The sequence below is a fragment of the Enterobacter sichuanensis genome, assembly GCF_002939185.1.
Classification (GTDB): Bacteria; Pseudomonadota; Gammaproteobacteria; order Enterobacterales; family Enterobacteriaceae; genus Enterobacter; species Enterobacter sichuanensis.
Genome location: NZ_POVL01000026.1, coordinates 1 through 57,671, shown reverse-complemented (window position 1 = coordinate 57,671; position 57,671 = coordinate 1). Strand labels below are relative to the sequence as shown.

Annotated in this window: 50 protein-coding genes (1 of these 50 running past the window's edge); 14 read left to right on the top strand and 36 right to left on the bottom strand. The window is 55.8% G+C overall.

The features are described from left to right. Both C5687_RS13175 and C5687_RS13170 read left to right on the top strand, forming a co-directional pair. A protein-coding gene (locus C5687_RS13175; protein WP_032333282.1) for a hypothetical protein crosses the window boundary here: on the top strand, positions 1-412 show its 3' portion. Its footprint begins 107 nt before the window's first position; 412 of the gene's 519 nt are visible here — the last part of the coding sequence; its start codon lies beyond the left edge, outside the window; its stop codon occupies positions 410-412. Positions 413-423: 11 nt separating this feature from the next. Beyond that, positions 424-738, top strand: coding sequence for a hypothetical protein (locus C5687_RS13170; RefSeq protein WP_032333283.1), 315 nt, complete (start codon positions 424-426; stop codon positions 736-738). 1,263 nt (positions 739-2,001) lie between these two features. Here the strand turns inward: C5687_RS13170 and C5687_RS13160 are convergent. Beyond that, positions 2,002-3,285 carry a tyrosine-type recombinase/integrase gene (locus tag C5687_RS13160; RefSeq protein WP_032333284.1) on the bottom strand — a complete coding sequence of 428 codons (1,284 nt, stop codon included), beginning with the start codon at positions 3,283-3,285 and terminating at the stop codon, positions 2,002-2,004. A 217-nt stretch (positions 3,286-3,502) separates the two neighbouring features. On the opposite strand from C5687_RS13160, the gene mutS reads away from it, so the two are divergent. Next, positions 3,503-6,064 carry a DNA mismatch repair protein MutS gene (gene mutS / locus C5687_RS13155; protein ID WP_104557088.1) on the top strand — a complete coding sequence of 854 codons (2,562 nt, stop codon included), beginning with the start codon at positions 3,503-3,505 and terminating at the stop codon, positions 6,062-6,064. A 93-nt stretch (positions 6,065-6,157) separates the two neighbouring features. On the opposite strand, the gene C5687_RS13150 is transcribed toward mutS, so the two are convergent. Genes C5687_RS13150 through C5687_RS13140 form a run of 3 tightly spaced genes read right to left on the bottom strand, consistent with a single transcriptional unit; the run spans position 6,158 to position 8,409 of the window. Continuing rightward, positions 6,158-6,379: a non-oxidative hydroxyarylic acid decarboxylases subunit D gene (locus C5687_RS13150; protein ID WP_003862116.1), complete on the bottom strand. Its 222-nt coding sequence runs from the start codon at positions 6,377-6,379 to the stop codon at positions 6,158-6,160. Positions 6,380-6,389: 10 nt separating this feature from the next. Then, on the bottom strand, positions 6,390-7,817 hold the full coding sequence (locus tag C5687_RS13145) for a non-oxidative hydroxyarylic acid decarboxylases subunit C (RefSeq protein ID WP_095441266.1): 1,428 nt from the start codon (positions 7,815-7,817) through the stop codon (positions 6,390-6,392). Continuing rightward, the gene (locus C5687_RS13140; protein ID WP_047959362.1) at positions 7,807-8,409 is read right to left on the bottom strand and encodes a non-oxidative hydroxyarylic acid decarboxylases subunit B; all 603 of its coding nucleotides are present in this window, start codon (positions 8,407-8,409) and stop codon (positions 7,807-7,809) included. The genes C5687_RS13145 and C5687_RS13140 overlap by 11 nt, the downstream gene beginning before the upstream one ends. Before the next feature lie 171 nt (positions 8,410-8,580). Here C5687_RS13140 and C5687_RS13135 point away from each other — a divergent pair, with 171 nt between their 5' ends. Further along, positions 8,581-8,997 (top strand): MarR family winged helix-turn-helix transcriptional regulator, encoded by a 417-nt coding sequence (locus C5687_RS13135; RefSeq protein ID WP_025757077.1) that lies wholly within the window; start codon positions 8,581-8,583, stop codon positions 8,995-8,997. A gap of 95 nt (positions 8,998-9,092) precedes the next feature. Here the strand turns inward: C5687_RS13135 and rpoS are convergent, their stop codons facing one another. The 13 genes from rpoS to cysG form a co-directional block, all read right to left on the bottom strand. Next, a complete protein-coding gene (gene rpoS / locus C5687_RS13130; protein ID WP_008499600.1) occupies positions 9,093-10,085 on the bottom strand; it encodes an RNA polymerase sigma factor RpoS in 993 nt (330 codons plus the stop codon). Between the two features lie 59 nt (positions 10,086-10,144). Continuing rightward, positions 10,145-11,269 (bottom strand): murein hydrolase activator NlpD, encoded by a 1,125-nt coding sequence (gene nlpD, locus C5687_RS13125; protein ID WP_045286502.1) that lies wholly within the window; start codon positions 11,267-11,269, stop codon positions 10,145-10,147. A gap of 116 nt (positions 11,270-11,385) precedes the next feature. Next, the gene (locus tag C5687_RS13120; RefSeq protein ID WP_025757075.1) at positions 11,386-12,012 is read right to left on the bottom strand and encodes a protein-L-isoaspartate(D-aspartate) O-methyltransferase; all 627 of its coding nucleotides are present in this window, start codon (positions 12,010-12,012) and stop codon (positions 11,386-11,388) included. Next, a complete protein-coding gene (gene surE / locus C5687_RS13115) occupies positions 12,006-12,767 on the bottom strand; it encodes a 5'/3'-nucleotidase SurE (protein ID WP_025757074.1) in 762 nt (253 codons plus the stop codon). The genes C5687_RS13120 and surE overlap by 7 nt, the downstream gene beginning before the upstream one ends. Beyond that, positions 12,748-13,797, bottom strand: coding sequence for a tRNA pseudouridine(13) synthase TruD (gene truD / locus C5687_RS13110; protein WP_025757073.1), 1,050 nt, complete (start codon positions 13,795-13,797; stop codon positions 12,748-12,750). Before truD ends, surE begins: the two co-directional genes overlap by 20 nt. Then, positions 13,794-14,273 carry a 2-C-methyl-D-erythritol 2,4-cyclodiphosphate synthase gene (gene ispF, locus C5687_RS13105; protein WP_008499607.1) on the bottom strand — a complete coding sequence of 160 codons (480 nt, stop codon included), beginning with the start codon at positions 14,271-14,273 and terminating at the stop codon, positions 13,794-13,796. The genes truD and ispF overlap by 4 nt, the downstream gene beginning before the upstream one ends. Then, a complete protein-coding gene (gene ispD / locus C5687_RS13100) occupies positions 14,273-14,983 on the bottom strand; it encodes a 2-C-methyl-D-erythritol 4-phosphate cytidylyltransferase (protein WP_025757072.1) in 711 nt (236 codons plus the stop codon). The genes ispF and ispD overlap by 1 nt, the downstream gene beginning before the upstream one ends. A 19-nt stretch (positions 14,984-15,002) precedes the next feature. Beyond that, on the bottom strand, positions 15,003-15,314 hold the full coding sequence (gene ftsB / locus C5687_RS13095; protein WP_008499609.1) for a cell division protein FtsB: 312 nt from the start codon (positions 15,312-15,314) through the stop codon (positions 15,003-15,005). Positions 15,315-15,480: 166 nt separating this feature from the next. Continuing rightward, on the bottom strand, positions 15,481-15,807 hold the full coding sequence (locus tag C5687_RS13090) for a DUF3561 family protein (protein WP_045286500.1): 327 nt from the start codon (positions 15,805-15,807) through the stop codon (positions 15,481-15,483). Between the two features lie 58 nt (positions 15,808-15,865). Further along, positions 15,866-16,471, bottom strand: coding sequence for an adenylyl-sulfate kinase (cysC, locus tag C5687_RS13085; protein WP_104557087.1), 606 nt, complete (start codon positions 16,469-16,471; stop codon positions 15,866-15,868). After that, on the bottom strand, positions 16,471-17,895 hold the full coding sequence (gene cysN / locus C5687_RS13080) for a sulfate adenylyltransferase subunit CysN (RefSeq protein ID WP_104557086.1): 1,425 nt from the start codon (positions 17,893-17,895) through the stop codon (positions 16,471-16,473). Before cysN ends, cysC begins: the two co-directional genes overlap by 1 nt. Before the next feature lie 9 nt (positions 17,896-17,904). Beyond that, positions 17,905-18,813 (bottom strand): sulfate adenylyltransferase subunit CysD, encoded by a 909-nt coding sequence (cysD, locus tag C5687_RS13075; RefSeq protein ID WP_006811770.1) that lies wholly within the window; start codon positions 18,811-18,813, stop codon positions 17,905-17,907. A gap of 9 nt (positions 18,814-18,822) precedes the next feature. Next, a complete protein-coding gene (gene cysG, locus C5687_RS13070) occupies positions 18,823-20,181 on the bottom strand; it encodes a siroheme synthase CysG (protein ID WP_095441262.1) in 1,359 nt (452 codons plus the stop codon). Between the two features lie 238 nt (positions 20,182-20,419). On the opposite strand from cysG, the gene C5687_RS13065 reads away from it, so the two are divergent. Further along, on the top strand, positions 20,420-21,463 hold the full coding sequence (locus C5687_RS13065; protein ID WP_104557085.1) for an aminopeptidase: 1,044 nt from the start codon (positions 20,420-20,422) through the stop codon (positions 21,461-21,463). A gap of 71 nt (positions 21,464-21,534) precedes the next feature. On the opposite strand, the gene cysH is transcribed toward C5687_RS13065, so the two are convergent. The 3 genes from cysH to cysJ form a co-directional block, all read right to left on the bottom strand. Beyond that, positions 21,535-22,269, bottom strand: coding sequence for a phosphoadenosine phosphosulfate reductase (gene cysH / locus C5687_RS13060; RefSeq protein WP_095441260.1), 735 nt, complete (start codon positions 22,267-22,269; stop codon positions 21,535-21,537). A 99-nt stretch (positions 22,270-22,368) separates the two neighbouring features. Next, the gene (gene cysI, locus C5687_RS13055) at positions 22,369-24,081 is read right to left on the bottom strand and encodes an assimilatory sulfite reductase (NADPH) hemoprotein subunit (protein ID WP_059384993.1); all 1,713 of its coding nucleotides are present in this window, start codon (positions 24,079-24,081) and stop codon (positions 22,369-22,371) included. Continuing rightward, positions 24,081-25,886 carry an NADPH-dependent assimilatory sulfite reductase flavoprotein subunit gene (gene cysJ, locus C5687_RS13050; protein ID WP_059384992.1) on the bottom strand — a complete coding sequence of 602 codons (1,806 nt, stop codon included), beginning with the start codon at positions 25,884-25,886 and terminating at the stop codon, positions 24,081-24,083. The genes cysI and cysJ overlap by 1 nt, the downstream gene beginning before the upstream one ends. Before the next feature lie 305 nt (positions 25,887-26,191). On the opposite strand from cysJ, the gene queD reads away from it, so the two are divergent. Beyond that, positions 26,192-26,554: a 6-carboxytetrahydropterin synthase QueD gene (queD, locus tag C5687_RS13045; RefSeq protein WP_003862700.1), complete on the top strand. Its 363-nt coding sequence runs from the start codon at positions 26,192-26,194 to the stop codon at positions 26,552-26,554. Between the two features lie 88 nt (positions 26,555-26,642). On the opposite strand, the gene queE is transcribed toward queD, so the two are convergent. From queE to C5687_RS13030, 3 genes are read right to left on the bottom strand one after another with little or no spacing between them, the layout of a single operon-like run. Continuing rightward, positions 26,643-27,314 (bottom strand): 7-carboxy-7-deazaguanine synthase QueE, encoded by a 672-nt coding sequence (queE, locus tag C5687_RS13040; protein ID WP_023309006.1) that lies wholly within the window; start codon positions 27,312-27,314, stop codon positions 26,643-26,645. Between the two features lie 54 nt (positions 27,315-27,368). Further along, positions 27,369-28,076, bottom strand: coding sequence for an N-acetylmannosamine-6-phosphate 2-epimerase (locus tag C5687_RS13035; RefSeq protein WP_104557084.1), 708 nt, complete (start codon positions 28,074-28,076; stop codon positions 27,369-27,371). Then, the gene (locus tag C5687_RS13030; protein ID WP_059385021.1) at positions 28,076-29,635 is read right to left on the bottom strand and encodes a maltose/glucose-specific PTS transporter subunit IIC; all 1,560 of its coding nucleotides are present in this window, start codon (positions 29,633-29,635) and stop codon (positions 28,076-28,078) included. The genes C5687_RS13035 and C5687_RS13030 overlap by 1 nt, the downstream gene beginning before the upstream one ends. A 165-nt stretch (positions 29,636-29,800) precedes the next feature. On the opposite strand from C5687_RS13030, the gene C5687_RS13025 reads away from it, so the two are divergent. Next, positions 29,801-30,625 (top strand): MurR/RpiR family transcriptional regulator, encoded by an 825-nt coding sequence (locus C5687_RS13025; protein ID WP_025757061.1) that lies wholly within the window; start codon positions 29,801-29,803, stop codon positions 30,623-30,625. Between the two features lie 358 nt (positions 30,626-30,983). Then, on the top strand, positions 30,984-32,093 hold the full coding sequence (locus C5687_RS13020; protein ID WP_059384990.1) for an SDR family oxidoreductase: 1,110 nt from the start codon (positions 30,984-30,986) through the stop codon (positions 32,091-32,093). 52 nt (positions 32,094-32,145) lie between these two features. On the opposite strand, the gene eno is transcribed toward C5687_RS13020, so the two are convergent. From eno to rlmD, 5 genes are all read right to left on the bottom strand, one after another. Next, positions 32,146-33,444, bottom strand: a complete 1,299-nt coding sequence (gene eno, locus C5687_RS13015; protein ID WP_025757059.1) for a phosphopyruvate hydratase — start codon at positions 33,442-33,444, stop codon at positions 32,146-32,148. 82 nt (positions 33,445-33,526) lie between these two features. Then, the gene (pyrG, locus tag C5687_RS13010; RefSeq protein ID WP_025757058.1) at positions 33,527-35,164 is read right to left on the bottom strand and encodes a glutamine hydrolyzing CTP synthase; all 1,638 of its coding nucleotides are present in this window, start codon (positions 35,162-35,164) and stop codon (positions 33,527-33,529) included. 222 nt (positions 35,165-35,386) lie between these two features. Next, the gene (gene mazG, locus C5687_RS13005; RefSeq protein WP_047959371.1) at positions 35,387-36,178 is read right to left on the bottom strand and encodes a nucleoside triphosphate pyrophosphohydrolase; all 792 of its coding nucleotides are present in this window, start codon (positions 36,176-36,178) and stop codon (positions 35,387-35,389) included. Positions 36,179-36,246: 68 nt separating this feature from the next. Further along, positions 36,247-38,478, bottom strand: a complete 2,232-nt coding sequence (relA, locus tag C5687_RS13000) for a GTP diphosphokinase (RefSeq protein WP_045286483.1) — start codon at positions 38,476-38,478, stop codon at positions 36,247-36,249. 51 nt (positions 38,479-38,529) lie between these two features. Next, positions 38,530-39,828 carry a 23S rRNA (uracil(1939)-C(5))-methyltransferase RlmD gene (gene rlmD / locus C5687_RS12995; protein WP_104557083.1) on the bottom strand — a complete coding sequence of 433 codons (1,299 nt, stop codon included), beginning with the start codon at positions 39,826-39,828 and terminating at the stop codon, positions 38,530-38,532. A gap of 57 nt (positions 39,829-39,885) precedes the next feature. On the opposite strand from rlmD, the gene barA reads away from it, so the two are divergent. Further along, complete coding sequence (gene barA, locus C5687_RS12990) at positions 39,886-42,645, top strand: two-component sensor histidine kinase BarA (protein ID WP_104557082.1); 2,760 nt, start codon at positions 39,886-39,888, stop codon at positions 42,643-42,645. A gap of 89 nt (positions 42,646-42,734) precedes the next feature. Here barA and C5687_RS12985 read toward each other — a convergent pair whose 3' ends face one another. The 8 genes from C5687_RS12985 to syd form a co-directional block, all read right to left on the bottom strand. Further along, complete coding sequence (locus tag C5687_RS12985) at positions 42,735-43,874, bottom strand: glycerate kinase (protein WP_059384987.1); 1,140 nt, start codon at positions 43,872-43,874, stop codon at positions 42,735-42,737. Between the two features lie 77 nt (positions 43,875-43,951). Beyond that, positions 43,952-45,289, bottom strand: a complete 1,338-nt coding sequence (gene gudD, locus C5687_RS12980) for a glucarate dehydratase (RefSeq protein ID WP_104557081.1) — start codon at positions 45,287-45,289, stop codon at positions 43,952-43,954. A 15-nt stretch (positions 45,290-45,304) separates the two neighbouring features. Then, entirely contained in the window at positions 45,305-46,645 is a 1,341-nt protein-coding gene (locus C5687_RS12975; protein ID WP_104557080.1) for an enolase C-terminal domain-like protein, read from the bottom strand. Then, positions 46,645-48,000, bottom strand: coding sequence for an MFS transporter (locus C5687_RS12970; RefSeq protein WP_104557079.1), 1,356 nt, complete (start codon positions 47,998-48,000; stop codon positions 46,645-46,647). Before C5687_RS12970 ends, C5687_RS12975 begins: the two co-directional genes overlap by 1 nt. Before the next feature lie 335 nt (positions 48,001-48,335). After that, positions 48,336-48,785, bottom strand: coding sequence for a flavodoxin (locus C5687_RS12960; RefSeq protein WP_104557078.1), 450 nt, complete (start codon positions 48,783-48,785; stop codon positions 48,336-48,338). 24 nt (positions 48,786-48,809) lie between these two features. Next, a complete protein-coding gene (truC, locus tag C5687_RS12955) occupies positions 48,810-49,586 on the bottom strand; it encodes a tRNA pseudouridine(65) synthase TruC (protein WP_059384984.1) in 777 nt (258 codons plus the stop codon). Next, a complete protein-coding gene (locus tag C5687_RS12950; protein ID WP_094918907.1) occupies positions 49,583-49,912 on the bottom strand; it encodes a YqcC family protein in 330 nt (109 codons plus the stop codon). Before C5687_RS12950 ends, truC begins: the two co-directional genes overlap by 4 nt. A gap of 630 nt (positions 49,913-50,542) precedes the next feature. Next, positions 50,543-51,088 (bottom strand): SecY-interacting protein, encoded by a 546-nt coding sequence (syd, locus tag C5687_RS12945; protein ID WP_104557077.1) that lies wholly within the window; start codon positions 51,086-51,088, stop codon positions 50,543-50,545. A gap of 69 nt (positions 51,089-51,157) precedes the next feature. Here syd and queF point away from each other — a divergent pair, with 69 nt between their 5' ends. The 5 genes from queF (at position 51,158) to xni (ending at position 57,592) form a co-directional block, all read left to right on the top strand. Next, positions 51,158-52,000 carry an NADPH-dependent 7-cyano-7-deazaguanine reductase QueF gene (queF, locus tag C5687_RS12940; RefSeq protein ID WP_095441249.1) on the top strand — a complete coding sequence of 281 codons (843 nt, stop codon included), beginning with the start codon at positions 51,158-51,160 and terminating at the stop codon, positions 51,998-52,000. A gap of 116 nt (positions 52,001-52,116) precedes the next feature. After that, a complete protein-coding gene (ppnN, locus tag C5687_RS12935; protein WP_025757045.1) occupies positions 52,117-53,481 on the top strand; it encodes a nucleotide 5'-monophosphate nucleosidase PpnN in 1,365 nt (454 codons plus the stop codon). A gap of 514 nt (positions 53,482-53,995) precedes the next feature. Next, positions 53,996-55,291 carry an HAAAP family serine/threonine permease gene (locus C5687_RS12925; protein ID WP_025757044.1) on the top strand — a complete coding sequence of 432 codons (1,296 nt, stop codon included), beginning with the start codon at positions 53,996-53,998 and terminating at the stop codon, positions 55,289-55,291. Between the two features lie 65 nt (positions 55,292-55,356). Beyond that, on the top strand, positions 55,357-56,724 hold the full coding sequence (gene sdaB / locus C5687_RS12920) for an L-serine ammonia-lyase II (RefSeq protein WP_104557075.1): 1,368 nt from the start codon (positions 55,357-55,359) through the stop codon (positions 56,722-56,724). A 112-nt stretch (positions 56,725-56,836) separates the two neighbouring features. Beyond that, complete coding sequence (gene xni, locus C5687_RS12915; RefSeq protein ID WP_045286494.1) at positions 56,837-57,592, top strand: flap endonuclease Xni; 756 nt, start codon at positions 56,837-56,839, stop codon at positions 57,590-57,592. Positions 57,593-57,671 lie beyond the last annotated feature (79 nt).

Sequence of the window (57,671 nt, the reverse complement as noted above, 5' to 3'; positions counted from 1 at the left end):
GAATACCTGCCACCAGTATGGTTACACTGGCGATGAGGCCTTAACCGCACTGGACAAACTTATCCGCAGCAATCGCTATCAGGATAATACCGGCAACATCATGACATTAACGAAGGACAATATTAACTATTACCATTCCCTTCAGGACCGCTTTATTCTTGAGCAGCAATTCAAAAGCGAAGGAATAAACCAGAGCGGTATCCGGCTCCAGATAAAAACCCTCTGCGACCAGATGAACGCCGCTGTTGGTGGGAAGCTGGGTGTGAAAACTCGAGTTATTTCACCGGATGACCTTCCCGCCAGCGCAAAACCTGTTTTTGACAAACCGGCCACTGACAGTGCCCCGGCAATTCCGGAAGACCGACCGATGACATGGGACAACAGCCCGGTCCAGGGTATTCCGGTTCAGTGAGGGGTAACACAATGAAGAAGCATATTATTACCGCACTGCTCATCACAACAGTATCCGCTCCGGCGCTGGCAGCGTACCCGGTAAGCCAGCCTGCTCAGGCCGCAGAAGTGATGGTCAGTATGTGCCAGCAGCAGCGTTCGGGTATGGACAAGAACCAGGCCATCCGTAAAGTCTATGGCACCGTAAGCGACTGGCCCATAGCTTCAACAACTGAAGTTGCTGCTGCGATGGATGAAGGATGGAATTTTGCTGTACAAAATCCAGAGATAAGTTGCGACAGAATTTATCCCATGATGATTGACATGCTGGATGGGAAAAAGGATTGAGAAACCAAGCTTAACTTAAGTTGGCAAAACCAATCTGCATCAATTGAAATTTCACATAGCGATGTGCCCTCCAGCAGGGCACAATTATTATAAACCGTCTGCTATGAGCGAAAAGCGGACATTCCTGTACAAAGCATGGCGTTGGAATACAGTAAGATCATTGATTAATAAGTGAGTCGAATCAGAACAGTAGCCAATGAAACAAAAAATTCGCAAACGTAACCAAGACTGGATATCAAGGCAATTGAAACGTGCGCAAAAGAGGAAATGCCGTTAAGTTTCTTTATTAACTTTCCCTCAATATGAGCAACTGCTTGTAATGGTGTGCGCCTTAAACGGCATGGTCGTCTCAAGCCGGACTGGAGTCGCGCATTGTTTCATTAGGGTTGGGGAGAAGTGCCTATTGTTGGGCAAAAAGTAGTGTTTACTGGTTTGAGGGATTTGATAAGGAGCAATTGCCTGTTGAATGGGGTGCGCTGTGGGAAGATGCCTGAATATATTGGTTTTGATTTGATCTCACAGTGCAACACACAATCAACTCTTACAGTCTGCTGTGAGCAAAAATTGCACATTTCTAACAGCCTTCCGTGTGAATCAACGAGGAGCAGGTCACTGGCACAGAGGGGACGTTTAACCCCGTCCGGCCTCCGCTGAATTGGCTGCCAATTCCGTCCGGTCGTACCTGCCTGAGCCGTCTACTTCAGTAAAAACTGAATCAGCATAGCAAACATATATACTGTCGCTGCAATTTGTATTGTTCGCACTCCCCATCTGAGATATCGCCATTTATGACGTTCTCTGGCATCGGCTTCTTCAATGGTGGATTCAGTATGCTTTCTTCTCTTTGTCCTGAATGGATCAATTACCCATAGGGCAAGAATAAAGAGAACGATTGTTTTCTGAAGTATGGGATGATCCACGAAGAGTGACTCCGGCCTGCTCGCTGATACAATCAGAATAGATGAACAATCCCGAAATAATCAACACTAAATGTATGGCAATTATTTATTTTCGTCCTGGCTGGATTTTGTGACCTGCTCCCAACAAATTAACATAGCACAATGTAAGCAAGTTCTGCTTTTGGCACGAAGCGGACTTGTTAACTGGGTTGGAGATCCGCTTTGAGCGAGAAGTGGGCCTTCGGTTATATCATTTCCTTTGTGCAAATAGTTATCATCACAATCGCAATCTGTGAGTGATTATACCAAGCGGATGGCAACACCAGTTACAACGTGGCAAATACGCCACAGCCCCCTGATGTAATTAATCCAGAAGGGTATCTAAATAATCAGCCCATATCTGCAACCATTTTTTACACTCAGCATCATATTTATATAGATTATAAATACCTTCTACCCCGCCTTTGGTATGCCCAAGAACAGCCTCAGCGACTTCATTAGGGCATTGTAACCGTGATAACCCTGTTCGTACCGTCCGCCTTAAATCATGTGGCCTCCAACCGGGTATATCTAGCATTTTTCCTGATTCCCGCATACGCCAAGCGTTCTCAGTGAGATATTTCTGCTGTATTGGCAACTTCGTACGGGATGAAGGGAACAAATAAGCATCGGAATTGAGTCGTAAAACCTTTAAAAAATCAATGGCCTGATTAGGTAGCTGCACATAGCGTTCAATGCCTGTTTTTGTTTCACGTAGGTGTATTGTCCCCTTTTCAAGGTCAACATCCTTCCATGCCATATTGCAGACTTCACCGGTACGACACCCGGTCCAGAGAGTCAGACGTAACACGTTTTTGATCGTTGGCGTGTAAGCCGAACCCGGAAGCCATTTAAGGAATTTTGCAAGCTCGTCCTCGCTCAGTACTCGTGTTCCACGTCCGTTTGTGAGCTTGATTCTGGTCTGTCGTAAGCTGGATTTTGCTAACAGCGCCGGATTCGCGAAATTATCATCAAATCGCCCAAGGCCGATTGCAAATTCATATGCGAGTGAAAGCTCCCTCAGTACATTCCCAGCCTGTACGGTTGCACCTCGAGCTACAATGTTATTGATTAAATTAATGACATCCTGGCGCGTAATCTCAGCAGCATTCCGGGTTCCTAAGCTTTTAACAGCGTCACCATAGAGAGTACGACGAACCTCAGCCTGCCCTTTCGGCTTTCTGGCACCGGGAATGACCTTCCCGTCCTTCGTTTTACGATCCTCAATACGTTCGGTAAGATACAGTTCAACCAATCCCTGTACGGTCAATTCAGGGATCTTAGCCTGTTCAGCTTCAATCGCACGCTGGAGCTTATCTTGTTTGAGTTCAGTCGCAGGGCACCGACCTTCCTGTCGGAGGAGCTTTAATTCGTGGAGTTTGAGACGTGCAGCAGCTAGAGAAGTCTGCGGAAAGTTACCAATTTTAACCTGAGCAAGCTTGCCAGTCAGAGGACTTGTGTAACGGTAGAAAAAAGACTTAACCCCAGTTGCACCGCAGGAGACACGTAAGCCACGATTTTCGCCTACATCAGCCTTATCTTTGTCGCCAGGCTTCATCATTTCTACCGCTTTAAACGAAAGTGGCTTTCCCTCTTGTTTTCCTACCATAAAGACTCCGTTATCATGCACCTTATGCAGTCATGAACATAAATGTAGGTTGCACTGTGTGTGCCCATATTTTACCAAGTCACAGGTTGGCAAGCTACACTTTAACCTACATTTAAATGTAGGATTTCATGATATTCGATGAGACATAGTGAAACCTAACGATAACCACAAAAACCACTAACTCATTAAAAATTAAGAAAACGGACATCACAAACCGATGAGTACAATAGAAAATCTAGACTCTCACACCCCAATGATGCAGCAGTATCTGAAGCTGAAAGCACAGCATCCGGAAATCCTGCTGTTTTACCGTATGGGCGATTTTTACGAGCTGTTTTATGACGATGCTAAGCGTGCATCGCAGCTGCTCGACATCTCGCTGACCAAACGTGGTGCATCGGCGGGTGAGCCCATTCCTATGGCTGGTATCCCCCATCATGCGGTAGAAAATTACCTGGCGAAGCTGGTGAATCAGGGGGAGTCCGTCGCCATCTGCGAACAGATCGGCGATCCCGCGACGTCCAAAGGTCCGGTGGAACGCAAAGTCGTGCGTATCGTCACGCCAGGCACCATCAGTGATGAAGCTCTGCTGCAGGAGCGTCAGGATAATTTGCTTGCCGCACTGTGGCAGGACGGAAAAGGCTTTGGCTACGCGACGCTCGACATCAGCTCCGGACGTTTTCGTCTGAGTGAACCGGCTGACCGTGAAACGATGGCTGCTGAACTACAGCGCACCAATCCGGCAGAATTGCTCTATGCCGAAGATTTTACCGAAATGGCGCTCATTGAAGGCCGCCGCGGGTTACGCCGTCGTCCGCTGTGGGAGTTTGAAATTGATACCGCGCGCCAGCAGCTGAATCTGCAGTTTGGCACCCGCGATCTGATTGGCTTTGGTGTCGAAAATGCCCCACGCGGGCTGTGTGCGGCAGGTTGCCTCCTGCAGTACGTGAAAGATACCCAGCGCACCGCCCTGCCGCATATCCGCTCGATCACCATGGAACGCCAGCAGGACAGCATCATCATGGATGCCGCCACGCGCCGTAATCTGGAGATCACGCAGAACCTGGCGGGGGGCGTCGAAAATACGCTTGCCTCGGTCCTCGACAGTACGGTGACCCCCATGGGCAGCCGCATGCTGAAACGCTGGCTGCACATGCCGATTCGCGATACCGGAACGCTTGTTTGCCGTCAGCAGACGATTGCCGCGTTGCAGGATCGCTATACCGAGATACAGCCCGTCCTGCGCCAGGTGGGCGACCTGGAGCGTATCCTGGCCCGTCTGGCTCTGCGGACCGCGCGTCCACGCGATCTCGCGCGGATGCGTCACGCATTCCAGCAACTGCCAGAGCTGCGTGCTCAGTTGAGTGACGTTGACAGCGAGCCGGTACAGAAACTCCGCGACACCATGGGCGAATTTACCGAGCTTCGCGAGCTGCTCGAACGCGCCATTATCGATGCGCCTCCGGTACTTGTTCGTGATGGCGGCGTGATTGCCCCTGGCTACAATGCGGAGCTGGACGAATGGCGCGCGCTGGCCGACGGCGCGACGGACTATCTTGATAAACTGGAAATCCGCGAGCGCGAACGTCTTGGACTCGACACCCTGAAGGTCGGCTATAACGCGGTACACGGTTACTATATTCAGATCAGCCGCGGGCAGAGCCATCTGGCACCGATTCATTACGTGCGTCGCCAGACGCTCAAAAACGCTGAACGCTATATTATTCCTGAGCTGAAAGAGTACGAAGACAAAGTCCTCACCTCCAAAGGCAAAGCGCTGGCGCTGGAAAAACAGCTGTATGACGAGCTGTTCGACATGCTGATGCCGCATCTGGCCGACCTGCAGTTAAGCGCCAGTGCGCTGGCAGAGCTGGACGTGCTGGTGAACCTGGCTGAGCGCGCTGAAACGCTGAACTATACCTGCCCAACCTTTACCGACAAACCCGGCATTCGGATTACCGAAGGCCGTCACCCGGTGGTTGAGCGAGTGCTGAATGAACCGTTCATCGCCAACCCGCTGAGCCTGTCACCGCAGCGAAGAATGCTGATCATTACCGGTCCGAACATGGGCGGTAAGAGTACCTATATGCGCCAGACGGCGCTGATTGCCCTGCTCGCCTATATTGGTAGCTACGTTCCGGCGCAAAAAGTGGAGATTGGCCCCATCGACCGGATCTTTACCCGCGTGGGTGCAGCGGACGATCTGGCGAGCGGTCGCTCAACCTTTATGGTCGAGATGACCGAAACGGCTAACATTCTGCATAACGCGACGGAGCACAGCCTGGTGCTGATGGACGAAGTGGGACGCGGAACATCCACCTATGATGGTCTGTCGCTGGCCTGGGCCTGCGCGGAAAGTCTCGCGAATAAAATCAAAGCCATGACGCTGTTCGCTACCCACTATTTCGAGCTGACGCAACTGCCGGAAAAAATGGAAGGGGTGGCTAACGTTCACCTTGATGCGCTGGAGCATGGCGACACCATCGCCTTCATGCACACAGTGCAGGATGGCGCAGCGAGCAAGAGCTATGGCCTGGCCGTCGCGGCGCTGGCAGGGGTACCGAAAGAGGTGATCAAGCGCGCGCGTCAGAAGCTGCGTGAGCTGGAAAGCCTGTCCCCCAACGCGGCGGCGACGCAAATTGATGGCACGCAGATGTCGCTGCTGGCACCTGCGGAAGAGACATCACCGGCGGTGGAAGCGCTGGAGAATCTCGACCCGGATTCCCTCACGCCGCGCCAGGCGCTGGAGTGGATTTATCGGTTGAAGAGTCTGGTTTAGTTTTCTGCGGTCTATTTTGCCGGGTGGCGGCTTCGCCTTACCCGACCTACAAAACCCGTAGGCCCGGTAAGCGCAGCGCCACCGGGCTTTTTTTTACAGCAGCGGCGGGATTGTCGGCACCTGCGGTGCTTCATCAATATCCTTCTGCGTCATACGAAACGCTTCCGGATAGTGCTCGCGGCTGGTACGACGCAGCGGTTCGGTATCGCGCCAGGTATACAGACAATGCTGGCACTGATAAACCGTCCAGACCCCTTTCACCGGTGAGGTTGCCATCACTTCAATATGTTCATCGGCACAACGTGGACAAATCATCTTTTCCTCCTTATTGACGTGCTGCCAGCATGGCGGTCAGTTTTTCAGCCCAGGCTTTGGTTTCAGGAAGATCCTGTACCGGCTGGCTATAATGGCCACGGTTGTCCGGTGCCACAGGCGTGGTGGCATCGATAATCAGTTTGTCGGTAATGCCTGCCGGGCTGGAGCCCGGATCGAGTTCAAGCACCGACATATTCGGCAGTTGCACCAGATCCCCTGCCGGGTTTACTTTCGACGACAGCGCCCACATCACCTGCGGGAGGTTGAACGGATCGACATCCTCATCCACCATAATCACCATCTTCACGTAGCCCAGACCGTGCGGCGTGGTCATGGCACGTAAACCGACCGCTCGGGCAAAGCCGCCGTAACGTTTTTTGGTGGAGATAATCGCCAGCAGACCGTGGGTGTACATCGCGTTCACCGCCTGCACTTCCGGGAATTCTGCTTTCAGCTGCTGGTAGAGCGGCACACAGGTGGCCGGCCCCATCAGATAGTCAATCTCGGTCCACGGCATGCCAAGGTAGAGAGATTCGAAAATCGGTTGGGTGCGGTAAGAGACCTTATCAATTCGCACTACCGTCATGTTACGCCCGCCGGAATAGTGCCCGGTAAACTCACCGAACGGCCCTTCGATTTCACGTTTACGGCCCTCAATCACCCCTTCCAGGATCACTTCAGAGCCCCACGGCACATCAAAGCCGGTCAGCGGCGCGGTGGCTATCGGGTACGGGCTTTCACGCAGCGCACCCGCCATTTCATACTCGGATTGATCGTATTTCAGCGGCGTCGCGCCCATCAGAGTGATAATGGGATCGTTGCCGAGCGTAATCGCCACCGGCAGATCTTCACCGCGCTCTTCCGCTTTGTGCAAATGCAGGGCGATATCGTGCATCGGTACCGGCTGCAGGCCAAGCTTACGCTTGCCCTTCACTTCCATGCGGTAGATCCCGACGTTCTGCTTGCCGAAGTGATCCGGGTCAAGCGGATCGCGCGAGACGACGCACGCTTTATCGAGATAAAAACCCCCGTCGCCGTCGTTCAGACGGAACAGCGGCAGAATATCGAACAGGTTAATGTCCTCACCGTCGACCGTATTCTGCGCCCAGGCCGGATTAGCCCGCCGTTCAGGCGTGACGGGGAATTTATCCCAGCGACGAATAAACTCGTCGATCTGTTTTTTCACCGGCGTATTGGCCGGAAGCCCCATTGAGATGGCATGGTTCTGCCAGGAGCCTATCGTGTTCATCACCACCCGGGCATCGGTGAAGCCGCGAATGTTATCGAACCACAACGCCGGCGCGCCGTCACCGATGCGTCCCGTCGCGTTGGCTGCCGCCGCCAGATCTGGCTCAGCGTTCACCTCTTCCTCAATTTTCAGCAGTTGCCCTTGCTCATCGAGCGCCTGCAGGAAGCTTCTCAAATCATCAAATGCCATCTTTATTCTCCTGTGAAAAATGTTTCGCTTCGCGTAACCCGTTCCAGCGGCGCGCCTTTTTATGCTCCAGACCAAACTGGTCAAGCACGCGCGTCACGATATGCCAGGTAATGTCATCGGCGGTTTGCGGATGGTTGTAATACGCAGGCATAGGCGGCACCATCGCCACACCCATGCGGGAAAGTGCGAGCATGTTCTCCAGATGAATGGTGCTGAGCGGCGTTTCACGGGGAACCAGCACCAGCTTGCGCCCCTCTTTCAGCACCACATCGGCCGCACGGCCCACCAGCCCTTCGGCGTAACCGGCACGGATGCCCGCCAGCGTTTTCATACTGCAGGGAATGACGATCATGCCGTCGGTGCGAAACGAACCGGAGGAGATGGTCGCGGCCTGGTCCGCCGGGCTGTGGACCACGTCAGCCAGAGCAGCGACATCCTGCGCGGTGCAGGACGTTTCCAGCTCAATGGTGGTTTTTGCCCACTTCGACATCACCAGGTGGGTCTCCACCTCTGGCATTTCCCGCAGCGCCTGCAGCAGCGCCACGCCCAGCGGAGCCCCCGTTGCCCCCGTCATTCCCACGATCAATCTCATTCAGCACCTCAATATTTTGTTCGTATACGAACATTATAAATAAGCTACTCCCGGATCGTTTTTCTGACAAGATCGTTCGTACACGATCACACTAATTGCTAAAAGTTGCTGCGTTAAAATCCAGAGCAATAGCGGCTATGATAGAGGGAGATTTTTTCCGTCGGAGTGTTCATGGAACTAAGACAAGAGGCGTTCCACCTGTTACGTCAGCTTTTTCAACAGCATACCGCGCAGTGGCAACATGCCTTACCGGAACTGACCAAGCCGCAATATGCGGTGATGCGCTCGATTGCTGAGCATCCGGGTATTGAACAGGTGGCATTGACTGAAGTGGCGGTCAGCACGAAAGCGACCCTGGCGGAAATGCTGAGCCGCATGGAGGCGCGCGGGCTGGTCAAACGCGAGCACGACCCGGCAGATAAGCGCCGCCGCTTTGTCTTCCTGACACCAGAAGGTGAAGCCCTGCTTGCAGGCTGTAAACCGGTGGGCAACGCGGTGGATGAGGCGTTTTTAGGACGTTTAACCGAGAATGAGCGCAAGCAGTTCACGGCGATGATCAGCAAAATGATGGCTAAGGAAAAGCCATGACCCCATGAAAACGCACACTGGTCAACCGCGGTGCTCAATCAACCAGAAAAGAAAAAGGCCCGTCTCACGACGGGCCTTTTTTGACGAAAGGTTGCTTATTCGCGGAACAGCGCTTCGATATTCAGACCTTGCCCCTGCAGGATTTCACGCAGACGGCGCAGACCTTCAACCTGAATCTGACGAACACGTTCACGGGTCAGGCCAATTTCACGGCCGACATCTTCCAGTGTCGCAGCTTCATACCCCAGCAAACCGAAACGACGTGCCAGCACTTCACGCTGTTTGGCGTTCAGTTCGAACAGCCATTTGACGATGCTCTGCTTCATGTCATCGTCCTGCGTGGTGTCTTCCGGGCCGTTGTCTTTTTCATCAGCCAGGATGTCCAGCAGCGCTTTTTCGGAGTCGCCACCCAGCGGGGTGTCAACGGAGGTAATGCGCTCGTTGAGACGCAGCATACGGCTTACGTCATCAACCGGTTTATCGAGTTGTTCGGCAATTTCTTCTGCGCTTGGCTCGTGGTCCAGTTTATGGGACAACTCGCGCGCGGTGCGCAGATACACGTTCAACTCTTTGACGATGTGAATCGGCAGGCGGATCGTACGGGTCTGGTTCATAATAGCCCGTTCGATGGTCTGACGAATCCACCAGGTCGCGTAGGTTGAGAAACGGAACCCGCGTTCCGGGTCAAACTTCTCAACTGCGCGGATGAGACCTAAGTTGCCCTCTTCAATCAGATCCAGCAGAGCCAGACCACGATTGCCGTAACGGCGGGCAATTTTCACGACCAGTCGCAGGTTACTTTCAATCATGCGACGACGCGAGGCCACATCACCACGCAAAGCACGACGTGCGAAATAGACTTCTTCTTCGGCCGTTAGCAGTGGGGAGTAACCAATCTCCCCAAGGTAAAGCTGAGTCGCGTCCAGTACACGCTGTGTGGCGCCCTGCGATAACAGCTCTTCTTCAGCCAAATCGTTATCACTGGGTTCCTCTTCTACTAAGGCTTTTTCGTCAAAAGCCTCTACTCCGTTCTCATCAAATTCCGCGTCTTCATTTAAATCATGAACTTTCAGCGTATTCTGACTCATAAGGTGGCTCCTACCCGTGATCCCTGGACGAGACACCCTGGCTGGCATGCCCCGTCAAATTATCGCTGCGGCAAGTACTGCAGCGGGTTTACGGATTTCCCCTTGTAACGAATTTCAAAATGCAAGCGTGTAGAACTGGTTCCGGTGCTACCCATGGTAGCGATTTTTTGCCCCGCCTTAACTTCTTGTTGTTCCCGGACCAGCATTGTGTCGTTATGGGCGTAGGCACTCAGGTAATCATCGTTGTGTTTGATGATGATAAGATTACCGTAACCGCGCAGAGCGTTACCGGCATACACAACGCGTCCGTCTGCGGTCGCGATGATAGCCTGTCCTTTACTCCCTGCGATATCGATCCCTTTATTTCCCCCTTCGGAGGAAGAGAAGTTTTCGATAACCTTGCCGTCAGTTGGCCAGCGCCATGCAGAGATTGGCGAACTGGATGTCATACTGCTGGCAGTCGGTTCAGTAGAGCTAACCACAGGTGCCGTTACCGGTGCTGTGACAACAGTCGCAGTCCCTTTATTATTCGGCAACATTTTGTTAGCAGTCTGATCACCTGAATCCTCAGAATACGTAATTACAGGTTGTGAAGCAACCACCGTGGTGGATTTTTGTGCAGGCTTAACGCTGTTATTTTGCGCGGTCACGTCGGCTGCGGAAACGGTGTTGCCAGGCGTAAGCGGCGTACCCGTTGCGTTGCCAACCTGCAGCGTTTGCCCGACTTCCAGACCGTATGGGGCCTGCACGTTATTGCGCTGGGCGAGGTCACGGAAATCGTTCCCGGTGATCCAGGCAATATAGAACAACGTGTCGCCACGCTTCACGGTATAGGTGCTGCCACCGGTATAACTGCCTTTCGGAATGTTCCCATACTGGCGGTTATAGACTATGCGGCCATTTTGGGTCTGAACAGGTTGTTCAACTGGCTGAACCTGCATTGGCTGTGTAACAGGATGTTGCACAGGCTGAATTTGTGGTGTTTGCTGCGGTGCAGCAGTGCCCATTTTAGGCGGCGGCGTGATTAACATTCCGCTGGACGTGTTACCGGAGCCGCTGTTTCCGCCGACGGAACTGACGGGCGCAGGCGCGTTATTAGAACTTGTGCAACCTGCCAGCCAGAGCGAAACCAGTGATAATGCCGCAACACGGCTGATGGTGAATTTAGGGCTTCCCGCGCTCATTTATCCCCCAGGAATGTGTTAACTACCAGTGACTTAAAATTTACCGTGATGGCACGAATCTTTCGCGCCACACCATACGCTGAATTTGCCTTAATAACCCTGGATAATTCCGAGTCTCAGGCTAACTCCCCCTTTACCAGAGGCACAAAGCGCACGGCTTCCACGGTATCGATAATAAACTCGCCGCCGCGGCGACGAACGCGCTTCAGAAGCTGCTGCTCGTCCCCGACGGGCAGAACAAGAATGCCCCCCTCATCCAGCTGCGACAACAGTGCCACAGGTATTTCAGGTGGGGCCGCCGTCACGATGATGGCGTCAAACGGGGCGCGAGCCTGCCAACCCTGCCATCCATCACCGTGTCGTGTCGAAACATTATGTAAATCAAGTTGTTTCAGGCGGCGACGCGCCTGCCACTGTAAACCTTTAATCCGCTCAACGGAGCAGACATGATGTACCAGATGCGCCAGGATCGCGGTCTGATACCCCGACCCGGTACCGATCTCCAGCACGCGGGAGTTGGGCGTGAGCTCCAGCAGCTCCGTCATCCGCGCTACCATATAAGGCTGCGAAATCGTCTGGCCCTGCCCGATGGGCAGCGCCACGTTTTCCCACGCTTTGTGTTCAAACGCCTCGTCGACAAATTTCTCACGCGGAACCCGGGCGAGCGCGTCAAGCACGTGCTCGTCGCGGATCCCCTGCGCGCGGAGTTGCTCCAGAAGAGTTTGTACACGTTTGTTTACCATTGCGCGTTCACTCCTGCGCGATCCAGCCAGCCCGACACCACATCATGCGCGCTATACGCGGTTAAATCTACGTGCAACGGCGTCACCGAAACATAGCCTTCATCCACAGCGGCAAAGTCGGTATCCGGGCCCGCATCGCACTTCTCGCCGGGAGGACCAATCCAGTAAAGCGTGTTGCCGCGCGGATCCTGCTGCGGGATCACCTGATCGGCCGGATGCCGGCTTCCGCACCGGGTGACGCGAATGCCTTTAATCTCACTCAGGGGCAGATCCGGCACGTTGATATTGAGGATGCGTCCGGTGCGCAACGGCTCGCGGCTGAGGGCCCGCAGGATCGAACAGGTCACCACGGCGGCGGTATCGTAATGGGTGTGGCCGTTTAACGAGACCGCCAGCGCCGGAAACCCGAGGTGACGCCCTTCCATCGCAGCCGCCACGGTACCGGAGTAAATCACGTCATCGCCAAGGTTGGGCCCGGCATTAATGCCGGAGACGACAATATCCGGACGCGGCCGCATCAGCGCGTTCACGCCCAGAAAAACGCAGTCGGTTGGCGTGCCCATCTGCACGGCAATATCGCCATTTTCAAAGCTAAAGGTGCGAAGCGACGACTCCAGCGTCAGCGAGTTAGACGCTCCACTGCGGTTACGATCGGGAGCCACGACCTGCACATCCGCGAATTCGCGGAGGTGTTTCGCCAGCGTCTGAATGCCTGGCGCGTGGATCCCGTCATCGTTACTCAGCAATATTCGCATAATCACCCGACGTGTTGATAAGTTCCCTGACAACACTGGTGGCAAAGCTACCTGCCGGCAGCCAGAAACGTAACTCGACGGTCACGTCATCCCACCAGTTCCAGCTTAACTGCTGCGGATAAAGCAGCATCGCGCGGCGTGCTGCGTCGACTTTTTCCCGCACCAGCAAGGATTGTAATGCCTGCGCATCCGCAACGGCAGACTGCTCCGCCGTCAGGGCTTCGCCCTGGGTTCCCCAGTCGCCTGTACCGGGCAACGCGGCGGTAATCATCAGCGCTTTGGCGTCCACGCGCGACTGTACATCGGCCATCTCTTCGGCCGTTGCCACAAACCAGCTTCCGCGTCCCGCTAATTGTAGCGCATCGCCAACAACAACTTGATTCGCGTCCGGTTTTTTCAGCCTTTCGCTCACAATCTGATTAAACAACGCACTGCGGGCCGCCGACAACCAAAAACTGCGTTTATTCCTGTCACGAACCGGCGCATCGCTTTGCGCCCAGCGCAATGCGCCCTGCAGGTTACTGCCGCCGATCCCAAAACGCTGTGCGCCAAAGTAGTTCGGCACGCCCTGCGCGCTGATGGCATTCAGGCGTTTCTCCACGTCATCGCGGTCGGTCACTTCACGCAGCACCAGCGTAAAGTCGTTACCTTTCAACGCCCCCAGACGCAGTTTGCGCTTGTGGCGGGCATATTCCAGTACCTTACAGCCCTCAAGTTCAAATTTGCTTAAATCAGGCATCGCATTGCCGGGCACGCGGGCGCAGAGCCACTGTTCCGTGACGGCGTGTTTATCTTTCTGACCAGCAAAGCTCACTTCGCGGGCATGAATTTTGAGGAATTTTGCCAGAGCGTCGGCCACAAAACGGGTATTGCAGCCATTTTTAAGAATGCGCACCAGGATATGTTCGCCTTCGCCATCCGGCTCAAAGCCCAGATCCTCCACCACGAGGAAGTCTTCAGGGCTGGCTTTCAGCACCCCGTGCCCCTGCGGTTTACCGTGCAGGTAGGTCAGGTTGTCGAAATCTGTCATTTGCTCGCCTTCACCAGCAGCGCCACGGCTTCACAGGCAATGCCTTCACCGCGGCCAGTAAAGCCCAGCTTCTCGGTGGTCGTCGCTTTGACGTTGACGTCGTCCATATGGCAGCCCAGATCTTCAGCAATAAATACGCGCATCTGCGGAATATGCGGCAGCATTTTCGGTGCCTGAGCAATAATCGTGACGTCAACGTTGCCGAGGGTGTAGCCTTTCGCCTGAATGCGGCGCCACGCTTCGCGCAGCAGCTCGCGGCTGTCCGCCCCTTTAAAGGCCGGGTCGGTGTCCGGGAACAGTTTGCCAATATCGCCCAGCGCCGCAGCGCCCAGTAAGGCGTCGGTAAGCGCATGCAGCGCCACGTCGCCATCAGAATGCGCCAGCAGCCCTTTTTCATAAGGAATGCGCACGCCGCCAATGATAATTGGGCCTTCTCCGCCAAAGGCGTGTACATCAAAACCGTGTCCAATTCGCATTATGCCTTCTCCTGATGGGTCGAACGGGTAAGATAGAATTCCGCGAGCTGTAAATCTTCCGGACGCGTCACTTTTATATTATCAGCACGTCCTTCAACCAGCGTTGGGTGGAAACCGCAATACTCCAGCGCCGAGGCCTCGTCCGTAATGGTCGCCCCTTCATTCAGCGCTCGCGTTAAGCAGTCATGGAGTAATTCGCGGGGGAAAAATTGTGGCGTCAGGGCGTGCCATAAATCGACGCGCTCAACGGTGTGGGCGATAGCCGCTTTGCCCGGCTCGGCACGCTTCATGGTGTCACGCACAGGGGCAGCCAGAATGCCACCCACCCGACTGGTTTCACTCAACGCCAGCAGGCGAGCGAGATCGTCCTGATGCAGACACGGACGCGCCGCGTCATGCACCAGCACCCATGGCGCGTTTCCGGCAGCCTGAATGCCTGCCAGCACGGAATCGGCGCGCTCGGCACCGCCATCGACAACGGTAATCTGTGGGTGATTGGCCAGCGGTAACTGCGCGAAGCGCGCATCGCCCGGGCTGATGGCGATGATCACCCGCGTCACCCGTGGGTGCGCCAGCAGCGCCGCCACGGCGTGCTCGAGGATCGTTTTATCGCCAATAGAGAGGTATTGCTTGGGACATTCTGTCTGCATGCGCCGGCCAAAACCTGCGGCCGGCACCACGGCGCATACGTCCGAAAAAGTTACTGCCATGTCGTAATCCTGGGCCTGATTATCGATTGTTTTGTGCTGAGCCCTGATTGCGTTTAGACGCATCCGGAACCAGACGATAAAAGGTTTCGCCCGGCTTAGTCATACTGAGTTCATTGCGTGCGCGTTCTTCAATCGCCTCTTGCCCGCCATTGAGGTCATCAATTTCAGCGAAGAGTTGATCGTTTCGCGCCTTAAGTTTGGCGTTTGTTGCCTGCTGAGCCGCGACGTCATCACTCACCCGGCTATAGTCGTGCAGTCCGTTCTTACCGAACCACAGCGAATATTGCAGCCAGATTAGCAAAGCCAGCAACAGCAGCGTTAGTTTACCCATCCTGCCCCCTGAAAAACGGCATCCTCATCCCAAGACTTCCCCAGAGCACAACGCCGGGGTAACAGAGATGCCGCAACATCGCGGGCAAATGTACCACATTTTTTCCGCAGAATCGTCCTGCACAATATCGCCACACAGTTGGTTACGGTTTGAATTATGGCTGAAGTTAGCCCATGAGCCACAAAAATAACAGGCCAAACATCAGAACCACCGTCACAATCGTGATCGCGGTACTGTAGAGGAGGCGGCCATTGAGCAGCGAGTGCAGCGCAATGCCGACAACCACCGCCACGGGCATTAACGCCAGGAAGAAAGGCCAGGTGTAGAGAAAGAAGAACAGCGTGTTACCGCCGTAGATGAGAAACGGAATGCCAAGCGCCAGCAACCATGAGACGAAGCCAATGATGGCCCCAGGAAATGACCAGGTCGTCTCGTCGTCGGTCGCAAGCGGCTCCGACCCGGTGGTGATGATGTAATTTTCACTGTTGCGCATAGCTAATCCTGTGACCGTGACTCATCGTTCGGGAAGACAGCTCCCGAACGATACCGTCTCAGGATCTGATAATATCGTCCCGTCTGAGCAGGTCTAATAATTGGCTTACTAAATTTGTTACCAATTGTTGACCTTCCAGGTGAATTTCAGGCGATTCAGGCGCTTCGTAGACCGCGTCAATGCCGGTGAAGTTGCGCAGTTCACCGGCACGGGCTTTTTTGTACAGCCCTTTCGGATCGCGCGCTTCGCAAACCTCCAGCGGGGTGTCGACAAACACTTCGATAAAGCGATCCTGACCCACACGTTCGCGCACCATCTGGCGCTCGGCGCGGTGCGGTGAGATAAACGCCGTCAGCACTACCAGCCCGGCGTCCGCCATCAGGCTGGCGACCTCCCCGACCCGGCGGATGTTCTCTTTACGATCGTCGTCGCTGAACCCCAAATCGCTGCACAGGCCGTGGCGCACGTTGTCGCCATCCAACAGGTAGGTGCTTACTCCCTGCTGGTGCAACGCCTCTTCCAGCGCCCCGGCGACCGTGGATTTACCGGAGCCAGAGAGCCCGGTAAACCACAGCACAACCCCACGGTGGCCGTGGAGCTGTTCGCGCTGGGCGAGGGTGACCGGATGAGGATGCCAGACGACGTTCTCATCATGGGCGGCCATTACTTACCTCCCAGCAGATCGCGTGCGCCCCAGTGCGGGAAGTGCTTACGCACCAGTGCGTTCAGTTCCAGCTCAAAGGCGCTGAATTCCGAGGCCACGCTCGCCTGCTCGTTTGGCTCGCGCACCATTCCCGCGCCGACGGTGACGTTCGTCAAGCGGTCGATAAAGATCAGCCCGCCCGTCACCGGGTTCTGCTGATACGGATCCAGCACCAGCGGTTCGTCGAAGGTCAGATCGACCAGACCAATGCCGTTCAGCGGCAGCTCGGTGACCTCGCGCTGGGTCAGGTTGTTGATGTCCACCTGGAACTGAATGCCATCCACGCGGGCGCGGGTTTTCTTGCCGGCAATTTTGATGTCATAGCTCTGACCCGCGGTCAGCGGCTGCTCCGCCATCCATACCACGTCCACGGAAGCACCCTGCACGGCCGCCAGCGTTTCCTGGGCATCCACCAGCAGGTCTCCGCGACTGATATCAATCTCGTCTTTCAGTACCAGCGTTACCGCTTCACCGGCGCCCGCTTCCTGCAGGTCACCGTCAAAGGTAACGATACGGGCAATGGTTGATTCCACACCGGATGGCAGCACCTTGACGCGTTGCGCCACCTTCACGACACCCGAAGCGAGGGTACCGGAGAACCCGCGGAAATCGAGGTTCGGACGGTTGACGTACTGCACCGGAAAGCGCATCGGCTGGGTGTCGACCACGCGCTGGATCTCAACGGTCTCCAGCACTTCCAGCAGCGTCGGGCCGCTGTACCACGGCATGTTCGCGCTCTGGGAGGCGACATTGTCCCCTTCCAGCGCCGAGAGCGGCACAAAGCGAATGTCGAGGTTGCCCGGCAGCTGTTCAGCAAAGGTCAGGTAGCTCTGGCGGATCGCGTCGAACGTCTCTTCACTGAAGCTCACCAGATCCATCTTATTGATGGCCACCACCAGGTGTTTGATCCCCAGCAGCGTGGAGATAAAGCTGTGGCGACGGGTCTGATCCAGCACGCCTTTACGGGCGTCGATCAGCAGGATCGCCAGGTCACAGGTCGACGCACCGGTCGCCATATTGCGGGTGTACTGCTCGTGCCCCGGGGTGTCGGCGATAATAAATTTGCGCTTCTCGGTGGAGAAATAACGATAGGCCACGTCGATGGTGATGCCCTGCTCGCGTTCCGCCTGCAGGCCATCCACCAGCAGCGCCAGGTCGAGTTTTTCGCCCTGGGTACCGTGACGCTTACTGTCGTTATGCAGGGAAGAGAGCTGGTCTTCATAAATCTGGCGCGTATCGTGCAGCAGGCGGCCAATAAGGGTACTTTTCCCGTCATCCACGCTGCCGCAGGTCAGAAAACGCAGCAGGCTTTTATGTTGTTGCGCGTGCAGATACGCTTCCACGCCGCCTTCTTTGGCAATTTGTTGAGCAATAGTGGTGTTCATGGCGGCTCCTTAGAAATAACCCTGACGTTTCTTCAGCTCCATCGAGCCTGCCTGGTCGCGGTCGATCACGCGCCCCTGTCGCTCGCTGGTGGTCGACACCAGCATCTCTTCGATGATCTCCGGCAGCGTCTGCGCGCTGGATTCCACCGCGCCGGTCAGCGGCCAGCAGCCCAGGGTACGGAAACGCACCATCTGTTTTTTGATCACTTCCCCCGGCTGCAGGTCGATACGATCGTCGTCGATCATCATCAGCATGCCGTCGCGCTCCAGCACCGGGCGTTCAGCCGCCAGATACAGCGGAACGATCTCGATATTTTCCAGATAGATGTACTGCCAGATATCCAGCTCGGTCCAGTTGGAGAGCGGGAAGACGCGAATGCTTTCGCCTTTGTTGATCTGACCGTTGTAGTTGTGCCACAGCTCCGGACGCTGGTTTTTGGGATCCCAGCGGTGGAAGCGGTCGCGGAAGGAGTAGATGCGCTCTTTGGCGCGGGATTTCTCTTCGTCACGGCGCGCGCCGCCGAAGGCCGCATCAAAACCGTATTTATTCAGCGCCTGCTTCAGCCCCTCGGTTTTCATGATATCGGTGTGTTTGGCGCTGCCGTGCACGAACGGGTTAATGCCCATCGCCACCCCTTCCGGGTTTTTATGCACCAGCAGCTCACAGCCGTAGGCTTTCGCGGTACGGTCGCGGAACTCATACATCTCGCGGAATTTCCAGCCAGTATCCACGTGCAGGAGCGGGAACGGCAGCGTACCCGGATAAAACGCTTTACGCGCCAGATGCAGCATGACGCTGGAATCTTTACCGATGGAGTACATCATCACCGGGTTAGAAAACTCGGCAGCCACTTCGCGGATAATATGGATACTTTCCGCTTCAAGCTGTCGCAGGTGAGTAAGACGTTTTTGGTCCATAACCGTTCCTTAAGCCAAATTTATGACAGAAGCGCCGAAGCCTTCTGTGTCGGTTGTGTGCTGAAACCAGGCGAGCGTGCTGTGCAGTTGCACCACTTCCCCAACCACAATCAGGGCGGGCATCGGGGCGTCTTTCGCCAGGGTTGCAAGTTCCTGAAGTGTGCCGACAGCAACGTGCTGATCGACGCGCGTACCGCGGGAAATCACGGCGACTGGCGTCGTTGCCTCACGGCCGTGCTGAATAAGCTGTTCGCTGATGTCCGCCGCCTTCATGGTGCCCATGTAGATAGCCAGCGTCTGTCGGCTCTGGGCGAGGTGCGACCAGTCAAACGGCGTGCTGTCCGCCTTGTAATGGCCGGTCACAAAGGTCACGCTCTGGGCGTAATCGCGATGCGTGAGCGGAATACCGGCGTAGGCCGTTACCGCAGAGGCCGCCGTGATGCCTGGCACCACCTGGAACGGCACGCCCGCTTCGGCTGCCGCCTGCAGCTCTTCGCCGCCGCGACCAAAAATAAACGGATCGCCGCCTTTCAGGCGCACCACGGTCTTGCCCGCTCTGGCGGCCGCAATCAGCATCTGGTTGGTGTCATGCTGGGGGACAGAGTGCTCGCCTGCCCGTTTGCCGACGCAGATTTGCTCCGCATCACGACGGATCAGTTCGCGCACGCCGTCGGTAACCAGGTGGTCATAGAACACCACGTCCGCATCCTGCAGTACCTGCAGGCCACGCAGCGTCAGGAGTCCGGCATCACCTGGCCCGGCCCCCACCAGAATGATTTCCCCGCCCGTGCTGCCGGGGTTATCCAGTTCGTCTTCAAGAATTTTTTGTGCCGCCGTCTCATTACCGGCATGCATCAGGCTGGCAAAGCGGCCGCGAAACACGCGCTCCCAGAAGCGACGGCGTTCCGTCACGCTGGTCAGGCGGGTTTTCAGATGGTTGCGCCAGTAGCTGGCTTTCTCCGCCATTCGTCCAAGGCTGGTTGGCAGCAGCGCTTCGATTTTTTCACGCAGCACGCGCGCCAGCACCGGTGCGGTGCCGCCGGAAGAGATAGCCACCAGCAGCGGCGATCGGTCGACGATTGAGGGGAAGATAAACGAGCATAAAGGCTGGTCGTCGACCACGTTCACCAGGCGGTAACGCGCCTGCGCGGCCTCGGAGATCCGCCGGTTGAGTTCGCGATTTTCCGTTGCCGCAATCACCAGCACCACGCTGTCGATCTGTGATTCGTCAAAATCTGCCTCTGCAACGGTCTGCACCTGCGCGCCCGCACGCTGCAGAAACGCGATTTTGCGATCGGCAATGTCACCGGTACCAACAACCAGCACCGGTTTCTCTTTAATCGCGGCAAATAAGGGCAGATAGTCCACAAGCAACAACTCACTCACAACAAGGAATAGAGGGACTATAGGGGGCGGCTTAGACCGAATGAAATTACGAATTGGAATGAGTAGTTACTCAATGGAATAACGCAATGAAAAAGCAAATATCAAAAAGTGCTTAACACGCGAAATTTCGGGCATTTAAGAGCAATTCAAATTGTGTATGGGCGATCACAGTTTCATACTAGGCGGGTTAAAATTTTGCTCTGTTTTTTAAGGACTCCCTATGTTTTCCGCAACGCGCCACCGTATCGCTGCCCTGGCGCTCGGCGTTTGCTTTATCCTTCCGGCTCAGGCAAAAAATCAACCGTATGGTGAAATCGCCAATATGCAGGCGCGGCATATTGCTACCGTCTTTCCCGGACGCATGACCGGCTCTCCGGCGGAAATGCTCTCCGCCGACTATATTCGTCAGCAGTTTGCCGATATGGGTTACCAGAGCGATATCCGTTCGTTTCACAGTCGCTACGTTTATACCTCCAGAAATAAAACCAAAAACTGGCATAACGTGACCGGCAGTACGGTTATCGCGGCACATGAAGGTCGCGCGGCTGAGCAGATCATTATTATGGCGCACCTTGATACCTACGCCCCGCAGAGTGACGCAGATTCGGATAACAACCTCGGTGGGCTGACGCTGCAGGGCATGGACGATAACGCCGCAGGCCTGGGCGTGATGCTTGAGCTGGCCGAGCGGATGAAAGACATCCCGACAAAATATGGTATTCGCTTTGTGGCGACCAGCGGCGAAGAGGAAGGCAAGCTTGGCGCTGAGAATCTCCTTAAGCGCATGAGTGCAGAAGAGAAGAAAAATACGCTGCTGGTGATTAACCTCGATAATTTAATCGTCGGCGATAAGCTCTATTTCAATAGCGGACAGAGTACGCTAGGTACCGTGCGGAAACTGACCCGTGACCGGGCGCTGGCGATTGCCCGCAGCCATGGCGTTTATGCCACGACCAATCCTGGCGGGAACGCCAGCTATCCGCGAGGAACGGGCTGCTGTAACGACGGCGAAGTGTTCGATAAGGCCGGCATTCCGGTACTGTATGTGGAAGCGACAAACTGGTCGCTGGGCAAGAAAGATGGCTATCAGCAGCGGACTAAATCGAAAGCCTTCCCGGACGGGAGAAGCTGGCATAACGTGATGCTGGATAATCAACAGCACATTGATAGCGCCCTGCCGCAGCGCATAGAGCACCGCAGCCGGGATGTGGTGAAAGTGATGCTGCCGCTGGTGAAGGAGCTGGCGAAAGCGGGGAAAGCCTGAGGTTTTTGAACGCCGTGCGGCCTGATGCCCTCACCCCAACCCTCTCCCACAGGGAGAGGGAGTCAATGAAATTACCCTTCGTGCAGCCCGCACTCGCGCTTCAGCCCAAAGAATCGCGTCTCTTCTTCCGCCATTCCCGGTTCCCATTTGCGCGTGGTGTGGGTATCTCCCACTGACAGGTAGCCCTGATCCCACAGCGGATGGTACTTCAGCCCGTGTTTTTGCAGGTACTGGTACACCGTCCGGTTATCCCAGTCGATGATCGGCAGCACTTTAAACACCCCGCGCTGAACCGCCAGCACCGGCAGCGTGGCGCGGCTGCCGGACTGCTCACGGCGCAGCCCCGCAAACCACGTCTGCGCGTTCAGCTCTTTCAGCGCCCGGTTCATCGGCTCAACCTTGTTGATCTCATTGTATTTCTCAATGCCCTCAACACCCTGCTCCCACAGCTTGCCGTAGCGCGCCTCCTGCCAGGCCGCGCTTTCAGCCGCGCGGTAGACTTTCAGGTTCAGCCTGAGCTTGTCCGTCAGCTCGTCAATAAACTGGTAGGTTTCCGGGAACAGGTAGCCGGTATCGGTGAGGATCACCGGTATGCCCGGGCGGATCTGATTCACCAGATGCAAACTGACCGCCGCCTGAATACCAAAGCTCGACGACAGCACATAGTCTCCCGGCAGGTTTTCCAGCGCCCACGCCACACGCCCTTCGGCGTCGAGCTTCTCCAGCTGAGCGTTGGTTTCGGCGAGTGCCAGAATGCGTTCGACTTTCGGCAATGCGTTAAGCGCGTTTAGATCGAGTACGGACATAAGAACCTCGTTTGCCTGTTTTGCCGGGCGGCACTGCGTTTGCCCGGCCTACAAAACCCGTAGGCCCGGTAAGCAAAGCGCCACCGGGCAAAGGATGGGTTACTCCCAGAAATCCCTGGCGGGATCGAGCACCGGGCGAATGATGCCCGCACGCACCGTAAAGTCGCCGAAGCCTTCACCCGCTTCGCGCTCTTTCGCCCAGCGCCCGACAAGCTCGTCGATGGAATCAAGAATTTCCGGCTCGGTGATGTTCTCGCGGAACATACGCGGAATACGCGTGCCGATACGGTTACCGCCCAGGTGCAGGTTGTAGCGCCCCGGCGCTTTCCCCACCAGGCCCAGCTCGGCGAGCATCGCGCGACCGCAGCCGTTCGGGCAGCCGGTGACGCGCATAACAATATGCTCGTCCGGAATGCCGTGTTTTTCCAGAATCGCTTCCACTTTGTCAGTGAAGGACGGCAGGAAACGCTCCGCTTCGGCCATCGCCAGCGGGCAGGTCGGGAATGACACGCAGGCCATCGAGTTTTCACGCTGCGGCTTCACCGCATCCATCAAGGCGTGTTCGCGCGCCAGCTTCTCGATCTTCGCTTTCTGGCTTTCCGGCACGCCGGCAATGATCAGGTTCTGGTTAGCCGTAATGCGGAACTCACCTTTATGGATCTTCGCGATTTCCAGCAGACCGGTTTTCAGCGGACGCCCTGGATAGTCCAGGATACGGCCGTTTTCGATAAACAGCGTCAGATGCCATTTATTGTCGATGCCTTTAACCCAGCCAATACGATCGCCGCGGCTGGTGAATTCGTAAGGGCGAATCGGCTCAAATTTGATGCCCGCACGACGCTCCACTTCCGCTTTGAACGTCTCCACGCCCACACGCTCCAGGGTGTATTTGGTTTTCGCGTTTTTACGGTCGGTACGGTTACCCCAGTCGCGCTGAGTCGTAACCACCGCTTCTGCAACAGCCAGCGTATGCTCGAGCGGCAGGAAGCCGAACTCGCTCGCAGTGCGGGCGTAGGTTTTCTTGTTACCGTGTTCGATGGACAGACCGCCACCCACCAGCAGGTTAAAGCCCACCAGCTTGCCGTTTTCGGCAATCGCCACGAAGTTCATGTCGTTGGCGTGCAGATCAATATCGTTCTGCGGCGGGATCACTACCGTGGTTTTGAACTTACGCGGCAGGTAGGTCTGACCGAGGATCGGCTCTTCGTCCGTGGTCGCGACTTTTTCCTGATCGAGCCAGATCTCTGCATACGCGCGGGTACGCGGCAGCAGATGCTCAGAGATCTTCTTCGCCCACTCGTACGCTTCAGCATGCAGCTCGGACTCATACGGGTTAGAGGTGCAGAGCACGTTACGGTTCATGTCGTTAGCGGTCGCCAGCGCGTCCAGCCCGACGGAGTGCAGCATCTGGTGCACCGGCTTCACGTTCTTCTTCAGAATGCCGTGGAACTGGAAGGTCTGACGGTTGGTCAGACGGATGCTGCCGTAGATCGTGTTTTCACCGGCAAACTTGTCGATGGCCTGCCACTGTTTGGTGGTGATTACCCCACCCGGCAGACGGCAGCGCAGCAGCATCGCATGACGCGGCTCCAGCTTCTGTTCCGCGCGCTCGGCACGAATATCACGGTCATCCTGCTGGTACATGCCGTGGAAACGGATCAGCAGGAAGTTGTCGCCTTTGAAACCGCCGGTGAGACCGTCATTCAGATCTTCAGCAATGGTGCCGCGCAGGTAGTTGCTTTCCAGCTTCATGCGTTCGGCGTCTGTCAGTTTACCTTCGACCACCAGTGGCCCTGGATGTTTTTCGCTCATTAGTAGACATCTCGCTGATAACGGCGCTCAACGCGCAGCTCACTTAAAAATTCATCCGCCGCTTCGGCATCCATACCGCCGAATTCGGCAATCACTTCCAGCAATGTCTGCTCAACGTCTTTCGCCATGCGATTGGCATCGCCGCAGACATAAATGTGGGCACCATCATTGATCCAGCGCCACAGCTCTGCGCCCTGTTCGCGCAGTTTATCTTGTACGTATACTTTTTCTTTCTGATCGCGAGACCAGGCCAGATCGATGCGGGTCAGTACGCCTTCTTTGACATAGCGCTGCCACTCCACCTGGTAGAGGAAATCTTCCGTAAAGTGCGGGTTCCCGAAGAACAGCCAGTTTTTACCCGGCGCACCGTCTGCCGCACGCTGCTGCATAAAGGCGCGGAACGGTGCGATACCGGTGCCCGGGCCAATCATGATGACCGGCGTTTCCGGGTTCGCCGGCAGGCGGAAGTTGTCGTTGTGCTCGATAAAGACGCGCACTTCGCCCTCTTCTTCTACGCGGTCAGCCAGGAAGCCCGATGCTCCACCCGTACGGGCGCGGCCTTCGATGTCATAGCGCACTACGCCCACGGTGATATGCACTTCGCTCTCCACCTCGGCCTGAGACGAGGCAATGGAGTACAGGCGTGGGGTCAGCGGACGCAGCAGGCCGACCAGCGCACCGGCATCCAGCTGCGCCGGAGAGAAACGCACCATATCGACAATCGGCGTCGTCGCCGCGTAATGCTGCAGCTTCGCTTTGTCACCCACCAGCGGCAGCAGGGATTCGCTGCGGGTTAAGGTGGCGTAATTTTCGACGATGTTCGGCGTGTTGACCGTCAGCTCGAAATGCCACTGCAATGCTTCAGAGAGAGGCAGCGTTTTGCCTTCCACAGTGACCGGCTCGTCGCCTTTCAGCCACAGCAGCTCAACCAGCTCTTTCACCAGCGCCGGATCGTTCTGATACCAGACCCCCAGCGCATCGCCAGGCTGGTAGCGCAGGCCAGAGTCACCGAGATCGATTTCGATATGGCGCACGTCTTTTTCAGAATCGCGGCCGGTAATTTTCTGGTTCACCGACAGGCTCGCGGTCAGCGGCGCCTCTTTGGTGTAGGGACTGGTGTGGATGTCGTTGACCGCCCCCGTCGCGGCGAACGCCGCCTGCGCCGACGTCGCTTTTGGCACGCGGGCTTTCAGCACCTCAACGATACGGGCACGCCATTCCGCTGCGGCGGTCTGGTATTCGACATCTGCGTCAACGCGGTCCAGCAGGCGCTCCGCGCCGAGCTCCGCCAGCTTACTGTCGAAATCTTTCCCGGACTGGCAGAAGAATTCATAGGAGGTATCGCCCAGGCCAAATACGGCAAACGCCGTGCCATCCAGTTTTGGAGCTTTTTTCGAGAACAGGAACTTATGCAGCGCCACCGCTTCTTCAGCGGGTTCACCTTCACCCTGGGTAGAGGCGACAACCACCAGCAGTTTTTCCGACGCGATTTGCTTAAATTTATAATCCCCGGCGTTGACCAGGTTCACGTTCAGTTTGGCGGCCAGCAGGTCGTCACGCAGTGCTTCAGCCACGCGGCGGGCATTGCCTGTTTGCGAAGCGGAAATCAGGGTAATGGCCGGAATTTCAACGGCCGTTGCCGGTGCCCCCGCCACAGCGCCAGGCTGCTGATTGAGCATTCCCCAGAAATAACCGGAGACCCAGGCAAGCTGAGTGGGAGAAAAGTCAGAGGTGGCAGCCTGAAGACGCGCCAGTTGCTCCGGGTTCAGGGGAAGCAAATTTGAAGGTGGGGCCTGTGTTGTCATGCGTCGTTATGTTCCAGTAGCAAAGCGGAATTTATGCAAAAAGACCAAACTAGAGATAAGGTTAACGGCGAGGATAATAACAATTAAAGAAGGGATGGAAATAATAAATAACCAAATGGACTAACCTGTTTTAGTTATCATTCTTAGCGATAAAACCGATTAAGTAACTTTTTGAAATTGTTAAATAAAAACCATATAAAACCGCTGTTAATGCAAGCTCAGGCTTCAGAGCCGTTTTAGTTAATGCGAAAAATTGTGCTTTCCGGTACTATGCGGCGGTTTTTTCCGCATTACTGAGAGCGATCATGTCCACCACACTGTTTAAAGATTTCACCTTCGAAGCTGCCCACCACCTTCCGCATGTTCCTGCAGGACACAAATGCGGCCGACTGCACGGGCATTCGTTTATGGTGCGTCTTGAGATCACCGGTGAAGTTGATCCGCATACCGGTTGGATCATGGATTTTGCCGAGCTGAAGGCTGCATTCAAACCGACTTACGATCGTCTGGATCACTACTACCTGAACGATATCCCGGGTCTTGAAAACCCGACCAGCGAAGTGCTGGCGAAATGGATTTGGGATCAGATGAAACCGCTGGTTCCGCTGCTGAGCGCGGTGATGATCAAAGAGACCTGTACGGCAGGCTGCGTGTATCGCGGCGAGTGATGCTTGCCGGGTGGCGGCTTCGCCTTACCCGACCTACAAACGCCTCGAACCGCAGGCCCGGTAAGCGCTAGCGCCACCGGGCTTTTTTTCATGCGATATTCAGATATTTGTGCGTCTGCATCGACAGGCGCCAGTTGCGCGCAATGCAGGTTTCAATGCACAGGCGCGTCGCGTCCTCTTTCTGGCTGATAGGCTGCAGGGCGATCACCCGCTGCTTTTCGTCCGTCAGCGTCGCCAGCAGTTCATCCAGCGCTTCGATATCACGCACGCGTCCCACCGGATGCTTAATCTCATCCGCGCGCTCCAGCGCCTGAGACAGCACATCGTATCCGCCGCGCATATTCACTTTCGGCGATACCGTCACCCAGGTGGTATGCGAGCAACGCACTTCATGGGTGCCGCTGGTTTCAATCTGACAGCTGTAGCCGTTCTTTTCGAGCAGCTCGGTCAGCGGGGTCAGATCGTGAATGCAGGGTTCGCCGCCGGTGATCACCACATGGCGCGCCGTCCAGCCCTGACGACCAATGATGGCCAGCAGATCTTCTGAACTGCCCGCGCCCCACTTATCGCTCTCTTTGGTTTTCGCCAGAATGCTAAACAGCGACACTTCCCGATCTGCGAGCTTATCCCACGTATGTTTGGTATCACACCAGGCACAGCCAACCGGGCATCCCTGTAAACGGATAAAGATAGCGGGAACGCCGGTAAAGTAACCCTCGCCTTGCAGGGTCTGGAACATCTCGTTAATCGGGTACTGCATAGTCATCTCAGTAAAGGGGATAAACGATAAGTATCGCAGATCCCCGCCGGATGGTCATGCTCCATCGGTGCTTTGCGCGTCAATCGCCGCCATAAACCGTTCGGTAATTTGCTGTGGACGGGTGATCGCGCCGCCGACAACAACCGTATGCGCGCCCAGCGCCAGACACCTGGCCGCACGCTCGGGCGTATCCACGTTGCCTTCAGCCACCACGGGAATCGTGACGGCCGCCAGCACCGCCTTGAGGAACGCACAGTCATTTTCCGGCAGAGCATGGCCCGCGGTGTCCGCCGTATAGCCATAAAGCGTGGTGCCGACGCAATCAAAACCTAACGCCTGCGCCGTTACGGCTTCCGCTGTTGAGGAAATATCCGCCATCAGCAATACCGTGGGGTAGCGTGCGCGGATACGCGTGACCAGGGCTTCCAGCGATTCACCGCCGGGGCGTGCCCGCGCCGTCGCATCAAGCGCGATGATCTCCGGAGAGACGGTCATAAGCTCATCCACCTCTGTCATCGTCGCGGTGATAAACACCTCGCTGTTGGCATAATCCCGCTTAATGATGCCGATAACCGGCAACGACACCTGCTGTTTAATGGCCACGATATCCACTACGCTGTTGGCGCGTATGGCGGCGGCTCCGCCCTGCGCCGCTGCCAGCGCCATTCGCGACATAATAAACGGGCTATGCAGGGGTTCGTTTTCCAGCGCCTGACAGGAGACGACCAGTTTTCCCTTCAGGGTATCCAGTACAGTTTTCATTACGATAAGATCTCTTCCACTTCGTTTTTGATAATCGTGACGTGCGGGCCATAGATGACCTGAACACCGTTTCCGCGCACGATAACGCCGCGCGCGCCGGTGGCTTTCAGCGCCGTGTCATTCACTTTGCTGCCGTCTTTTACCGTGACGCGAAGACGCGTGGCACAGCAGTCCACCTCTTCCAGATTGTCTTTTCCGCCTAATCCGGCAATCACCGCCGCGGCGCGATCGCTTTGCGGGAGAGTCACCTCGTCAGACATCGTCTCCTTTTCACGGCCCGGCGTGGCAAAATCAAAGCGGTTAATCAGGTAGCGGAACGTGAAGTAGTAGAGGAAGAACCACGGCACGCCGACCAGCGGAACGAACATCCAGTGGGTTTTGGCCTCCCCCTGCAAAATGCCGAACAGCACGAAGTCGATAAAACCGCCGGAGAAGGTTTGCCCGATGGTGATATGCAGCATGTGCGCCAGCATGAATGCCAGCCCGTCAAACAGCGCATGGATGACGTACAGCACCGGTGCGATAAACAGGAAGGAGAACTCGATGGGCTCGGTGATCCCGGTCAGGAACGAGGTCAACGCCGCTGAAAGTAACAGCCCGGCAACGCGTTTTTTATTCTCGGGTTTTGCCGTGTGGTACATCGCCAGACATGCTCCGAGCAGGCCAAACATCATCGTAATAAAGCGCCCGGACATGAAGCGTGACGTACCTTCATAGAACTGACGCGTCGCAGGGTCGGCCAGCTGGGCGAAGAAAATTCGCTGTGTGCCTTCAACAAGGTGACCGTTGACCATCTCACTGCCGCCGAGCGCGGTGGTCCAGAACGGCAGATAGAAGATGTGGTGCAGCCCAAACGGGCCCAGCATGCGTAGAATAAAGCCGTACAGCAGCGTCCCCAGATAACCGGTGGCATCCACCAGCCCGCCCAGACCAAAAATCAGTTTCTGAAAATGCGGCCAGACCACGGTCATTGCAGCCCCGACGAGGATCGCCGCCAGGGAGCTGATAATGGGAACAAAACGTGAGCCACCAAAGAACCCGAGAAACTGCGGAAGCGCAATTTTATTAAACCGATGATGAAGCGCGCAGGTTACCAGGCCAATCACCACGCCGCCAAACACGCCGGTTTCCAGCGTCTGAATGCCCAGCGTCATGCCCTGTCCCACGGCTCCCGGGTTCTCGTGCGCCAGCTTGCCGGTGAGGATCAGCAGCGCGTTGATGGTGGCATTCATCACCAGAAATGCGAGTAACGCCGCCAGCCCAGCCGTACCCTTATCACTTTTGGCCAGCCCGACGGCCACCCCAACGGCAAACAGCACCGGGAGGTTCGCAAAGACGATTGAACCTGCGCTGCTCATGATGGTGAAAATCGCCTGTAGCCAGCCCATATCTAAAAACGGATAAGCCGTCAGCGTATTAGGATTCGATAGCGCGCCGCCTATTCCCAGCAGCAGACCCGCCGCAGGCAACACGGCGATGGGCAACATGAAGGATTTGCCAAAGCGCTGCGCTTTTTCAAACCATCCGCCCGAAGAAGCCCCACTGAACATTTGCATCATTTTTTCATCCCCCTTTTTATAGATGAAAATTTTTACCATATTAATATTTAATAGTGAAAATTATCATCATAAACCAGGAGCCCGATCATACTTTTTCGAAATGACTGGCATCTTTCCCCCGCTTTCCGCCACACTAGGCGCAGAGAAACGCATTAAGGACGTGGCATGTCGGATCATGAAAACCTGCTGCTGAAGCTCCGCCAGGAGGCTTCCGGGTACAGCCCAACACAACAGAAACTCGGTGAGTTTGTCCTCAGCGATCCAGCCCGGGTGCTCTACCTGACGATCACCGAGCTGGCCCGCGAAAGCCATACCAGCGAGGCCAGCGTCACGCGTCTTTGCCGCACGCTGGGCTGCAAGGGCTATAACGAATTTAAGATGGCGCTTGCGCTGGATATTCAGCAGGGCCAGCCCGCGCGTCAGGCCGGGGACGAAATTGATAACGTCGTGGAGGAATCGGTGCAGGCTTTGCAGGATACCGCCCGACTCCTCGACCGCGCGCTGCTGGAAAAGGCCGCGCTGGCGCTGCATCAGGCACAGTCCGTGCAGATTTACGGCGTTGCGGCCAGCGCCATACTCGGGGAGTATCTGCACTATAAGCTGCTGCGGCTGGGCAAACCGGCGCAGCTGTTTAGCGATATGCACCGCGCGGCCATGAATGCGACCACGCTTTCAAAAGAGACCCTGGTGGTGGCCATCTCAAGCTCCGGTTCAACGCGGGATTTGCTTCACGTGGTGAAACTGGCCCGCAAGCGCGGCGTTACGGTGCTGGCGCTCAGCAATACGCCACGTAGCCCGCTGGCATCACTGAGCGATATGCAGCTGGTAGCCGCCAAACCGGAGGGACCACTGAGCGCAGGCGCGCTCAATGCTAAGGTTGGGGTTATGCTGCTGGTTGAGCTGCTGACCACATCCATGATTGCGCTGGACGGTCATTACGGGGACGTTAGCCAGCAAACCGCCAGCGCCACGCTTCCTCTGTTACTCTGAAAACCCTTCGCAGGCTAAATAAAATAGCCTGCGGTTAATATCATCTGATTTGCGTTAAGCTCTATTTAAATGATTTATCCGGTAAATGTTTGGTGTAACAAAGTATTTTATTAATTACATTTTGAATTATGCTTAACACGCTAACAAAACCATTCAAAATACTTTAAAATCAAACAATTAAAATATAATAATTAATAAATTGAATTTTTGCCCCACCTGCAATGTCCAATATCTCCACCTGATTTCCTTTCCTTAAAATAAGCTTAAGAGGCCGTCGGTTTCGGCGTTTTATTATTTAAATGCCGTTTACTTTTGCACGCCTACAATCCGCCTCATCAATCATAATGAGACGGTATTAATGAAGATGTTAATGATTACAGGCGTGACGGGGTTTCTGGGTGGTGCAGTACTGGAGAAAGTTCTGGCCAGCGATCAAGCTGTAAAACTCCTTTTGCTCGCGCGAGCCGGCGATGCGCAGAGCGGGCTGGAGCGGGTGCTGGAGAACATGCGCAAGTTTAACGTTCCTGAGGACAAACTGGCCTCCCTGAGTGTGGAGAATATCCTTATTGGCGATCTCAGCCAGCCGGAAGCCTTCCTGAACGATCCGCGTCTGGATCAGGTCACACATGTCGTTAACTGTGCGGCCGTTGCCTCATTCGGAAATAACCCGCTGATCTGGAAGGTCAACGTAGAAGGTACTCTGGCGCTGGCGCGCCGCATGGAGCAGGTTTCAACGCTACAGCGTTTCCTCCACGTCGGCACGGCTATGTCATGCACGCCAGAACAGGATTCCCTGGTCGCCGAAAGCGCTGAATTCAGAGAGAATGCTGAACACCTGGTGGAATACACCTGGTCGAAGTCAACCATCGAACAGCTGATGCGCCAGGCGTGTCCAGACCTGCCGCTGCTGATTGCCCGTCCGTCCATCGTTGTCGGCCATACCCGCCACGGCTGCACGCCATCGAGCAGCATTTTCTGGGTCTTTAGCATGGGTCTGATGCTGCAGAAGTTTATGTGCTCAATGGAAGACCGGATCGACGTTGTTCCGGTGGACTACTGTGCGGATGCGCTGTTGATGCTGCTTCACAGCAATGCTCGTCCGGGGGAAGTGGTGCATATTTCGGCGGGTGAAGAGAACAGCGTTCGCTTTGCCGATATTGATAATGCGATGGCGCAGGCGCTGGAGAAAGCCCCCGTGGGTGATAAATATGCGCAGGTCAGCTACGAAACGCTGGTCAGAATGCGCCGCGAGCTGAAGGACATTTTTGGCCCGTGCAATGAACGTCTGATGCTTAAAGCCATGCGGTTATACGGTGCGTTCGCCACGCTTAACGTGCGCTTTAGCAACGACAAGCTGCTGAGCATGGGGATGCCGAAGCCACCCCGGTTTACGGATTATATCGCCCGCTGCGTGCAAACCACCCGGGGGCTGAGCATACCGGAACAAATGGCGGTCGACTTCAAATAGACAAAAAAATGCCAGTCATTCGACTGGCATTTTCATATTAAGGCTTAAGCAATTATGCCTGGCCTTTGATCTCTTTACGGCCGTTGTATGGTGCTTTTTCGCCCAGCGCTTCTTCGATACGAATCAGCTGGTTGTATTTAGCAACACGGTCAGAACGGCTCATAGAACCGGTTTTGATCTGGCCTGCAGCGGTACCCACAGCCAGGTCGGCAATGGTAGCGTCTTCAGTTTCGCCAGAACGGTGAGAGATAACAGCGGTGTAGCCAGCGTCTTTCGCCATTTTGATCGCAGCCAGAGTTTCGGTCAGAGAACCGATCTGGTTGAATTTGATCAGGATGGAGTTAACGATGCCTTTCTCGATGCCTTCTTTCAGGATCTTGGTATTGGTTACGAACAGGTCGTCACCAACCAGCTGGATTTTGTCGCCCAGTACTTTGGTCTGGTATGCGAAACCAGTCCAGTCAGACTCGTCCAGACCGTCTTCGATAGACACGATTGGGTACTGTTTGGTCAGGTCTTCCAGGAAGTGAGTGAACTCTTCGGAGGTGAACGCTTTGTTACCTTCGCCAGCCAGAACGTATTTACCGTCTTTGTAGAATTCAGATGCTGCACAGTCCATCGCCAGGGTGATGTCTTTGCCCAGCTCGTAGCCAGCCGCTTTTACCGCTTCAGCGATAACAGCCAGGGCTTCGGCGTTAGAACCCAGGTTTGGCGCATAGCCACCTTCGTCACCCACAGCGGTGTTCATGCCTTTCGCTTTCAGCACTTTCGCCAGGTTGTGGAATACTTCAGAACCCATACGAACCGCTTCTTTCAGGGATTTCGCGCCAACTGGCTGAATCATGAATTCCTGAATATCAACGTTGTTGTCTGCGTGCTCACCACCGTTGATGATGTTCATCATTGGTACAGGCATGGAGTATTTGCCTGGGGTGCCGTTCAGTTCAGCGATGTGCTCGAACAGTGGCATACCTTTCGCTGCTGCAGCCGCTTTGGCGTTCGCCAGGGAAACCGCCAGAATGGCGTTTGCACCGAAGTTAGATTTGTTTTCAGTACCGTCCAGATCGATCATGATCTTGTCGATGCCAGCCTGGTCTTTGGCATCTTTGCCAATGATTGCCTGAGCAATCGGACCGTTTACAGCGCCAACCGCTTTCAGTACGCCTTTACCCAGGAAGCGAGATTTGTCGCCATCGCGCAGTTCCAGCGCTTCGCGGGAACCGGTAGAAGCACCTGATGGAGCAGCGGCCATACCAACGAAACCACCTTCCAGGTGAACTTCGGCTTCAACGGTCGGGTTACCACGGGAGTCGATGATTTCACGACCGATGACTTTAACGATTTTGGACATTAGATTTTCCTCAGTACAAGTTAAACTAAAACTCCAGACAAACAACGCGTACCAAAGGTACGCGTTGCCGTTCTAACTTTTTTTACTTCGCCTGACGCTTCTGGTAGTCGCTGGCGGCTTTCACGAAGCCTGCAAACAGCGGATGCCCGTCGCGTGGCGTTGAAGTAAATTCCGGGTGGAACTGGCAGGCAACAAACCACGGATGATTTGGCACTTCGATGATCTCGACTAACTGATCATCCCCGGAGCGGCCCGCAACACGCAGACCCGCAGCTTCAATTTGTTTCAACAACATATTGTTGACTTCATAGCGGTGACGATGGCGCTCGGTGATGACCGGCTCGCCATACAGCTTGCGAACCACGCTATCGTCAGTCAGCTGGCACGCCTGTGCGCCAAGACGCATGGTGCCACCCAGATCGCTCTTCTCGGTACGGACTTCGACGTTACCTTCTTCGTCACGCCATTCAGTGATAAGCGCCACCACAGGGTACTTACAGTCTGGCACAAATTCCGTAGAGTTCGCGTTTTCCATTCCCGCTACGTTGCGCGCAAATTCGATCAGCGCAACCTGCATACCCAGACAGATGCCGAGGTATGGAATATTGTTTTCACGCGCATAGCGCGCGGTGGCGATCTTGCCTTCTACACCACGGTAGCCGAAGCCGCCAGGGATAAGGATAGCATCCAGATCTTTCAGGATTTCAACGCCACGCGTTTCAACATCCTGTGAATCAATCAGCTTGATGTTCACGGAGACACGGTTCTTCAGACCACCGTGTTTCAGCGCTTCAATCACTGACTTATAGGCATCCGGCAGTTCGATGTACTTGCCAACCATACCGATAGTCACTTCGCCTGCCGGATTGGCTTCTTCGTAAATAACCTGTTCCCATTCAGACAGGTTAGCTTCCGGACAGTTCAAGCTGAATCGTTTACAAATATAATCGTCCAGGCCCTGCGATTTCAACAGGCCCGGGATTTTATAAATGGAATCGACATCTTTCATTGAAATAACGGCTTTTTCTGGCACGTTACAGAACAATGCAATTTTCGCACGTTCGTTCGCCGGAACCGCACGGTCAGAACGGCAAACCAGGATGTCTGGCTGAATACCAATGGAGAGCAGCTCTTTGACAGAGTGCTGAGTCGGCTTGGTTTTCACTTCACCTGCAGCGGCCATGTAAGGCACCAGGGTCAGGTGCATGAACAGCGCGTGTTCACGGCCAATGTCTACCGCCAGCTGACGAATCGCTTCCAGGAACGGCAGGGATTCGATGTCACCCACGGTCCCGCCGATTTCAACCAGCACCACGTCGTGGCCTTCGCCACCCGCCACAATGCGTTCTTTGATAGCGTTAGTGATGTGCGGAATAACCTGAACGGTGGCACCCAGGTAGTCACCACGGCGCTCTTTACGCAGAACGTCGGAGTAAATACGGCCCGTCGTGAAGTTGTTACGACGGGTCATTTTGGTGCGGATGAAACGCTCGTAGTGGCCAAGATCCAGATCGGTTTCAGCGCCGTCTTCAGTAACGAACACTTCCCCGTGTTGGATTGGGCTCATGGTGCCCGGATCGACGTTGATGTACGGATCCAGTTTCATCATGGTCACATTGAGGCCACGGGCTTCAAGAATGGCTGCGAGGGAGGCTGCGGCAATGCCTTTACCCAGAGAGGATACGACCCCGCCGGTCACAAAAATATAGTTCGTTGTCATGCTGAACCTGAGAAGTTAGGGTGAAACGATGGAATAACCAGGACGGGAAAGTAGTATACCCGAACACGGCGAGCGCCACAAACTTTCATTCTCCGTCTCCATTCCAGGCAATGACAAACATAAGGAGTGAGAAAATAGCCACTTTTGGGTAAATGTTTTTGACGCAAATCAAGCGCTTGTCATTTAAAAAATCACACAAATTGCGCTTGATCGCAAAATCCGTTAGAGATCAGATTCCTGGCGTTTTACTTCCTGCCAGACTTCTTCCATGGCTTCGAGGTCAATTCCGCTCATTTCCAGGCCCCGCGAGGCCACAATCCGCTCGACTTCGCGAAAGCGTCGTTCGAATTTTATGTTCGCTTTTTGCAGGGCGGTTTCCGCTTTTACACCCAGGTGGCGCGAAAGGTTGACGGTCGCAAACAGCAGGTCGCCCATCTCCTCTTCGAGCTTTGCTTCATCCACCACCGCCTGCTGCGCTTCGTGCATCACTTCATCAATCTCTTCGTGCACTTTGTCCAGCACCGGGCCAAGCGAGGTCCAGTCAAAACCGACGGCGGAGCAGCGTTTTTGAATTTTATGCGCGCGCATCAGCGCGGGCAGGCTCATCGGGATGTCATCCAGCGCAGAGTGCTGGGATTTTTCTGCCCGTTCGGCGCTTTTGATTTGCTCCCAGCGGGCCAGGACTTCGCTGCTGTTCCCTGCCGTGGCGTCACCGAAAATATGGGGATGACGGCGCTCCAGCTTGTCGCTGATGGCGGCGCAGATATCGTCAAAGTTAAAGCGCCCTTCTTCCTGCGCCATTTGCGCATAGAACACCACCTGGAACAGCAGATCGCCCAGCTCGCCGCGCAGGTCGTCAAAATCTTCACGGGAAATGGCGTCCAGTACCTCGTAGGTCTCTTCAAGGGTGTACGGAGCGATGGTGGCGAAAGTCTGCTCTTTGTCCCACGGGCAGCCGTTTTCCGGGTCGCGCAGGCGTTTCATGATGCCGAGCAGGCGGTCGATTTGCGTCATAATCTGTTCCATTAAAAAACAAGCCGGGTGGCGGCAAAGCCTTACCCGGCCTACATAAGAAAGTGCAGTTAACCGCCGTGCAGACGACGCGCGTCAATCACATCCGGCACCTGGTTCAGTTTACCGAGCACGCGGCCCAACACCTGCAGGTTGTAGATTTCGATGGTCATATCAATGGTGGCAAGCTGCTCGCGTGTATCGCTGCGGCTGGCGACACCCAGCACGTTGACCTTCTCGTTGGCAAGAATGGTGGTAATGTCGCGCAACAGACCGCTGCGGTCGTTCGCGGTGACGCGAACCACCAGCGAGTAACCGGCGGAATAGCTCTCGCCCCAGACCGCTTCCACAATGCGCTCCGGTGCGTGAGACTGCAGTTCGGCAAGCTGATCGCAGTCGGAACGGTGAATCGAGATCCCGCGCCCCTGAGTGATAAAGCCGACGATGTCGTCACCCGGAATAGGCTGGCAGCAGCGGGCAATGTGGTGCATCAGATTGCCCACGCCCTCGACCACCACGCGACCGTTGTCTTTGCTGCGCTGCTGCGGCGCATAGGTTTTCTGCTGCAGCTGCTTCAGCGCCGCCGCGTCCTGCTCTTCCGCGCTTGGCTTATTAAACTGCGCCTGCAGGAAGTTCACCATCTGATTCAGACGGATATCACCGCCGCCAATGGCCGCTAACAGCTCATCAAGCTCGTTGAAGTTGTAGCGCGGCAGCAGGAATTTCTCCGCCTCTTTCAGGCTTATCCCGATGTGCTCCAGCTCGTCGTCAAGGATCTGGCGACCGGCAAGGATATTCTTGTCACGATCCTGTTTACGGAACCAGGCGTGAATCTTCGAGCGCCCGCGGCTGGTGGTGACATACCCCAGGTTTGGGTTAAGCCAGTCCCGGCTCGGGTTGGGCTGCTTCTGGGTAATGATTTCAATCTGATCACCCATCTGCAGCTGATAGGTGAACGGTACGATGCGTCCGCCAATTTTGGCCCCGATGCAGCGGTGCCCCACATCGCTGTGGATGTGGTAGGCAAAATCGAGCGGCGTAGAGCCGGCCGGCAGGTCGACAACGTCCCCTTTCGGGGTAAAGACATACACCCGGTCGTCAAAGACCTGGCTGCGCACTTCGTCGAGCATCTCGCCGGAGTCGGCCATCTCTTCCTGCCACGCAATCAGCTTACGCAACCAGGCAATGCGGTCTTCGTGACCAGAACGCGCCCCGCCGGAGGTGCCTTCTTTGTACTTCCAGTGCGCGGCGACGCCCAGCTCAGCGTCTTCGTGCATCTGTTTGGTGCGGATCTGAATCTCGACCGTTTTCCCACCCGGACCAAGCACAACAGTATGGATAGACTGGTAGCCGTTCGGTTTGGGGTTGGCGACGTAGTCATCGAACTCGTCCGGCAGATGGCGGAAGTGAGTGTGCACTATCCCCAGCGCGGCGTAGCAGTCCTGCAGACGCTCCGCCACGATACGTACGGCGCGCACGTCAAACAGCTCGTCAAAGGCGAGGTGTTTCTTCTGCATTTTGCGCCAGATGCTGTAGATGTGCTTAGGACGGCCGTAGACTTCGGCGCGCACGTTCTCTTCTTTCATCGCCTGGCGTAAACCGCCGACAAAATCCTCAATATAGTGCTCGCGGTCGATACGGCGCTCGTGCAGGAGTTTGGCAATGCGTTTGTATTCCGCTGGGTGCAGGTAACGGAAGCAGTAGTCTTCCAGCTCCCATTTGAGCTGACCAATCCCTAAGCGGTTCGCCAGCGGTGCATAGATGTTGGTACACTCTTTGGCCGCCAGCACGCGCTCGTCTTCAGGCGCATCCTTGACCTCGCGCAGGTGGGCAATACGCTCGGCGAGCTTGATGACCACGCAGCGGAAATCATCCACCATGGCCAGCAGCATCCGGCGGACGTTATCGACCTGTTCTGAGGAGACGGAGTCAGTATGTGCGGCTTTAAGCTGGCGGATGGCCGCCATATCGCGCACGCCGTGGATCAGCGCGACAACGGATTTTCCTACGCTGTCGCGCAGCACCTCTTCGGTGACCACGTCCGCATCGGCAAGGGGGAAGAGCAGCGCGGCCTGCAGCGTTTCGATGTCCATGTTCAACATGGACAAAATTTCAACCATCTCCACGCCGCGCCACAGCAGAAGATCGGCGTCAGGATGCCCCTGCGTGGTGCGCAGACAATAGGCCCAAGTTTCGGTTAAGCGTTCACACGACTGCTGGCTGGAAATTCCCAGACTTGCGATCCATTTTTGTGGGTCAAATTCCCCAGCTTTATTGAGATGTGCACTTCTTACCGCAACCATTGTCCTCTCCTTTAGGGACCTGGGCCTGTCGAAGTCGACAAGCCAAACTCATTATATATGCTCGAACAACACCATGGATTCCAGATGCCCAGTGTGCGGGAACATGTCCATCATTGCCAGACGCTGAATCTGGTAACCCGCGCTGACTAATGCCTCGCTATCTCGGGCAAGCGTTGCCGGGTTACAGGAAACATAGACCACACGCTTTGGCGCGAGTTTAATAATATGCTGCATTACGCCCGGCGCACCTGCACGCGCCGGGTCGAGAAGAATTTTATCAAAGCCCTGCTTAGCCCACGGCTGTTGAGTGACATCTTCCTCAAGATTTTGATGAAAGAATGTCACATTTTGCAAGCCGTTCTGTTGTGCGTTCTCCCGCCCTTTCGCCACCAGCGCGTCGACGCCTTCGACGCCCACGACGCTGGCCGCGTTGCGGGCCAGCGGCAGGGTGAAGTTGCCCATTCCGCAGAACAGGTCAAGCACCCGATCGCTTTTCTGAACATCCAGCCACGCCAGCGCTTTCTCGACCATCTGCTGGTTAACGCCATCATTCACCTGAATGAAATCCCGCGGACTGAACGTTAAGCGTAGCCCGTTTGACGCATACCAGGGTGCATCACCGGTAACCTGCTCAAGTATCTCGCTTTGTGGTGCAAGGAAAAGCGCCAGGTCGTGGGAATGCGAAAAGCGTTCCAGTTTTTCGCGGTCATTTTTCGACAACGGCGCCGTATGGCGCAGCACCATCAGCGGGCCATTGTTTGCCATAACCAGTTCAACATGCCCGAGGTGACGAACGCCGTCCAGCCCGGAGAGGCAGGTGCGCACTTCTGGCAGCAATGCCTCAAGTTGGGGCACCAAAATGGGGCACTGCTTCACATCAACGATGTCGCTGGAACCGGCCTTGCGAAACCCCATCTCCAGATGCGCCGTTTTCGGCTGATAGCTCAGACTCAGGCGTGCACGGCGGCGGTAGCCCCATGGCTCACCGGCAATGACCTCGTTCACTTCATGTTTAAGCAGACGCGCCAGGGCGTTGCTTTTACTTTTTTGCTGTAATTCTGTGCTCGCATGCTGTTGCTGGCAGCCGCCACAGACGCCAAAATGCGCACAGCGAGGCTTCACACGCTCGGGGCTGTCGTTGAGACGACGCTTAACCTGCCCCCGTGCGAACTGACGTTTGTCTTCCGTCAGCGTAATTTCTGCTCGTTCTGTTGGCAGTAAACCTGTTATAAACAGAGCCTTACCATTGTGACGCGCCACACCCTGGCCAAACGGATCCAGGTCCGTGGCTTCAACAGTGATGATTTGACGCGTCGTCACGCGTCGCTTTGCAGAGTAGAATTGCGCCATCGCCGAGATTTTTCTCACATAAACATAATTATCTTAATTGTCCCATAACGGAACGCCATGACCAACTACAGCCTGCGCGCGCGCATGATGATTTTGATCCTCGCCCCCACCGTTCTCATCGGTTTGCTGCTGAGTATCTTTTTCGTGGTGCACCGCTATAACGATTTGCAGCGACAACTGGAAGATGCAGGCGCCAGCATCATCGAACCGCTTGCCGTCTCCAGCGAGTACGGCATGAACCTGCAAAATCGCGAATCCATTGGTCAGTTAATCAGCGTACTCCACCGCCGGCACTCAGACATCGTACGCGCCATTTCCGTTTACGACGAACACAACCGGCTGTTTGTCACCTCGAATTTTCATCTTGATCCGGCGGCCCTGAAGATCCCGGACGGTACGCCCTTCCCGCGCCATCTCACCGTTTTGCGGCGCGGCGATATCATGATCCTGCGTACGCCCATCGTGTCGGAAAGCTATTCCCCGGATGAGTCCGCGCAATCCGATGCCAAATCCAGCGATAACATGCTGGGATATGTGGCGCTGGAGCTGGATCTCAAGTCGGTCCGGCTACAGCAGTACAAAGAAATTTTTATCTCTGGCGTGATGATGCTGTTCTGCATCGGCATTGCGCTGATCTTCGGCTGGCGCCTGATGCGCGATGTGACGGGACCTATCCGTAACATGGTCAACACGGTTGACCGCATCCGCCGGGGACAGCTCGACAGCCGGGTGGAAGGCTTTATGCTGGGCGAGCTGGATATGCTGAAAAACGGCATCAACTCAATGGCGATGTCACTGGCGGCGTATCACGAAGAGATGCAGCATAACGTGGATCAGGCCACGTCCGACCTGCGCGAAACGCTGGAGCAGATGGAGATCCAGAACGTTGAGCTGGATCTGGCGAAAAAGCGAGCTCAGGAAGCGGCACGTATTAAATCAGAATTCCTTGCCAATATGTCGCACGAACTGCGAACGCCGCTCAATGGCGTGATTGGCTTTACCCGCCTGACCCTGAAAAGCGAGCTGAATCCGACTCAGCGCGATCACCTGCACACCATTGAACGCTCGGCCAACAACCTGCTGGCAATCATCAACGACGTGCTGGACTTCTCCAAGCTGGAAGCGGGCAAGCTTATCCTGGAGAGTATTCCGTTCCCGCTGCGCAGTACGCTTGATGAAGTGGCGACGCTGCTCGCGCACTCATCCCACGATAAAGGCCTTGAGCTGACGCTGAACATTAAAAATGACGTGCCGGATAACGTCATTGGCGATCCGCTGCGCCTGCAGCAGGTCATTACCAACCTCGTCGGGAATGCCATTAAGTTCACTGAAAGCGGCAACATCGACATCCTGGTCGAAAAGCGCTCTATTAGCAGCAACAAGGTGCAGATTGAAGTTCAGATCCGCGATACGGGTATCGGTATTCCGGAGCGGGATCAGTCGCGTCTGTTCCAGGCGTTCCGACAGGCGGATGCCAGTATCTCCCGCCGTCATGGCGGTACTGGCCTGGGTCTGGTGATCACGCAACGACTGGTGAACGAGATGGGGGGCGATATCTCTTTCCACAGCCAGCCGAACCGCGGCTCAACCTTCTGGTTCCATATCAATCTGGATCTCAACCCGAATGTGCTGACCGATGGCCCGGTGACGGACTGCCTGAAAGGGAAGCGTCTGGCCTACGTTGAGCCGAACGCGGCGGCAGCGCAGTGTGCGCTCGATATTTTAAGCACCACGCCGCTGGAGGTGATCTACAGCCCGACCTTCTCCGCCCTTGCCGTTGAGCACTACGACATTCTGCTGATGGGCATCCCGGTCACTTTCACCGGCGAACTGACCATGCAGCAGGAGCGGCTGGCGAAAGCCGCGTCGATGACTGACTATCTGCTGCTGGCGCTGCCTTGCCATGCCCAGCTCAATGCCGAAGAGTTGAAAAATGACGGCGCTGCCGCGTGTCTGCTGAAGCCGCTCACCTCGACCCGCCTGCTGCCTGCGCTTACGGAGTATTGCCGTCTTAGCCAGCATGCCCTTCCGCTGATTGACGAAGAGCAAAAACTGCCGATGAGCGTGATGGCGGTAGATGATAATCCGGCCAACCTGAAGCTCATTGGCGCACTGCTTGAAGACCAGGTACAGCATGTTGAGCTGTGTACCAGCGGCGCGCAGGCGGTTGAACAGGCTAAGCAGATGCAGTTTGATTTAATCCTGATGGATATTCAGATGCCGGGCATGGATGGCATTCGTGCCTGCGAGCTGATCCACCAGCTGCCGCACCAGCAGCAAACCCCGGTGATTGCGGTCACCGCCCATGCGATGGCTGGCCAGAAAGAGAAGCTGCTGAGCGCCGGGATGAACGATTACCTGGCGAAGCCAATCGATGAAGAGAAACTTCACAACCTGCTGTTACGCTATCAGCCGGGTCATATTGGCGGAACGTACACGGTGTCCAGTGAGCCGGTTGAGCTCAGCGTCAATCAGAACGCGACGTTTGACTGGCAGCTTGCGCTGCGCCAGGCGGCAGGGAAACCCGATTTAGCCCGCGACATGCTGCAAATGCTGGTCGCGTTTCTGCCGGAAATTCGCAACAAGGTTGAAGAGCAACTGGTGGGTGAAAATCCGGAAGAGCTGCTGGAAGCGATCCACAAGCTGCACGGCAGCTGCGGCTACAGCGGCGTGCCGCGGCTGAAAAACCTCTGCCAGTTGCTGGAGCAGCAGCTGCGTGCAGGAACCCCGGAATCAGAGCTTGAACCGGAGTTCCTGGAGTTACTGGATGAAATGGATAATGTGACGCGGGAAGCGATGAAGGTGTTAGGGAACTGAGGTAAAAGCCCGGTGGCGCTGCGCTTACCGGGCCTACAGGTGCACTAACGTAGGCCGGGTAAGGCGAAGCCGCCACCCGGCAATTACAGCTAAAATGCCTGCCCCACTTTCAGCACCGCCGCGATATTCCTTGCGGCCATCCTGACGTTCTCGCTGGCATTTTCCAGCGCGTCTTCCAGCGAACAGATGCTGTAGATCACGCTGAACACCGCATCAATGCCATGATCGTGTACCACGCCAACGTCCGCCGTCAGGCTCCCTGCGATGCCGATGACGGGTTTGTTAAAGCGTTTCGCCACTTTCGCCACGCCCACCGGGACTTTGCCGTGGATCGTCTGGCTGTCAATACGCCCTTCCCCCGTGATCACCAGATCCGCATCGGCCACCTGATCGGCCAGATGTAGCGCATCGGTCACAATCTCAATACCCTGGCGCAACTGCGCGCCGCAAAAGGCGTACAGTGCGGCGCCCATGCCACCCGCCGCGCCACCACCTGCCAGGTTCAGCACGTCGATATCCAGATCCCGGGCAATGACTCGCGCATACTGAGCAAGCGCGTTGTCCAGGGTGACAATCATTTCGGGTGTGGCCCCCTTTTGCGGACCAAATATGGCTGACGCCCCCTCCTTTCCCGTCAGGGGATTGGTGACATCGCAGGCGACCTCAATCCGGCACTCCGCCAGACGTTGATCCAGACCACTCAGGTCGATTCGCGCGAGTTTTCCCAGCTCGCGCCCGCCCAGGCCAAGGGACTCTCCACTGGCGTCCAGCAGTTTCGCGCCCAGCGCCTGCACCATTCCGGCTCCGCCGTCGTTGGTCGCACTTCCCCCGATCCCGATGATGATATGCTTAACGCCTGCATCCAGAGCGTGGCGGATAAGTTCCCCCGTGCCCCAGGAGGTCGTTTTCAGCGGATCGCGCTGCGCAGGCGCAACCAGCTCCAGACCGCTTGCCGCCGCCATTTCAATAAAGGCGCTTTGCTCGTCACCGGAGATCCCGTAAAACCCTTCCACCCGCTCGCCCAGGGGACCGGTCACCGGAACATGCACCATTCGCCCCTGCGTTGCCGCGATCATCGCCTCAACCGTGCCTTCGCCACCGTCCGCAACCGGCAGTTTGACGTAAACCGCCTCGGGAAAGATCTCGCGGAAACCACGCTCTATCGCTGTCGCGACCTCGAGCGCACTTAAACTTTCCTTATACGAGTCCGGTGCGATAACAATTTTCATAAGCCATCCTTACGCATAGTCGTTACGTTAAGCATACACTACGTAAAGAACCGCTCATGGGAGCGGTCCCATTGCGTTTATCGTACCATGCACGGACGTTTATTGTCGAATGCCCAGTCTGGGATCAGGTACTGCATCGCCATCGCGTCGTCGCGGGCGCCCAGACCGTGTTTCTGATACAGCTCGTGGGCCTTCATGACCTGGTCCATATCCAGTTCAACGCCTAACCCCGGCGTGGAAGGCACCTGCACCATGCCACCTTTGATCTCAAACGGTGCTTTGGTCAGGCGCTGATTCCCTTCCTGCCAGATCCAGTGCGTATCGATAGCGGTGATCGTGCCCGGTGCGGCAGCGGCAACGTGGGTGAACATCGCCAGCGACACATCGAAGTGATTGTTGGAGTGCGAGCCCCAGGTCAGGCCAAACTCATGGCACATCTGCGCCACGCGTACCGACCCCTGCATTGTCCAGAAGTGCGGGTCCGCCAGTGGAATGTCGACAGACTGCAGTGACAGGGTGTGTCCCATCTGACGCCAGTCGGTGGCAATCATGTTGGTCGCGGTCGGCAGCCCCGTGGCACGACGGAACTCGGCCATCACTTCCCGGCCAGAGAAACCCTGTTCAGCCCCGCACGGATCCTCCGCATAGGCCAGCACGCCCTTCAGCTGCTTGCCGATGGCGATCGCTTCATTAAGCGACCAGGCACCATTCGGATCCAACGTCACGCGCGCCTGCGGGAAACGTTTTGCCAGCGCGGTGATGGCTTGCGCTTCTTCCTCCCCGGCCAGCACGCCGCCCTTCAGTTTGAAATCGTTGAAGCCATATTTTTCGTACGCGGCTTCCGCCAGACGCACCACCGCGTCCGGGGTCATCGCCTCGTCGTGGCGGAGCCGGTACCAGTCGCATTTGTCATCCGCCTGGCTCTGATAGGGCAGAGGCGTCAGCTTGCGGTCGCCGACAAAGAACAGATAGCCCAGCATTTCCACTTCGCTGCGCTGCTGACCCTCGCCCAACAGCGAGGCAACGTTAACCCCCAGATGCTGACCCAGCAGATCCAGCATCGCGGCTTCAATGCCGGTCACCACGTGAATGGTGGTGCGCAGATCGAACGTCTGCAGACCACGACCTCCGGCATCGCGGTCGGCAAAGGTGTTGCGCACGGTATTGAGAACATATTTGTACTCACCCAGCGTTTTGCCCACCACCAGCGGGATGGCCTCTTCCAGCGTTTTGCGGATCTTCTCCCCGCCCGGAATTTCCCCCACGCCGGTGTGGCCAGCATTGTCTTTGATAATCACAATATTGCGGGTAAAGAATGGCGCATGTGCGCCGCTCAGGTTCATCAACATGCTGTCATGGCCCGCAACCGGTATGATCTGCATGGCGGTGACGACAGGGGTAGAAAAAGTACTCATCGTTCAATCCTTTTATCAGTGACGTCCGAAAACAGGGCGCTTACGGTCAAATGTCCAGCCGGGAATAAGGTACTGCATTGGGCCCGCGTCGTTACGCGCGCCGCCCGGCAATTTTTTATACGCCTCATGAGCTTTGTGGATCTGATCCCAGTCAGGCTCCACGCCCAGGCCCGGCGCATCCGGTACGGCAATCTTGCCCTGTTTGATTTCCAGCGGATTTTTTGTCAGGCGGGCTTCACCCTCCTGCCAAATCCAGTGGGTGTCGATGGCGGTCGGGTTACCCGGCGCTGCCGCGCCAACGTGGGTAAACATCGCCAGCGAAATATCGAAGTGGTTGTTCGAGTGACAGCCCCAGGTCAGGCCCCACTCATCGCACAGCTGCGCCACGCGCACCGCGCCTGAAAGCGTCCAGAAGTGAGGGTCCGCCAGCGGAATATCGACGGCGTTCAGCATCACCGCATGCCCCATTTCACGCCAGTTGGTGGCGATCATATTGGTCGCCACCGGCAGCCCGGTGGCACGACGAAACTCGGCCATCACTTCACGGCCCGAGAAGCCCTGCTCCGCACCACAAGGATCTTCCGCATAGGTCAGAACATCCTGCAGCCCTTTGCACAGGCTAATCGCTCCCTCCAGCAGCCATGCGCCGTTCGGATCAACGGTAATGCGTGCCTCCGGAAAGCGCTTTTTCAACGCCCGGGCCGTTTCAATCTCCTGCTCGCCGGGCAGCACGCCGCCCTTCAGTTTGAAATCCTTAAAGCCGTAGCGATCCTGTGCGGCCTCGGCCAGACGAACTACCGCTGCACTGGAGAGCGCCTCCTGGTGGCGCAGGTGATACCAGTCGTGGTCACCCGTGGATCGCGCCAGGTAAGGGAGATCGGTTTTATTGCGATCGCCCACGTAGAACAGATAGCCCAGCACCGTCACCGCATCCCGCTGTTTGCCCGGCCCCAGCAGCTCGCAAACCGGGACATTCAGCGCCTGACCCAGCAGATCGAGCAGGGCGGCCTCCAGTGCGGCAACCGCGTTGACGCGCAGTTCAAACGTCCAGGCACCTTTCCCGAACGTGTCAAAGTCTGCCGACTGATTGCCCTTATGCACCCGGTGAACCAGCTTATTCAGACGGGCAATCTCCTGACCCACCACCTGCGGAATGGCATCGACCAGCGTCTGGTAAATGACCTCACCGCCAGGGGCTTCACCCACGCCGGTATGCCCTGCGCTGTCTTTCAGCACCACGATATTACGGGTAAACCAGGCGTTATGGGCGCCGCCAATATTGAGCAGCATGCTGTCCTGGCCAGCCACCGGGATAACTTTCATCTCCGTGACGATTGGGCTCGATTGCGTTGTCATCAGCCACGCTCCCCAACAGGTTTAAGCTCGACGCGTTTGATATCGCCTACCAGCACCAGATAGCTCAGCACCGCGACCAGCGCATGCACCCCCACATAAATCAGCGCACCGTTGAAAGATCCGGTCGTGCCGACGATGTAACCGATAGCGATTGGCGTAACAATCCCGGAGATATTGCCGAACATATTGAACAGACCGCCGCTCAGGCCGCTGATCTCCTTCGGTGCCGTATCCGCCATCACTGCCCAGCCGAGCGCGCCGATGCCTTTGCCGAAGAAGGCCATCGCCATAAAGCCGATAATCATCCATTCCGCATTCACATAGTTACAGAACACCATGGTCATGGAGAGCAGCATACCGAGCACAATCGGCGTTTTACGCGCGATGTTCAGTGAACCCGTGCGGCGCATCAGCCAGTCAGAGATCACCCCGCCGAGCACGCCCCCTACGAAGCCGCAGATTGCCGGGACCGAGGCAACAAATCCCGCCTTCAGAATCGACATGCCGCGGGCCTGCACCAGGTACACCGGGAACCAGGTGATGAAAAAGTAGGTTAAGGCGTTAATGCAGTACTGACCCAGATAGATCCCGATCATCATCCTGGAGCCAACGAGCTGTTTGATCTGCGCCCATTTCTGGCTGAACGGGACTTTCGCCGTCGCGGCTTTTTGATCCATATTGATCAGCGCGCCACCTTCTGCGATGTACTCCAGCTCTTTTTTATTCACGCCAGGGTGCTGGCTGGGTTCGTGGATCACTTTCAGCCAGACAAAGCTGATAATGATCCCCAGTCCGCCCATAAAGAAGAAGACGTGCGACCAGCCCACCTCATGCGTCAGCCAGCCCATAATGGGGGCAAAGATTACCGTGGCGAAGTACTGTGCAGAGTTAAAAATCGCCACCGCCGTTCCCCTCTCCTGCGCCGGGAACCAGGCGGCCACAATGCGGCTGTTGCCGGGGAAAGAAGGGGCTTCCGCTAAGCCCACCAAGAAGCGCAGCGTGAAGAGTGCGACGATGATGCCAAATCCGCTGAACACATCGACGAATCCCTGTAACAGGGTGAAGGCAGACCAGATGAAGATGGACCAGAAATAGACCCGTTTCGAGCCAAAACGGTCCAGAAGCCAGCCGCCTGGAATCTGCCCGATGACGTAGGCCCATGAGAACGCAGAGAAAACGTAACCCATGCCCACGGGATCAAGACCGATGTCTTTCGCCATTTCCGAGCCGGCAATCGACAGCGTGGCGCGGTCACCATAGTTAAAGGATGTGACGATAAACAGCATCACCACTATCCAGTAGCGGGCATTGGTGCGCTTTTCAGCGCGGCTCGCTGCGTGGCTTAATGTACTCATTGTTGCACTCCTGAAACATAGCTTTCGCCAGGTTCATTCTGTACAGCACCGGTAGGGTAATCAGAATGAGATTTATGTTTTGTCGTTTTGGTACGGCCTGCAGCCGTTTTATCGTGACCGGAAAAGTATATGAAGGAGTGACACGTTCTCTCACCGTGCAAAAACACAGTATTAAAGGGTGTGAGGGAGGTTGTTTAGGGCATAAGCCCAGAGGAGTGGAAGGTGGTTCACGGAAATGGCGTTTGGTGCGGGGTGTAATGCCGGGTGGCGGCTACGCCTGACCCGGCCAGGAAAACCCGTAGGCCCGCGCAAGCGAAGCGCCGCCGGGCAGAGTGTTATTTGAGAAGTGAGGCCCAGTTCTCCACCCACGGGTTTGATTCACTCTCGGGTTCTGGGTGTTCGCCCGCGTCAATCATCAGCATCTCGCCAACGCGCTGGGCGCTCTGCTCCTGGAGGAGCGCATCGAACTGCTTGCCGCCGCCGCAGAAGTTAGCGTACGAGCTGTCGCCGAGGGCAATGATGCCGTAGTGAACGTCAGGCTGATAGCCAAGCTGCTCTTTAATGCCCTGGAACAGCGGCACGATGCTGTCCGGCAGATCACCCTGCCCGGTGGTGGAGGTCACCAGCAGAATGTATTTATCTTTATATTTTTCCCAGTCCGCCAGCGCCGGGTCTTCATAGACCGTGGCTTTATGGCCCTTGCCTGCCAGAATCGCCTCAGCCTCTTCCGCAACCAGCAGCGAGTTGCCGTACATTGTGCCGACAAAAATGCCTACTTCAGCCATGATATTTTCCCTTTTTGAATACGCTTATTGTTCATCCTGAACGTTGCCTGATACAAACTCAACCCTTTCATTTTCGGGGAGTTGTCCCAGCCAGCCAAACTGTGACAGCGCCTGCATCCAGACGTCATCCAGCCCCGCGCGGATAGTCAGCGGTTCGCCGGTAAACGGGTGCGTCAGGCTGAGCTCGCTGGCGTGTAACATCAGACGGTTGCAGCCAAAATGTTCGGCCGCGCTGCGGTTCTGGCGCAAATCACCGTGTTTGCTATCGCCAATAATCGGATGACGCAGATGCTTCAGGTGTCGGCGAAGCTGGTGTTTACGCCCGGTTTTCGGCAAAAGCTCCACCAGACTGTAACGCGTGGTGGGAAATTTGCCGGTGGCGACCGGCATGTCGGTGGTCGCCATACCGCGATAATCCGTCACAGCAGGCTGCGGGCCCTTATCATCGCGGGCAAATTTATCGGCGATTTTGTCCAGTTCCTCCACCAGCGGATAGTCCAGGGTGGCGGAGTCGGTCAGCCAGCCACGTACGATGGCGTGGTAGCGTTTCTGGATCTGGTGCTGTTCGAACTGCTGCGCCAGCAGACGCCCTGCTTCGCTGGAAAGCCCCATCAGCAGCACGCCGGAGGTCGGCCTGTCGAGACGATGGGCAGTAAACACATGCTGACCAATCTGGTCGCGCACGGTTTGCATCACCACCACTTTCTCGTCGCGATCCAGCCAGCTTCGGTGCACCAGCCAGCCTGACGGTTTGTTCACCGCCACCAGCCATTCATCCTGATAGAGGATCTCAAGCGTCATGCATCTTCACCGGCAAACAGGGCATCCAGTTTTTCCAGTTCGACCAGCATCACGTCGCGCGCAGGGTGCGTCGCCTCCAGCGCCATTTCATAATAGGGAGAAACAGCAAACGCCTGCGGCAACGGGTGTCCGCCTTCAAGCAACGCGTGCATCCGCGGAAGCAAAACCCACTGGAGCCACTCGAAAGGTGCCAGCGTATCCAGGCAGAAGGGCTGGGTGCTCGCGAACGCTTCTGGCTGCGGCGCGGTCTCCTGCCACAGCTGATGTTGGCGCAAAAGGGCTTCGATGGCGTGCAACTGAGCACGAACGCTATCGTGATGCGTCATAGTAACCTCAACTGAAAAAGTGAACGGCGCGCAGCATAGCATTGCGAAAGGCAGAAATAAAAAAAGGGAGCACTGTAAAAACAGTGCTCCCGGTTCGTTTCGCAGCATTCCAGCTACAATTCGTGCTCCCTGCTCATCCGTGACAACTTTTCCTGAAGCCCGAAGGCCTGGTCATCCGTAAACCGATGCATCCTGCACACATCTTCCTGACGTGTCTGTTTCATCCTGAAACGTCCTGGCCTTCCTGACCCACCGACCATCCTGACCGGTTCTCGTTCTCCTTCCTGGAGGTGTCCCTTACGCTTCCTGCGTTATCCACTTGCTTCATCCTGAAGCCTTCCTGCAGCGCCATCCTGACGTGTCCTGTGTAAGAAACGTCATCATCCTGATGTTCGTTTCTTGTGTCGGCGTCCTGTCGACGGAGATAGAATCCGCTATTCCGCTTCGTCTTACAACCCACCCTGTCAGGCGTGTAAGCCGTAAGAAACCGCGAAATCCGAAGCGATGATCCAGTAATTCGTTGAAATACAGCGTGATATTAATCTTAATCGAATAAGGTAATACTGAATGATCCAGCGATCTCTCACAAACCTTGTAAGAGATCTCTCACACGCGGTGTAGCATCATGGATTACAGAAGCGGCTCAAGTCGGGTAAGGAAATCCGCAAGAAAGGGGGCGAGAGTCTCGCGATTGCGGGTGCCGATGGTCTCTTTAACCACTTCTCCGGACAGGTTACAGACGGAGATAACATCCAGTTCGCTGTCGAGTGTGGCGATAAAGAGCGTCGGAGAAAGCTTAAGGCGTTTTTGCGTGACCAGATGACCAATCAGGTTTTCCTGAACACGCTGCAGATCGTCTTCGCTCCAGGTCTGCAACAGCGTCAGCGTCATGTCCGCAAAGCGCGCAGGCATATCCCCTGCAAACTGCGTGGCATAAAACGCATGAACCGCTGGTTGTACCACAATGTCCATTGCCCGTTCAACCGCATTTACATTTTGCTCGCCGGTATTGGGCTTCGGCTGCCAGATCACGTAATCGTCGGGCGAAGAGATAATGCAGGGTGAGGGTACACCATATAAATCAGCGCTTTGCGGCCATGTACCGTGCTTTTCATGCCAGGCATCGCAATAGCGGGTGGTGAAGGTAGTCAGGGCATTTGCAGTTTCGATGTCCACCGATTTCTCTCTTCTTGTCAGACAGGATAAACTCAGGGCATAAGTGTACCTGTAAAGTGGCTATGAAACATGTCTTACGAAAATCATCAGGCGTTAACCGGCTTAACGCTGGGTAAATCGACCGACTACCGCGATACCTACGATGCCAGCCTGCTGCAGGGCGTACCGCGCAGCCTGAATCGCGATCCGCTGGGTCTGCATGCGGACGCGCTGCCGTTTGTCGGCGGGGATATCTGGACGCTGTACGAACTCTCATGGCTCAACGCCCGTGGGCTACCGCAGGTGGCGGTGGGCCACGTTGAGCTGGATCACGCCAGCCAGAATCTGGTGGAATCCAAAAGCTTCAAGCTCTATCTCAACAGTTTTAACCAGACCAGATTCAACAGCTGGGACGACGTTCAGCACACGCTGGAACGTGATTTAAGCGCCTGTGCGCAGGGCAAGGTAAGCGTTTCACTGTATCGCCTGCACGAGCTGGAAGGGCAGCCGATTGCCCACTTCAACGGGACCTGCATCGACGATCAGGACATCGAGGTGGATAACTATGAATTCAGCGCCGATTACCTCGAAAACGCGGCAAGCGGAAAGGTGGTCGACGAGACGCTGGTCAGCCATCTGCTGAAATCCAACTGCCTGATAACCCACCAGCCGGACTGGGGCTCGGTGCAGATCCAGTACCGCGGCCCGAAAATCGACCGTGAAAAGCTGCTGCGCTATCTGGTGTCGTTCCGCCATCACAACGAATTCCACGAGCAGTGCGTGGAGCGCATCTTCAGCGACATCCAGCGTTTCTGCCAGCCAGAGAAACTGAGCGTGTATGCGCGCTACACCCGCCGTGGTGGTCTGGACATTAACCCGTGGCGGACCAATACCGATTTTGTGCCTGCGACGGGCCGGCTGGTGCGTCAGTAAGATAATTATTTTCACAATATGCGCGGTTTGTTCCGCGCTTTAGGTTGTGAAACGTCACGCGCCAGGGCTATTGTAATCAACAGGGAAAGACGATAATCGTCCCGTAAGGAGCTCACTTGATTACACATATTAGCCCACTTGGCTCAATGGATATGTTGTCGCAGCTGGAAGTGGACATGCTTAAACGCACGGCCAGCAGCGATCTTTATCAACTGTTTCGTAACTGTTCACTTGCCGTACTGAACTCCGGAAGCCTGACAGATAACAGTAAAGAACTGCTGTCCCGCTTCGAAAGCTTTGATATCAACGTGCTGCGACGCGAGCGTGGCGTGAAACTTGAAGTCATCAACCCACCGGAAGAAGCCTTCGTCGACGGACGTATCATTCGTTCACTTCAGGCTAACCTGTTTGCCGTGCTGCGCGACATCCTGTTTGTTAACGGGCAGATCCACAACGCCGGCCGCTTCCAGCATCTCGACCTGGAAAGCTCAGTCCATATCACCAACCTGGTGTTCTCCATTTTGCGCAACGCCCGTGCCCTGCACGTTGGCGAAGCACCCAATATGGTCGTCTGCTGGGGCGGCCACTCAATTAACGAAACCGAATATCTCTACGCCCGTCGGGTGGGAACACAACTCGGCCTGCGTGAACTGAACATCTGTACCGGTTGCGGCCCGGGCGCCATGGAGGCGCCAATGAAAGGTGCCGCGGTGGGGCATGCTCAGCAGCGTTACAAAGAGGGACGCTTTATCGGCATGACCGAGCCGTCCATCATCGCCGCTGAACCACCTAACCCACTGGTTAACGAGCTGATTATCATGCCGGATATCGAGAAACGTCTTGAGGCGTTTGTCCGTATCGCCCACGGTATTATCATCTTCCCGGGCGGCGTAGGAACGGCGGAAGAGCTGCTCTATCTGCTGGGGATCCTGATGAACCCGGCGAACAAAGATCAGGTGCTGCCGCTGATCCTGACCGGGCCAAAAGAGAGCGCCGACTACTTCCGCGTGCTGGACGAGTTTATCGTGCATACGCTGGGCGAAACCGCGCGCCGCCACTATCGCATCATCATTGATGATGCCGCGGAAGTGGCGCGTCAGATGAAAAAAGCGATGCCGCTGGTGAAAGAAAACCGCCGTGATACCGGGGATGCCTACAGCTTTAACTGGTCAATCCGCATTGCGCCGGACCTGCAGATCCCGTTCGAGCCAACGCATGAGAATATGGCAAACCTGAAACTGTATCCGGATCAGCCGGTGGAAGTGCTGGCGGCCGACCTGCGTCGCGCCTTCTCCGGCATTGTGGCGGGTAACGTTAAAGAGGTAGGTATCCGCGCTATCGAGCAGCATGGTCCGTACAAGATCCACGGCGATCCGGAAATGATGCGCCGCATGGACGACATGCTGCAGGGCTTTGTTGCGCAACACCGCATGAAGCTGCCGGGCTCTGCCTATATTCCTTGCTACGAAATCTGCACATAACGCTTAGCAGCGTCTCACCAAAGCCGGGTCGCCCTGTCGCGTATCCCGGCTTTTTTATTACCAAAGCAATTCATATATATCCCTTATGTGATTTACAAAGTTTTCACATACGCAAACGATTACTTCGTTTTTGCGACCGTAAATTATCAGCCTTAATCAAAATTACCTGCCAGAAAATCCTAAAAACCTGCTTCTTTACAGCTAAAGACACCTATATCACGGACCAGTCTTTCAGCCCACATGTCGTTGGTGGTAGCCTTCGCGCCCGTAAATTCTCTTTGATGTTTTTTTAACAGATAAATGGTCTAAAGATGCCCACATCATAAGTGGATTATTGCATTTGGGATCAGGATCACTGATAGATTCATAACTAGAATGTATCTTTCCGCCCGCCAATAGTTACGGGTGAAAATTATTAAAAAACCGTCACTGAACGAATTTCATATTACCGTCAGGCACTTTTTCATCGGATTTGACTAAAAACCTGACAATTCGCTTCCTCCAGGAGATACAGATGGAAACCACTCAAACCAGCACCGTTGCTTCGATTGAATCCCGAAGTGGTTGGCGCAAAACGGATACCATGTGGATGCTTGGCCTTTACGGCACAGCAATCGGCGCTGGTGTACTGTTCCTTCCTATCAACGCAGGCGTCGGCGGTCTGATCCCGCTGATCATTATGGCAATCATTGCTTTCCCGATGACCTTCTTCGCACACCGCGGACTGACCCGCTTTGTGCTGTCCGGTAAAAATCCGGGTGAAGACATCACTGAAGTGGTTGAAGAACATTTCGGCGTGGGTGCAGGTAAACTGATTACCCTGCTCTACTTCTTCGCGATTTACCCTATCCTGCTGGTCTACAGCGTGGCGATCACCAACACCGTTGAAAGCTTCATGACGCACCAGCTGCACATGACGCCACCACCACGTGCGATTCTGTCTCTGATCCTGATTGTGGGCATGATGACCATTGTGCGCTTTGGTGAGCAGATGATTGTTAAAGCGATGAGCGTGCTGGTGTTCCCGTTTGTGGCTGCGCTGATGTTACTGGCCTGCTACCTGATCCCACAGTGGAACGGTGCCGCGCTGGAAACCCTGTCCCTGAGCAGCGCATCTGCAACCGGTAACGGTCTGCTGATGACCCTGTGGCTGGCAATCCCGGTCATGGTCTTCTCCTTCAACCACTCTCCAATCATCTCTTCTTTCGCCGTGGCGAAACGTGAAGAGTACGGTAATGGTGCTGAGAAGAAGTGCTCCAGCATTCTGGCACGCGCTCACATCATGATGGTGCTGACCGTTATGTTCTTCGTATTCAGCTGCGTACTGAGCCTCTCCCCGGCGGATCTGGCGGCAGCGAAAGAGCAGAACATCTCTATTCTGTCTTACCTGGCAAACCACTTTAACGCACCGCTGATTGCGTGGATGGCACCGATCATCGCGATGATCGCCATCACCAAATCCTTCCTCGGCCACTACCTGGGCGCACGTGAAGGCTTCAACGGTATGGTGATTAAATCTCTTCGCGGTAAAGGCAAGAGCATTGAAATCAGCAAGCTGAACAAAATCACTGCGCTGTTCATGCTGGTGACCACCTGGGCTGTTGCCACCCTGAACCCAAGCATCCTGGGCATGATTGAAACCCTGGGCGGCCCGGTTATCGCGATGATTCTGTTCCTGATGCCGATGTACGCGATTCAGAAAGTCCCTGCTATGCGTAAATACAGCGGTCATGTGAGCAACGTCTTTGTGGTTATCATGGGGCTTATCGCTATCTCTGCGATCTTCTACTCCCTGTACACCATGTTCTGATTATCACCCGCGCCGTCCCTGGACGGCGCACTCCTTCCTCTCTGACTGAAAGCAATGGACGCATCATGATTAGCGTATTCGATATCTTCAAAATCGGTATTGGTCCTTCCAGCTCTCACACCGTCGGACCGATGAAAGCCGGTAAGCAGTTCACGGATGACTTGATTGCACGCGGCATTCTGCACGACGTCACCCGCGTGGTTGTCGATGTGTACGGCTCGCTTTCCCTGACCGGGAAAGGTCACCATACCGATATCGCCATTATCATGGGCCTGGCGGGAAACCTGCCGGATACCGTTGATATTGATGCGATCCCTGGCTTCATCCAGGACGTTAATACCCACGGTCGCCTGCTGCTGGCAAACGGCGAACACGAAGTGGAATTCCCGGTTGATCGCTGCATGAATTTCCATGCCGACAACCTGTCGCTGCACGAAAACGGTATGCGTATTACCGCGCTGGCAGGCGATAACGCGGTATACAGCCAGACTTACTACTCTATCGGCGGCGGTTTTATCGTCGACGAAGACCACTTTGGTCAAACCTGCACCTCCTCTGTCGAGGTGCCGTATCCGTACAAAACGGCGGCGGATCTCCAGCGTCACTGCCAGGAGACGGGACTTTCCCTCTCCGGTCTGATGATGAAAAACGAGCTGGCCCTGCACAGTAAAGAAGAACTGGAACAGCACTTTGCAAACGTCTGGGAAGTGATGCGCGGCGGTATTGAGCGCGGGATCACCACCGAAGGCGTCCTGCCGGGCAAGCTTCGCGTACCGCGTCGTGCCGCCGCGCTGCGTCGTATGCTGGTGAGCACCGACAAAACGACAACGGACCCGATGGCCGTCGTGGACTGGATCAACATGTTCGCTCTGGCGGTAAACGAAGAGAACGCTGCCGGGGGCCGGGTGGTCACTGCGCCGACCAACGGTGCCTGCGGCATTGTTCCGGCGGTGCTGGCGTACTACGACAAGTTTATCCGTGAAGTGAACGCGAACTCTCTGGCGCGCTACCTGCTGGTCGCCAGTGCGATTGGTTCCCTGTACAAGATGAACGCCTCGATTTCCGGCGCGGAAGTGGGCTGCCAGGGTGAAGTTGGCGTGGCGTGCTCCATGGCTGCGGCAGGCCTGGCAGAGCTGCTGGGCGCAAGCCCGGCGCAGGTATGCATTGCGGCCGAAATCGGCATGGAACACAACCTGGGGCTGACCTGTGACCCGGTTGCCGGACAGGTACAGGTTCCGTGCATCGAGCGTAACGCGATCGCCTCCGTGAAGGCGGTTAACGCGGCGCGTATGGCGCTGCGCCGCACCAGCGAGCCGCGTGTCTGTCTCGATAAGGTTATCGAAACCATGTATGAAACCGGTAAAGATATGAACGCCAAATACCGCGAAACCTCGCGCGGGGGCCTGGCGATGAAGATCGTGACCTGCGATTAAGCCTCTCAGGAAGCCTCGTTTTGCGAGGCTTCTTCCTGTTTTCCCCACCATTCATAGTTTCATGCTGCTGACAGTGTTACCCTTCCTGCATTAGATAGAAGGGAGATTATCTGTGGCTGTTCATTTGCTCATCGTCGACGCGCTCAACCTGATTCGCCGGATCCACGCGGTGCAAGGCACGCCCTGTAAGGACACCTGTCTGCATGCGCTGGAGCAACTCATTCGCCACAGCGAACCGACGCATGTCGTGGCGGTGTTTGATGACGAAGCACGCAACAGCGGCTGGCGACACCAGCGTTTACCGGACTATAAAGCCGGACGCGCCCCCATGCCGGACGATTTGCATGCAGAAATGCCGATGATCCGCTCGGCATTCGAGCAGCGTGGCGTGCCCTGCTGGGGGGCTCAGGGCAATGAAGCTGACGATCTGGCGGCCACGCTGGCGGTGAAGGTTGCCAGCGCCGGACATCAGGCGACGATCGTCTCAACCGATAAAGGCTACTGCCAGCTGCTCTCTCCCACTATCCGCATCCGCGATTACTTCCAGAAACGCTGGCTCGACGCCCCGTTTATTGCCGGTGAATTTGGCGTCTCGCCAGAACAGTTGCCTGACTACTGGGGTCTGGCAGGGATAAGTAGCTCGAAGGTTCCGGGTGTGGCGGGCATAGGGCCGAAGAGTGCCGCCCAGCTGCTGACGGATTTTCAGAGTCTGGAAGGTATTTACGCCCGTCTGGACGAGGTGCCAGAAAAATGGCGCAAGAAGCTGGAAGCGCACAAAGAGATGGCGTTTATCTGCCGGGAGGTGGCAACGCTACAGACGGATTTGCAGCTGGACGGGAATTTGCAGCAGTTGAGGTTAGAGCGTTAACGCCCCCTCACCCTAACCCTCTCCCCATAGGGGAGAGGGGATCGCTCGGTGCTGTCTTTTCTCCCTCGCCCCTTCGGGG

Bases quoted from the DNA above. Each gene is read 5' to 3' on its own strand.
- C5687_RS13170 (WP_032333283.1), top strand. From the start codon at position 424: ATGAAGAAGCATATTATTACCGCACTGCTCATCACAACAGTATCCGCT.
- C5687_RS13160 (WP_032333284.1), bottom strand. From the start codon at position 3,285: ATGGTAGGAAAACAAGAGGGAAAGCCACTTTCGTTTAAAGCGGTAGAA.
- mutS (WP_104557088.1), top strand. From the start codon at position 3,503: ATGAGTACAATAGAAAATCTAGACTCTCACACCCCAATGATGCAGCAG.
- C5687_RS13150 (WP_003862116.1), bottom strand. From the start codon at position 6,379: ATGATTTGTCCACGTTGTGCCGATGAACATATTGAAGTGATGGCAACC.
- C5687_RS13145 (WP_095441266.1), bottom strand. From the start codon at position 7,817: ATGGCATTTGATGATTTGAGAAGCTTCCTGCAGGCGCTCGATGAGCAA.
- C5687_RS13140 (WP_047959362.1), bottom strand. From the start codon at position 8,409: ATGAGATTGATCGTGGGAATGACGGGGGCAACGGGGGCTCCGCTGGGC.
- C5687_RS13135 (WP_025757077.1), top strand. From the start codon at position 8,581: ATGGAACTAAGACAAGAGGCGTTCCACCTGTTACGTCAGCTTTTTCAA.
- rpoS (WP_008499600.1), bottom strand. From the start codon at position 10,085: ATGAGTCAGAATACGCTGAAAGTTCATGATTTAAATGAAGACGCGGAA.
- nlpD (WP_045286502.1), bottom strand. From the start codon at position 11,269: ATGAGCGCGGGAAGCCCTAAATTCACCATCAGCCGTGTTGCGGCATTA.
- C5687_RS13120 (WP_025757075.1), bottom strand. From the start codon at position 12,012: ATGGTAAACAAACGTGTACAAACTCTTCTGGAGCAACTCCGCGCGCAG.
- surE (WP_025757074.1), bottom strand. From the start codon at position 12,767: ATGCGAATATTGCTGAGTAACGATGACGGGATCCACGCGCCAGGCATT.
- truD (WP_025757073.1), bottom strand. From the start codon at position 13,797: ATGACAGATTTCGACAACCTGACCTACCTGCACGGTAAACCGCAGGGG.
- ispF (WP_008499607.1), bottom strand. From the start codon at position 14,273: ATGCGAATTGGACACGGTTTTGATGTACACGCCTTTGGCGGAGAAGGC.
- ispD (WP_025757072.1), bottom strand. From the start codon at position 14,983: ATGGCAGTAACTTTTTCGGACGTATGCGCCGTGGTGCCGGCCGCAGGT.
- ftsB (WP_008499609.1), bottom strand. From the start codon at position 15,314: ATGGGTAAACTAACGCTGCTGTTGCTGGCTTTGCTAATCTGGCTGCAA.
- C5687_RS13090 (WP_045286500.1), bottom strand. From the start codon at position 15,807: ATGCGCAACAGTGAAAATTACATCATCACCACCGGGTCGGAGCCGCTT.
- cysC (WP_104557087.1), bottom strand. From the start codon at position 16,471: ATGGCCGCCCATGATGAGAACGTCGTCTGGCATCCTCATCCGGTCACC.
- cysN (WP_104557086.1), bottom strand. From the start codon at position 17,895: ATGAACACCACTATTGCTCAACAAATTGCCAAAGAAGGCGGCGTGGAA.
- cysD (WP_006811770.1), bottom strand. From the start codon at position 18,813: ATGGACCAAAAACGTCTTACTCACCTGCGACAGCTTGAAGCGGAAAGT.
- C5687_RS13065 (WP_104557085.1), top strand. From the start codon at position 20,420: ATGTTTTCCGCAACGCGCCACCGTATCGCTGCCCTGGCGCTCGGCGTT.
- cysH (WP_095441260.1), bottom strand. From the start codon at position 22,269: ATGTCCGTACTCGATCTAAACGCGCTTAACGCATTGCCGAAAGTCGAA.
- cysI (WP_059384993.1), bottom strand. From the start codon at position 24,081: ATGAGCGAAAAACATCCAGGGCCACTGGTGGTCGAAGGTAAACTGACA.
- cysJ (WP_059384992.1), bottom strand. From the start codon at position 25,886: ATGACAACACAGGCCCCACCTTCAAATTTGCTTCCCCTGAACCCGGAG.
- queD (WP_003862700.1), top strand. From the start codon at position 26,192: ATGTCCACCACACTGTTTAAAGATTTCACCTTCGAAGCTGCCCACCAC.
- queE (WP_023309006.1), bottom strand. From the start codon at position 27,314: ATGCAGTACCCGATTAACGAGATGTTCCAGACCCTGCAAGGCGAGGGT.
- C5687_RS13035 (WP_104557084.1), bottom strand. From the start codon at position 28,076: ATGAAAACTGTACTGGATACCCTGAAGGGAAAACTGGTCGTCTCCTGT.
- C5687_RS13030 (WP_059385021.1), bottom strand. From the start codon at position 29,635: ATGATGCAAATGTTCAGTGGGGCTTCTTCGGGCGGATGGTTTGAAAAA.
- C5687_RS13025 (WP_025757061.1), top strand. From the start codon at position 29,801: ATGTCGGATCATGAAAACCTGCTGCTGAAGCTCCGCCAGGAGGCTTCC.
- C5687_RS13020 (WP_059384990.1), top strand. From the start codon at position 30,984: ATGAAGATGTTAATGATTACAGGCGTGACGGGGTTTCTGGGTGGTGCA.
- eno (WP_025757059.1), bottom strand. From the start codon at position 33,444: ATGTCCAAAATCGTTAAAGTCATCGGTCGTGAAATCATCGACTCCCGT.
- pyrG (WP_025757058.1), bottom strand. From the start codon at position 35,164: ATGACAACGAACTATATTTTTGTGACCGGCGGGGTCGTATCCTCTCTG.
- mazG (WP_047959371.1), bottom strand. From the start codon at position 36,178: ATGACGCAAATCGACCGCCTGCTCGGCATCATGAAACGCCTGCGCGAC.
- relA (WP_045286483.1), bottom strand. From the start codon at position 38,478: ATGGTTGCGGTAAGAAGTGCACATCTCAATAAAGCTGGGGAATTTGAC.
- rlmD (WP_104557083.1), bottom strand. From the start codon at position 39,828: ATGGCGCAATTCTACTCTGCAAAGCGACGCGTGACGACGCGTCAAATC.
- barA (WP_104557082.1), top strand. From the start codon at position 39,886: ATGACCAACTACAGCCTGCGCGCGCGCATGATGATTTTGATCCTCGCC.
- C5687_RS12985 (WP_059384987.1), bottom strand. From the start codon at position 43,874: ATGAAAATTGTTATCGCACCGGACTCGTATAAGGAAAGTTTAAGTGCG.
- gudD (WP_104557081.1), bottom strand. From the start codon at position 45,289: ATGAGTACTTTTTCTACCCCTGTCGTCACCGCCATGCAGATCATACCG.
- C5687_RS12975 (WP_104557080.1), bottom strand. From the start codon at position 46,645: ATGACAACGCAATCGAGCCCAATCGTCACGGAGATGAAAGTTATCCCG.
- C5687_RS12970 (WP_104557079.1), bottom strand. From the start codon at position 48,000: ATGAGTACATTAAGCCACGCAGCGAGCCGCGCTGAAAAGCGCACCAAT.
- C5687_RS12960 (WP_104557078.1), bottom strand. From the start codon at position 48,785: ATGGCTGAAGTAGGCATTTTTGTCGGCACAATGTACGGCAACTCGCTG.
- truC (WP_059384984.1), bottom strand. From the start codon at position 49,586: ATGACGCTTGAGATCCTCTATCAGGATGAATGGCTGGTGGCGGTGAAC.
- C5687_RS12950 (WP_094918907.1), bottom strand. From the start codon at position 49,912: ATGACGCATCACGATAGCGTTCGTGCTCAGTTGCACGCCATCGAAGCC.
- queF (WP_095441249.1), top strand. From the start codon at position 51,158: ATGTCTTACGAAAATCATCAGGCGTTAACCGGCTTAACGCTGGGTAAA.
- C5687_RS12925 (WP_025757044.1), top strand. From the start codon at position 53,996: ATGGAAACCACTCAAACCAGCACCGTTGCTTCGATTGAATCCCGAAGT.
- sdaB (WP_104557075.1), top strand. From the start codon at position 55,357: ATGATTAGCGTATTCGATATCTTCAAAATCGGTATTGGTCCTTCCAGC.